Annotated in this window: 53 protein-coding genes and 1 pseudogene (2 of these 54 cut by a window edge); 24 read left to right on the forward strand and 30 right to left on the reverse strand. The window is 57.0% G+C overall.

Going from position 1 to position 56,108, the window contains the following annotated elements:
* Both H6F57_RS07465 and H6F57_RS07470 read right to left on the reverse strand, forming a co-directional pair.
* A protein-coding gene (locus H6F57_RS07465) for a hypothetical protein (protein ID WP_190625645.1) crosses the window boundary here: on the reverse strand, positions 1-37 show its beginning. It extends 590 nt beyond the left edge of the window; only the first 37 of its 627 coding nucleotides appear in the window; its start codon is at positions 35-37; the stop codon falls past the left edge of the window.
* A 285-nt stretch (positions 38-322) separates the two neighbouring features.
* Entirely contained in the window at positions 323-514 is a 192-nt protein-coding gene (locus H6F57_RS07470; protein ID WP_190625646.1) for a hypothetical protein, read from the reverse strand.
* 306 nt (positions 515-820) lie between these two features.
* Here H6F57_RS07470 and H6F57_RS07475 point away from each other — a divergent pair, with 306 nt between their 5' ends.
* Positions 821-2,959: a cation:proton antiporter gene (locus tag H6F57_RS07475; RefSeq protein ID WP_190625647.1), complete on the forward strand. Its 2,139-nt coding sequence runs from the start codon at positions 821-823 to the stop codon at positions 2,957-2,959.
* Between the two features lie 81 nt (positions 2,960-3,040).
* Here the strand turns inward: H6F57_RS07475 and H6F57_RS07480 are convergent, their stop codons facing one another.
* Entirely contained in the window at positions 3,041-3,490 is a 450-nt protein-coding gene (locus H6F57_RS07480) for an SRPBCC domain-containing protein (protein WP_190625648.1), read from the reverse strand.
* 189 nt (positions 3,491-3,679) lie between these two features.
* On the opposite strand from H6F57_RS07480, the gene H6F57_RS07485 reads away from it, so the two are divergent.
* Positions 3,680-5,071, forward strand: a complete 1,392-nt coding sequence (locus tag H6F57_RS07485; protein ID WP_190625649.1) for an NAD-dependent malic enzyme — start codon at positions 3,680-3,682, stop codon at positions 5,069-5,071.
* Positions 5,072-5,126: 55 nt separating this feature from the next.
* Here H6F57_RS07485 and H6F57_RS07490 read toward each other — a convergent pair whose 3' ends face one another.
* From H6F57_RS07490 to H6F57_RS07500, 3 genes are all read right to left on the reverse strand, one after another.
* A complete protein-coding gene (locus H6F57_RS07490) occupies positions 5,127-5,585 on the reverse strand; it encodes a GNAT family N-acetyltransferase (RefSeq protein ID WP_190625650.1) in 459 nt (152 codons plus the stop codon).
* Between the two features lie 2 nt (positions 5,586-5,587).
* Complete coding sequence (locus H6F57_RS07495) at positions 5,588-6,811, reverse strand: ABC transporter permease (protein ID WP_190625651.1); 1,224 nt, start codon at positions 6,809-6,811, stop codon at positions 5,588-5,590.
* 216 nt (positions 6,812-7,027) lie between these two features.
* Positions 7,028-8,368, reverse strand: a complete 1,341-nt coding sequence (locus tag H6F57_RS07500) for an efflux RND transporter periplasmic adaptor subunit (RefSeq protein WP_190625652.1) — start codon at positions 8,366-8,368, stop codon at positions 7,028-7,030.
* A 148-nt stretch (positions 8,369-8,516) separates the two neighbouring features.
* On the opposite strand from H6F57_RS07500, the gene H6F57_RS07505 reads away from it, so the two are divergent.
* From H6F57_RS07505 to H6F57_RS07515, 3 genes are all read left to right on the forward strand, one after another.
* The gene (locus H6F57_RS07505; protein ID WP_190625653.1) at positions 8,517-9,614 is read left to right on the forward strand and encodes a Gfo/Idh/MocA family oxidoreductase; all 1,098 of its coding nucleotides are present in this window, start codon (positions 8,517-8,519) and stop codon (positions 9,612-9,614) included.
* Between the two features lie 136 nt (positions 9,615-9,750).
* A complete protein-coding gene (locus H6F57_RS07510; protein WP_190625654.1) occupies positions 9,751-10,554 on the forward strand; it encodes a hypothetical protein in 804 nt (267 codons plus the stop codon).
* A gap of 245 nt (positions 10,555-10,799) precedes the next feature.
* A complete protein-coding gene (locus tag H6F57_RS07515; protein WP_190625655.1) occupies positions 10,800-11,906 on the forward strand; it encodes a VOC family protein in 1,107 nt (368 codons plus the stop codon).
* A 114-nt stretch (positions 11,907-12,020) separates the two neighbouring features.
* On the opposite strand, the gene H6F57_RS07520 is transcribed toward H6F57_RS07515, so the two are convergent.
* Positions 12,021-12,629 (reverse strand): CPP1-like family protein, encoded by a 609-nt coding sequence (locus tag H6F57_RS07520; RefSeq protein WP_190625656.1) that lies wholly within the window; start codon positions 12,627-12,629, stop codon positions 12,021-12,023.
* A 301-nt stretch (positions 12,630-12,930) separates the two neighbouring features.
* On the opposite strand from H6F57_RS07520, the gene H6F57_RS07525 reads away from it, so the two are divergent.
* Positions 12,931-14,541: a sodium:proton antiporter gene (locus H6F57_RS07525; protein WP_199289593.1), complete on the forward strand. Its 1,611-nt coding sequence runs from the start codon at positions 12,931-12,933 to the stop codon at positions 14,539-14,541.
* A gap of 63 nt (positions 14,542-14,604) precedes the next feature.
* On the opposite strand, the gene H6F57_RS07530 is transcribed toward H6F57_RS07525, so the two are convergent.
* Positions 14,605-15,282 carry a TrkA family potassium uptake protein gene (locus H6F57_RS07530; RefSeq protein ID WP_190625658.1) on the reverse strand — a complete coding sequence of 226 codons (678 nt, stop codon included), beginning with the start codon at positions 15,280-15,282 and terminating at the stop codon, positions 14,605-14,607.
* 186 nt (positions 15,283-15,468) lie between these two features.
* On the opposite strand from H6F57_RS07530, the gene H6F57_RS07535 reads away from it, so the two are divergent.
* Positions 15,469-16,278 carry a glucose 1-dehydrogenase gene (locus H6F57_RS07535; protein ID WP_190625659.1) on the forward strand — a complete coding sequence of 270 codons (810 nt, stop codon included), beginning with the start codon at positions 15,469-15,471 and terminating at the stop codon, positions 16,276-16,278.
* Positions 16,279-16,484: 206 nt separating this feature from the next.
* A complete protein-coding gene (locus H6F57_RS07540; protein WP_190625660.1) occupies positions 16,485-16,913 on the forward strand; it encodes a photosystem I reaction center subunit II PsaD in 429 nt (142 codons plus the stop codon).
* A gap of 31 nt (positions 16,914-16,944) precedes the next feature.
* Here the strand turns inward: H6F57_RS07540 and H6F57_RS07545 are convergent, their stop codons facing one another.
* Positions 16,945-17,103 (reverse strand): hypothetical protein, encoded by a 159-nt coding sequence (locus H6F57_RS07545; RefSeq protein WP_190625661.1) that lies wholly within the window; start codon positions 17,101-17,103, stop codon positions 16,945-16,947.
* Here H6F57_RS07545 and H6F57_RS07550 point away from each other — a divergent pair.
* Complete coding sequence (locus H6F57_RS07550) at positions 17,102-18,631, forward strand: anthranilate synthase component I family protein (protein ID WP_190625662.1); 1,530 nt, start codon at positions 17,102-17,104, stop codon at positions 18,629-18,631. The genes H6F57_RS07545 and H6F57_RS07550 overlap by 2 nt on opposite strands.
* Positions 18,632-18,654: 23 nt before the next feature.
* On the opposite strand, the gene H6F57_RS07555 is transcribed toward H6F57_RS07550, so the two are convergent.
* Positions 18,655-19,395, reverse strand: a complete 741-nt coding sequence (locus tag H6F57_RS07555; protein ID WP_190625663.1) for a hypothetical protein — start codon at positions 19,393-19,395, stop codon at positions 18,655-18,657.
* A gap of 230 nt (positions 19,396-19,625) precedes the next feature.
* Here H6F57_RS07555 and H6F57_RS07560 point away from each other — a divergent pair, with 230 nt between their 5' ends.
* Entirely contained in the window at positions 19,626-20,528 is a 903-nt protein-coding gene (locus H6F57_RS07560; RefSeq protein WP_190625664.1) for an S-layer homology domain-containing protein, read from the forward strand.
* A gap of 58 nt (positions 20,529-20,586) precedes the next feature.
* Here H6F57_RS07560 and H6F57_RS07565 read toward each other — a convergent pair whose 3' ends face one another.
* A complete protein-coding gene (locus tag H6F57_RS07565; RefSeq protein WP_190625726.1) occupies positions 20,587-21,108 on the reverse strand; it encodes an Npun_F5560 family protein in 522 nt (173 codons plus the stop codon).
* Positions 21,109-21,550: 442 nt separating this feature from the next.
* Positions 21,551-21,838, reverse strand: a pseudogene (gene rpsF, locus H6F57_RS07570) (30S ribosomal protein S6); the annotation flags it as partial.
* A 160-nt stretch (positions 21,839-21,998) separates the two neighbouring features.
* Here rpsF and H6F57_RS07575 point away from each other — a divergent pair.
* A complete protein-coding gene (locus H6F57_RS07575; protein ID WP_190625666.1) occupies positions 21,999-22,775 on the forward strand; it encodes a fumarylacetoacetate hydrolase family protein in 777 nt (258 codons plus the stop codon).
* On the opposite strand, the gene H6F57_RS07580 is transcribed toward H6F57_RS07575, so the two are convergent.
* From H6F57_RS07580 to rimO, 4 genes are all read right to left on the reverse strand, one after another.
* Positions 22,772-23,266 (reverse strand): Tic20 family protein, encoded by a 495-nt coding sequence (locus tag H6F57_RS07580; protein ID WP_073607087.1) that lies wholly within the window; start codon positions 23,264-23,266, stop codon positions 22,772-22,774. The genes H6F57_RS07575 and H6F57_RS07580 overlap by 4 nt on opposite strands.
* Before the next feature lie 149 nt (positions 23,267-23,415).
* The gene (locus H6F57_RS07585; protein ID WP_190625727.1) at positions 23,416-23,613 is read right to left on the reverse strand and encodes a hypothetical protein; all 198 of its coding nucleotides are present in this window, start codon (positions 23,611-23,613) and stop codon (positions 23,416-23,418) included.
* A 208-nt stretch (positions 23,614-23,821) separates the two neighbouring features.
* Complete coding sequence (locus tag H6F57_RS07590) at positions 23,822-25,231, reverse strand: DEAD/DEAH box helicase (RefSeq protein WP_190625667.1); 1,410 nt, start codon at positions 25,229-25,231, stop codon at positions 23,822-23,824.
* Between the two features lie 46 nt (positions 25,232-25,277).
* Positions 25,278-26,630, reverse strand: a complete 1,353-nt coding sequence (rimO, locus tag H6F57_RS07595; RefSeq protein ID WP_190625668.1) for a 30S ribosomal protein S12 methylthiotransferase RimO — start codon at positions 26,628-26,630, stop codon at positions 25,278-25,280.
* Between the two features lie 354 nt (positions 26,631-26,984).
* Here rimO and btpA point away from each other — a divergent pair, with 354 nt between their 5' ends.
* From btpA to H6F57_RS07615, 4 genes are all read left to right on the forward strand, one after another.
* Positions 26,985-27,836 (forward strand): photosystem I biogenesis protein BtpA, encoded by an 852-nt coding sequence (btpA, locus tag H6F57_RS07600; RefSeq protein WP_190625669.1) that lies wholly within the window; start codon positions 26,985-26,987, stop codon positions 27,834-27,836.
* 110 nt (positions 27,837-27,946) lie between these two features.
* Entirely contained in the window at positions 27,947-28,867 is a 921-nt protein-coding gene (locus tag H6F57_RS07605; protein ID WP_190625670.1) for a vitamin K epoxide reductase family protein, read from the forward strand.
* 141 nt (positions 28,868-29,008) lie between these two features.
* Positions 29,009-29,395, forward strand: coding sequence for a DUF2809 domain-containing protein (locus H6F57_RS07610; RefSeq protein ID WP_190625671.1), 387 nt, complete (start codon positions 29,009-29,011; stop codon positions 29,393-29,395).
* A 161-nt stretch (positions 29,396-29,556) separates the two neighbouring features.
* On the forward strand, positions 29,557-30,045 hold the full coding sequence (locus tag H6F57_RS07615) for a tellurite resistance TerB family protein (RefSeq protein WP_190625672.1): 489 nt from the start codon (positions 29,557-29,559) through the stop codon (positions 30,043-30,045).
* A gap of 153 nt (positions 30,046-30,198) precedes the next feature.
* On the opposite strand, the gene H6F57_RS07620 is transcribed toward H6F57_RS07615, so the two are convergent.
* The 6 genes from H6F57_RS07620 to H6F57_RS07645 all read right to left on the reverse strand — a co-directional run bounded on the left by H6F57_RS07620 (position 30,199) and on the right by H6F57_RS07645 (position 37,182).
* The gene (locus H6F57_RS07620) at positions 30,199-30,597 is read right to left on the reverse strand and encodes a hypothetical protein (RefSeq protein ID WP_190625673.1); all 399 of its coding nucleotides are present in this window, start codon (positions 30,595-30,597) and stop codon (positions 30,199-30,201) included.
* A gap of 379 nt (positions 30,598-30,976) precedes the next feature.
* Entirely contained in the window at positions 30,977-32,581 is a 1,605-nt protein-coding gene (locus H6F57_RS28285) for a CapA family protein (protein ID WP_199294702.1), read from the reverse strand.
* A gap of 159 nt (positions 32,582-32,740) precedes the next feature.
* Positions 32,741-33,160 (reverse strand): hypothetical protein, encoded by a 420-nt coding sequence (locus H6F57_RS07630; protein WP_190625674.1) that lies wholly within the window; start codon positions 33,158-33,160, stop codon positions 32,741-32,743.
* Positions 33,161-33,205: 45 nt separating this feature from the next.
* Positions 33,206-34,603, reverse strand: coding sequence for an ammonium transporter (locus H6F57_RS07635; protein ID WP_190625675.1), 1,398 nt, complete (start codon positions 34,601-34,603; stop codon positions 33,206-33,208).
* 243 nt (positions 34,604-34,846) lie between these two features.
* Positions 34,847-35,362: a hypothetical protein gene (locus H6F57_RS07640; RefSeq protein ID WP_190625676.1), complete on the reverse strand. Its 516-nt coding sequence runs from the start codon at positions 35,360-35,362 to the stop codon at positions 34,847-34,849.
* A complete protein-coding gene (locus H6F57_RS07645) occupies positions 35,359-37,182 on the reverse strand; it encodes a DUF1989 domain-containing protein (RefSeq protein WP_190625677.1) in 1,824 nt (607 codons plus the stop codon). The genes H6F57_RS07640 and H6F57_RS07645 overlap by 4 nt, the downstream gene beginning before the upstream one ends.
* Before the next feature lie 132 nt (positions 37,183-37,314).
* Between H6F57_RS07645 and H6F57_RS07650 the strand changes: the two genes are divergently transcribed.
* Positions 37,315-37,740 carry a DUF29 domain-containing protein gene (locus tag H6F57_RS07650; RefSeq protein WP_190625678.1) on the forward strand — a complete coding sequence of 142 codons (426 nt, stop codon included), beginning with the start codon at positions 37,315-37,317 and terminating at the stop codon, positions 37,738-37,740.
* Between the two features lie 443 nt (positions 37,741-38,183).
* Positions 38,184-39,014: a hypothetical protein gene (locus H6F57_RS07655; protein WP_190625679.1), complete on the forward strand. Its 831-nt coding sequence runs from the start codon at positions 38,184-38,186 to the stop codon at positions 39,012-39,014.
* 230 nt (positions 39,015-39,244) lie between these two features.
* Here the strand turns inward: H6F57_RS07655 and H6F57_RS07660 are convergent, their stop codons facing one another.
* On the reverse strand, positions 39,245-40,924 hold the full coding sequence (locus tag H6F57_RS07660) for a serine/threonine-protein kinase (protein ID WP_190625680.1): 1,680 nt from the start codon (positions 40,922-40,924) through the stop codon (positions 39,245-39,247).
* A gap of 970 nt (positions 40,925-41,894) precedes the next feature.
* On the opposite strand from H6F57_RS07660, the gene H6F57_RS07665 reads away from it, so the two are divergent.
* The gene (locus tag H6F57_RS07665) at positions 41,895-42,524 is read left to right on the forward strand and encodes a L,D-transpeptidase (RefSeq protein ID WP_190625681.1); all 630 of its coding nucleotides are present in this window, start codon (positions 41,895-41,897) and stop codon (positions 42,522-42,524) included.
* Between the two features lie 168 nt (positions 42,525-42,692).
* Here the strand turns inward: H6F57_RS07665 and H6F57_RS07670 are convergent, their stop codons facing one another.
* The 3 genes from H6F57_RS07670 to H6F57_RS07680 form a co-directional block, all read right to left on the reverse strand.
* Positions 42,693-43,439 (reverse strand): hypothetical protein, encoded by a 747-nt coding sequence (locus H6F57_RS07670; RefSeq protein WP_190625682.1) that lies wholly within the window; start codon positions 43,437-43,439, stop codon positions 42,693-42,695.
* A 415-nt stretch (positions 43,440-43,854) separates the two neighbouring features.
* Positions 43,855-44,415: a L,D-transpeptidase gene (locus tag H6F57_RS07675; RefSeq protein WP_190625683.1), complete on the reverse strand. Its 561-nt coding sequence runs from the start codon at positions 44,413-44,415 to the stop codon at positions 43,855-43,857.
* A gap of 274 nt (positions 44,416-44,689) precedes the next feature.
* Positions 44,690-46,618 (reverse strand): primary-amine oxidase, encoded by a 1,929-nt coding sequence (locus tag H6F57_RS07680; RefSeq protein ID WP_190625684.1) that lies wholly within the window; start codon positions 46,616-46,618, stop codon positions 44,690-44,692.
* Between the two features lie 53 nt (positions 46,619-46,671).
* Here H6F57_RS07680 and H6F57_RS07685 point away from each other — a divergent pair, with 53 nt between their 5' ends.
* Positions 46,672-46,899, forward strand: a complete 228-nt coding sequence (locus H6F57_RS07685; protein ID WP_190625685.1) for a hypothetical protein — start codon at positions 46,672-46,674, stop codon at positions 46,897-46,899.
* Here H6F57_RS07685 and H6F57_RS07690 read toward each other — a convergent pair.
* A complete protein-coding gene (locus H6F57_RS07690) occupies positions 46,861-48,276 on the reverse strand; it encodes an acyl-CoA dehydrogenase family protein (protein WP_190625686.1) in 1,416 nt (471 codons plus the stop codon). The genes H6F57_RS07685 and H6F57_RS07690 overlap by 39 nt on opposite strands.
* A 119-nt stretch (positions 48,277-48,395) precedes the next feature.
* The gene (locus H6F57_RS07695) at positions 48,396-49,295 is read right to left on the reverse strand and encodes a phytanoyl-CoA dioxygenase family protein (RefSeq protein WP_190625687.1); all 900 of its coding nucleotides are present in this window, start codon (positions 49,293-49,295) and stop codon (positions 48,396-48,398) included.
* Between the two features lie 252 nt (positions 49,296-49,547).
* On the opposite strand from H6F57_RS07695, the gene H6F57_RS07700 reads away from it, so the two are divergent.
* Complete coding sequence (locus H6F57_RS07700; protein ID WP_190625688.1) at positions 49,548-50,291, forward strand: ABC transporter substrate-binding protein; 744 nt, start codon at positions 49,548-49,550, stop codon at positions 50,289-50,291.
* A 61-nt stretch (positions 50,292-50,352) separates the two neighbouring features.
* Here H6F57_RS07700 and H6F57_RS07705 read toward each other — a convergent pair whose 3' ends face one another.
* A complete protein-coding gene (locus tag H6F57_RS07705; protein WP_190625689.1) occupies positions 50,353-52,206 on the reverse strand; it encodes a tetratricopeptide repeat protein in 1,854 nt (617 codons plus the stop codon).
* Between the two features lie 157 nt (positions 52,207-52,363).
* Here H6F57_RS07705 and tilS point away from each other — a divergent pair, with 157 nt between their 5' ends.
* Positions 52,364-53,389 carry a tRNA lysidine(34) synthetase TilS gene (gene tilS / locus H6F57_RS07710; protein ID WP_190625690.1) on the forward strand — a complete coding sequence of 342 codons (1,026 nt, stop codon included), beginning with the start codon at positions 52,364-52,366 and terminating at the stop codon, positions 53,387-53,389.
* Positions 53,390-53,462: 73 nt separating this feature from the next.
* The gene (locus H6F57_RS07715) at positions 53,463-54,461 is read left to right on the forward strand and encodes a hypothetical protein (protein ID WP_190625691.1); all 999 of its coding nucleotides are present in this window, start codon (positions 53,463-53,465) and stop codon (positions 54,459-54,461) included.
* A gap of 170 nt (positions 54,462-54,631) precedes the next feature.
* Here H6F57_RS07715 and H6F57_RS07720 read toward each other — a convergent pair whose 3' ends face one another.
* Positions 54,632-54,943 (reverse strand): DUF6679 family protein, encoded by a 312-nt coding sequence (locus H6F57_RS07720; protein ID WP_190625729.1) that lies wholly within the window; start codon positions 54,941-54,943, stop codon positions 54,632-54,634.
* A 346-nt stretch (positions 54,944-55,289) separates the two neighbouring features.
* Between H6F57_RS07720 and H6F57_RS07725 the strand changes: the two genes are divergently transcribed.
* A complete protein-coding gene (locus tag H6F57_RS07725; protein ID WP_190625692.1) occupies positions 55,290-56,039 on the forward strand; it encodes a creatininase family protein in 750 nt (249 codons plus the stop codon).
* A gap of 18 nt (positions 56,040-56,057) precedes the next feature.
* Positions 56,058-56,108: the 5' portion of a hypothetical protein gene (locus H6F57_RS07730; RefSeq protein WP_190625693.1), read on the forward strand. The gene runs 252 nt beyond the window's last position; the window shows 51 of its 303 coding nt (coding positions 1-51); the start codon lies at positions 56,058-56,060; its stop codon lies off the right edge, out of view.

A 56,108-nucleotide genomic window follows, 5' to 3' on the forward strand; every position in this document is an offset into this window, starting at 1 on the left:
GTAACAGGGCAGAAAGGCGAAAGGTTGATTTAATCATGATCTATTAAAACGTTATTAGCAACACAAAAACGAGTTTATAGCTGTCGCCATGGAGATTAGGACGTGCTGCATAGCCCTTAGCGCGATCGCTATACACGATTGCGCCGTTTCAGTTTTTGCAAATGGTAAGGGCTCTTATCCTAGGCGCAATGGCCAAAACTATACTGAGCCTACGGCAGATTGTTGCCGTAAGTGGGCAGGACAAGGGCAAGCACACCCCAAGCGTCGTTAGATGGCCTGTTTGAACAGTCTTTAACGGTTGAGTAGTGAGTCAGCAACAGCTCTACCGAGCTTGCAACACCCCTCTAAAACCAGAGGCCACAATGCGGGGCTGGCCGTCCTGCATTTGCACTGTGAACGATCGCGCTTCTCGCTGGGTTGAGCCGTCGGGGTAAACGTAGGTGTTCTCGCCCGCTAGCTCGACAGTATCGGCGGTTTGCCCTGTTACCCTCAGTGCCCCCGCAGGCGCTGGCATGGGCGGCGACTTCGACTACTAATCCGCTGAGTTAGCCACCAGACCAGCGGGAGAACATGCCCTAGGGCGGTAACTCTGTAGAAATCTGGTTGCACAACGTAGTGCGAAACAAAAGCCGTCCTAAACCCTAGGGCGGCTTTTTTGTTAGCAGTCAGAAGCAGCGCAGAATTCTTTCTTTAGATGGAGAGACAGACTTAGCCTAGGAGTACGACTCTTAGAAGAGCCGACAGAATCAAAGTTAATATTAAGCAACCCCCATGGCCAGGTCTTAAACGTCCTGGCTCTCTTTATGCTAAAGGCCGCACTATGTTTCTCTTTTTAGTAGAACCTGTTTCAGAAACGTTAAAAGAACCGATTACAACGTTTGTGCTGTTGCTAGCGATTGTGTTGATCACACCGCCCATTTTTGAGCGGTTCAAACTACCCGGATTAATTGGATTGTTGCTGGCTGGGGTGTTATTTGGCAGCAGCGGCTTGGGCTGGCTCAATGCTGACACTGACATCATGAAGCTGTTTTCAGAAATCGGCAAAATATATCTCATGTTTGTGGCCGGTCTTGAGATTGACATGGCCCTATTCCAAAAAACGCGCGATCGCTCCCTCGCTTTCGGAGCGTTGACGTTTGCAATTCCCATGCTGGGCGGTATTGCGGTTGGTTTATTCTTTAACTTTGGCTGGCTGGCGGCAGTATTAATTGGCTCGCTGCTGGCCTCTCATACGCTGCTGGCCTACCCCATCGTGCAGCGGTTTGGCATTGTAAATAATGAAGCGGTAACGGTCACCGTTGGGGCAACAATTTTTACAGATATTGGCTCGCTGCTGGTGCTGGCTATTTGCTTGGGTATCAATCAGGGAGACTTCTCAGCGCTTAAACTGGCCACGTTGTTAGGGTCACTAACTCTGTACACGATCGCAGTTTTAATAGGCCTTAAACAGCTCAGCAAACTGTTCTTTAGCAAAACAGGTAAAGACGAGGGCAATCAGTTTTTGTTTGTGATGCTCTCGGTGTTTCTCTGCGCGTTGGGAGCACAGCTGATTGGGGTAGAAAGCATTATTGGTGCCTTTCTAGCAGGGCTGGCCATCAACAGCGTGATTGGCGATGGCCCGGTCAAAGAAAAGACAGAATTTTTGGGCAGCGTTTTATTTATTCCTATGTTTTTTGTGGCCATGGGGCTGCTGCTCGATCTAAAGGCCTTTGGCGACATTCTGAGATCAATTGAACTGCCCTTGATCATCGTCGGTATGCTGTTGCTCACCAAGGGGCTAGCCTCTCTGGGTGCCCGCATGCTCTATGGCTACAGCTGGCCCGAAACCTGGACGATGTGGTCGCTGTCGATTCCACAGGTGGCGGCGACTCTGGCGGCGGCACTGGTTGGCTACGAAGCGGAAATCATCAACTCCCAGGTGTTTAACAGCGTCATTTTGCTGATGCTGGTGACGGCCATTTTAGGCCCGCTGGTCACCACCAGGTTTGGCAAACAGCTGATCGCTATAGACACTTTGGCAGAAACCGAAACCCTCGATTGGCTCCCCCCTCCCAGCGACATTCCAGAATCGTTTACGGTGGTGGTGCCGATCTACAACCCCAACACCGAGCAATGGCTGATCGAGCTGGCGGCGGCGGTCGCCCGCCATGAAAATGGGCGGGTGATTCCCCTGGCGGTGGCCTTGGCCCAGCCCCAAATGGACTCGCCGCAGCTGGCCAGGGCCATAGCCCACAGCCGCCAGCGGTTAGAGGCCACCCAGGCTATTAGCGCCGCCCTAGAAGCCGAAATCGACCCTAAATTGAGAATTGATTACAACGTGGCTCAAGGCATTTCTCACCTGAGTCGGGAGGAAAATGCCAACCTGATTTTGCTGGGCATGGGGCAGCGATCGCGGCTTGGTGCCCGACTGTTTAGCAACATTCAAGACAATATTTTGTGGTCGGCCCACTGTCCCGTAGTGGTGGCCCGCCTGCTAGATTCGCCTACGACCTGCAAAACCATTTTGCTGCCCATTGAGAACCCATCCCCTGCTAACCTCCGCACCCTGCGCTTTGCCCAGGTGCTAGCCAACACCTACCAAGCCAAAATTACGCTGCTGCATGTGCACAGTTCGCGAGCCTCAGAACTCCAGCGCAGCCGGTTGGCCAAGCAGCTAGAACTGTTGGTCAATCGGTTTCCCGCTGCGGATATCGACATCGACATTCGCCTTGTGCCAGGAGACAACGTGGTGTCTACCATTGTCAAAACGGCGTCGCAATTTGATGTGGTGATGCTGCGCCTCCAGCGTCGTCGAGTCGGCAATGGGCTGACCGTGGGCTCGCAGACCACGTCCCTAGTCGATCAGCTGACCGGCTCGGTCATTTTGGTGGGTGAACCCCATCCTCTACGCAGCGATCGCCCCCTGCCCAGCGATCAAAGGGCTTTCAAGCGCAACTCCAAACTTTTGGCCTCTTCCTAAGGGCTCTTCAGCCTGAGAGCACGCTCAAATCCGTCGGGTAGAACGCTAGGGCATCCAGTTACCCATCCAACCCTGTAGCCGTCACCACTGCCGCCGGTAGTGGTGCTCTACATAGCGCTTGATCTGTCGAGCCATGCGGCGAATGCCTTCTTTTTCGTCGCGGCGAATGAAGGGCAGAAACACCTGGGAGAGCATACCCGAGATGCGTTCCTGGTGGATGTATTTGGTGCGGTTGGGGCCGACATCTTCTAGTTCAAACACATGCTCGCTCTTGAAGCCGGGGCCTTTAGAAATCCACCGCAGGCAGTAGTTGGGCTGCACGACCACGATGCGGGGCTGAAATTCAGTTTCGTCTTCGCCCTCAAGGCGGCGCAGGGCGAGGAAAATTTCGCCGCCGGGACGAATGGGCAGGTTAGGATCGCAGTCGTAGAGAAAGGTATTCCAACGGTGCCACTCTTCTTTGCGGACTAGGGCATCCCAAACGGCAAACCGGGGAGCGTTGATGGTGACTTCGCTGTAGAGACTGGGCATGGCGGTGAGGGGGTAGCCAGAGAAGCGGGCGCCAGAAATCGTGCATAGGTAACAGACGCTACTGCTATCTTCACACACACTGGGTAGACACAGACGGGAGAGACTTAGTCGCCTAAACTAGGGAGCTGGTCTTAATATTCCCTCAAGACAGCAGTCTTGTTTCGCTGGCGATCGCCCAAAGGTTTTGGCATGGCAACTCTCACCCCTAACCCCAGTTATAGTCTCAGTCTACGGCTCAAAATTCCCAATAAAACCGGCATGCTGGCGCGCATTACTCAGGCCATTGCCGAAGCTGGGGGGAATTTGGGAGATTTTGAGCTAATTAGCCGCAACCGCTACGACCTGGTGCGGGTGCTGCACGTCGATGCTTCTAGCGAAGCCCATGTCGAAGACATCATTGCGGCGGTTAAAACCGTTGAAGACATCGAGATTTTGGAGATCTGCGATCGCACCTTTGCGATCCACGAGGGCGGCAAAATCAGCGTGGAGAGCAAGCTAGAGCTGCACAGCCAGGATGACCTGGCCATGGCCTACACCCCCGGCGTGGGGAGGGTGTGCGTCGAAATTGCCGAGCACCCCGATCGCGTTTTTGACCTCACCATCAAGGGCAACACGGTGGCGATCGTCACCGACGGCAGCGCCGTGTTGGGCCTAGGCAACCTTGGTCCCGCTGCCGCCCTGCCAGTAATGGAGGGTAAGGCACTGCTGTTTAAGAAATTTGCCGGACTAGATGCCTTCCCGATCTGCCTGGACACCCAGGATACCGACGCCATCGTCACCGCCGTCAAGCAGCTAGCCCCCGTCTTTGGCGGCGTCAACCTCGAAGACATCAGCGCCCCCCGCTGCTTTGAGATCGAGGCTCGCCTGCGCCAGGAGCTAGACATTCCCGTCTTCCACGACGACCAGCACGGCACCGCCATTGTCACTCTGGCGGCGCTGATCAACGCGCTTAAGCTCGTCAACAAATCTCTCACTCAGGTCAAGGTGGTGATCAACGGAGCCGGAGCAGCGGGGGTAGCGATCGCCAAGCTGCTGCAAAAGGCCGGAGCCACCGCCATTGTGCTGTGCGACTCCAAAGGCATTCTCTCGCTGAGCCGCGACGACCTGAATGCCCAAAAGCAGGAATTTGCCGTGGAAGCCTCGGGCACTCTGGCCGACGCCATGGTGGGGGCCGACATTTTTCTAGGCGTCAGTGCACCGAGGGTGGTGTCGGTGGAGATGGTGGCCTCAATGGCCCCCGACCCGATCGTGTTTGCCATGGCCAACCCCATTCCCGAAATTCAGCCCGAGCTGTTGACGGGCAAGGTGGCGGTAATGGCCACGGGCCGCAGTGACTACCCCAACCAGATTAACAACGTGCTGGCCTTTCCGGGTGTGCTGCGGGGGGCGCTCGACTGTCGCGCTCAGGAAATTACGCCGTCGATGTATCTAGAGGCGGCCTACGCGATCGCGGCCCTGGTCAGCCCCCACCAGATCGATCGCGAACACATTATCCCCTCGGTGTTTGACGAGCGCGTGGCGGCAGCGGTCGCCTCAGCGGTCAAGCATGCGGCACGGGTGGATGGCGTTGCTAGGAAGTAAACAGGGTATAGGGTATAGGGTCTAAGGAGTGACCCTGTACCCTAGATCTTATACCCTATACCCGTTCTACTAAGTACCGCGTAAACTGCACACCGTTGCGATCGACCACTTCAGTATCGTATTGGCTGAAGCCAAATTTTTGGAATAGCCCCAGGCTAAACTCGCTGGCTTCAGCGTAGAGGCGCTGGATTTGTTTCTCCTGGGCGTGGGTGAGCACTGCCTGCATCAGCACTGAGCCAATGCCCCGGTGCAGACAGTCGTGGCGCACGTAGGTAGAAGCCACATAGCCGTCGTCGCCAATGCCCGCGAAGCCGAGGATGGCCGTATCATTCTCGGCCACAAAGGTGGTCACCCCCAGGATGAACTGGTGAAACCGAGGGCTAGCGGCATCGACGGCAGCCCAAGCCTCGACTTGAGCCGGACTGTAGTGCTGCGGGCCGTTGCTCAGCACCGTTTCTCGAAATAGCGTTGCCAGGGCCGGTAGATCCATTTCTATAGCCGTGCGAATGTTCATGCCTATGCCGTTCTCAACGCCACAATGGGATCCAGCTTAGCCGCCTGACGAGCCGGGAAAACACCAAAGAACAGGCCAATACCGCCAGAAACAGACACTGTTAGCAGAATCGCCCCTGCCGAAATTCCAGCCTCAAAGGGAGTCAGCACCCCAATTAACAGAATGCCGCTCACCCCGACGGCGGTGCCAATCACACCCCCGGCGATCGATAGAATGATGGCCTCGATTAAAAACTGCCCCAAAATATCGCCCTGGGAGGCTCCGATCGCCTTTCTCAACCCGATCTCCTGGGTGCGCTCGCGCACCGACACTAGCATGATATTCATAATGCCGATGCCGCCGACAAAGAGAGAAATTCCCGCGATCGCCGCCAGCATCAAGGTCAGCGCCCCAGTAATCGTGTTGGCAATGGTCAGCAGCGAGTCTTGGCTGCTGATGTAGAAGTCGTCTTTATCGCGAATGTTGTGGCGCAGGCGCAGCAGGTTGGTGATCTGAAACTCGGCGGTGGCCATGCTGGCGCGATCGCGGGCCGACACCGTAATAAACGAAACTTCAATGCCATAGGGCGATCGCTCGCTGCCCCCTAAGCGGCTGTCTTTGGTGGTCAGCGGCACCATCACCGCGTCGTCATAGTTAAGGCCTAGGTTGGAGCCTTTCTTTTCCAGCACGCCGATAATGTCAAAGTTAATGCCCCCCACCCGAATCTTTTGCCCCAGGCCCGATTCGTCGTCAAATAGCCGCTCCCGCAGGGTTTCGCCCACCACCGCCACCTGGGCACTGCGGCTGACATCTAACTCGCTGATGAAGCGTCCGTTGGCCACCTCAAAACTGCGCACCGTGAGAAAGTCTGGTGTAGTGCCCACCACATTGATGTTGGCGTTGCGGTTGCGAAAGGTGACGAGCTGAAGACCGCTCGACTCAGCCGCCACGCCACTGACCGAGGGCACCTGCTCAGCGATCGCCGTCGCATCGTCTAGCACCAGCGTGCGCGGCACCTCTAGGGAACCCAGCTCCCGAGTTTCGCGGCTGCCCGGCACAATAAACAGCACGTTTGGCCCCAGGGTTTCGAGCTGGGCGGTGACATACCGCTGCGCCCCCTCGCCCAAACCCACCATCGTGATTACTGAGGCATTGCCGATGATAATGCCGAGCATGGTGAGGGTGCTGCGGAGGCGGTTAGCCGCTAAGGTTTTGGTCGCCATCGACAGGCTTTCTTGCAGGTTCATAGGGAAAATATGCTTAGGAATTTGTCAGGGCAGCCAAGAATTGAGACCGGGCTTCTACAGCTGCTTCTAGCTGAACGCAGCGTTCTAGCAGCGCAATATCTAGTCAGGAAGCCAACGGCTGTAATCGGCAAGCTGATTGCCGATGCATCGGCTGACAAGGAGGCTTGAGCGGTCATCAGAGGCATCCTAATCTACTGGTCTGGGGCAATTGGTTTACTACTGCTGTTGGCGCACGGTGATATTTTCGAGGGATTTGCCGGGGGGGAGATCGACAAAGACGCGATCGCCCTCCTCAACACCGTCAACAATTTGAATTTGGTCGCCCACCTGAGGGCCAAGGGTCACCGGCTGAAACACAATATCGCGGTCATCACCAGGCACTAGCACCCCGCTTTGCCCCGCCTGGGTTACCACCGCCACCGTCGGCACCACCAGGGCGTCGGCCAGCTGATCGCCAACAAAATCCACGTTGACATTCATGTTCGATCGCAGAATATCTTTGCCGTCAATCAGCTCGATGCGCACCTGAAACAGGGTGACGCTCTGCCGCTCGATTGCCTCGGGGGCCACCAGCTTAACCCGGCCCGCAAAAGTCTGATCTGGGAAGGCATCGGCCACCACTTCTACCGTCTGGCCCGGCTCGATCAGGGCGATGTCGGCCTCGGGCACCTCGGCCAGCACCTCTAAATCTTCGGCCAGAGCCACGATCGCCGTAGAGGTGGCCGACGACAGCTCAGAGGCCGAGGTAGTAGGGGTGACAAACGCGCCTTCTGTCGCAAACTTTTGGGTGACAATGCCGCCAAAGGGGGCGCGAATCAGGGTTTCATCCTGACGAATCTGGGCCCCGTCGAGCTGAGCGCGGGCCTGGGCCAGGCGGGCTTCGGCCTGGGCGATCGCCTCCTGGCGCGGCCCACTGCGCAGGTCATCCACCCGCCGCTGCGACTCGGTGACGCGGGCCTGGGCCTGCTCTAGGGCAGCCTGGGCACTGCGCTGCTCACGGGCGGCGGTGTCGAGGTCTGTCGCCGCCACCGCTCCCCGATCAAACAGCTGCTGGCGGCGAGCCAGATCGCTGGTAGCAAGATCTAGCCGAGCCTGAGCGTCGCGCACTTGGGCGCGGTTGGCCTCAACGGTCGCCTCCGCCTGGGTGATTTCGTCGGGGCGGCTGCCCTGGCGCAGTTCAGCCAGAGCAGCCTCGGCCTCAGCTACGGCAGCCCGATTTTGACTCACCTGGGTAGCGGTGTCACGGCTTTTCATGCGGGCGATGACCTGGCCCTGCTCGACGCGATCGCCCTGCTCAACGAAGAGTTCTTCCAAAACACCGGCATTCTCAGGGCTGAGGTTCACCGTCTGCACCGGTCTCACTGTGCCGCTGGCCGCCACCCGCACCGTCAAGGGCTCGATCGCCGCCGCCGTCGTAAAGGCCTCGACATCATAAGCGCTCTGGCGGCTGCGCCAGACCCCAAACCCCACCGAGCCCGCCACTACGGCCGCCGCCGCCAGCCCGGCCAACAGCCACACCAGCGGACGACGCACCTTGCCAATTAAAGGAACCTGCATAAAAACTTTTTAGATTTTGGCCAGAACTAAACTGCTCAGTTTAATTGTAGCGATCGCAGCTCGCCCCTTACTCTGGGGTAGGGCATTGGCTATCTAGCTCGCCCCCTGCATTGATAAGGGCATCGACAAGGGCATGGAAGAGGTCGCTATGGCAGAAACTCCGATTCAGGTGGCGGTGGTGGGTACTGGCTTTGGCCAGAAGGTTCACATTCCAGGGTTGCAGGCCCACCATCGCACCGAGGTGGTCGCGGTATATCACCGCGATCTGGCAAAAGCGCAGGCGATCGCAGCCGAGCACAGCATCCCCCACGCCTGCGACAGCGTCGAGGCGATCGTGGCCCTGCCCCAGGTGCAGGCGGTGACCGTCGCCACGCCGCCCTTTCTGCACTACTCTCAGGCTAAGATCGTTCTCGAAGCCGGTAAGCACCTGCTGCTGGAGAAGCCCACGGCGTTGTCGGGGGCTGAGGCCGAGGCGATCGCCGAGCTGGCGCGCGATCGCAATCTAGTCGCCACCATGGACTTTGAATTTCGCTTTGTACCTGCTTGGCAGCGCCTGGCCGAGCTGCTGGCCGAGGGCTACGTCGGCAACCTGCGCTTTGTCAACATCACCTGGACGGTGCCGGGCCGGGCCGACCCCAGCCGCCCCTGGAACTGGTACTCGCAGCGCGACCAGGGGGGCGGTGCCCTGGGGGCCTTTGCCTCCCACAGCTTCGACTACATCACCTGGCTGTTTGGCCCGATCCAGCAGCTCAGCGCCCGCCTTAGCACCGCCATTTCCCAGCGGCCCGACCCCTCGGGAAAACTTCAGCCTGTGGATGCCGACGACACCTGTAGTTTGATCCTCGATTTGGCCAACGGTGCCCCCTGTCAGGTGGCGATTAGCTCTGTTACCTATGCTGGGCGGGGCCACTGGGTCGAGGTCTACGGCGACGGTGGCACCCTGGTGCTGGGCAGCGACAACCTCACCGACTACGTCCATGGCTTTAAGCTCTGGGGCAGCAAAGGATCAGCCTTGGAAGCACTGCCGATCCCCGATCGCCTTCAGTTTCCCACCACCTACAGCGATGGCCGCATTGCCCCCTTTGTGCGGGTCGTCAATCACTGGGTCAGCGACATCGATCGCGGCCTGGCCACCGAGCCGTCAATCTGGGATGGGGTGCGATCGCAGCACCTGATGGACTTAGCCCACCAGTCTCACCGCCAAAATGCCTGGGTCAAGGTGCCTAAACCCCTATCTCAGGTGTAGAAATGTTCCTGATTTAGGCCGGCCTGCCCTCCAGAGTTGGGGGTAAGGGGTATCCTCAGGGCATCCTTAACCTATAAATGGTGCAGCGCTCCAGCCAGCTCCATTGCCTCCTCCTTAGCCACCGCCCCGGTGATCCATGTCGTTTCAAAGATATCCCCTAGCTACGGTTCAAAAAGTTAGCCAGTTTATTCGCGAAACTCTGGTGCTTCCCCCCCACGAACAGCAGCCAGGCCAGCTCAGTGGGCAAGACGACGACGACGGCCCTCTCCCCGACTCCCTCAACGCCCTAGGCGACCTATTCCGCATTGGGGATATGCCCGAGGACAACATTCCCGCCCCCAATGCTGAGGGGCGCTGGTTTGTCAGCACCCTTGACCCTGCTGAGGCGCTCGTCAAGCTGCCCGGCCTGTGGATGCGCCCTGGCATGCGCCTGGTCACCTACCTGCGCCAGGACGCCAATGGCGGCATGGGCTCTACCGTTGCCCTACCCGGCCTGCTCAGCACCACAGAATATCTCGACGAGGCTATTAGCAAAGTCACGGCCCCCGACCAGGTGCCTAAACCGATGGGGGCATTGCCCAACCTGATGGCCGGCATCGACGGCGATGGCTCGCTGGCGTCCTTTCTCGCCGCCTCGATCTTTACTCGGGAGGTGCGAGAGTTTGGCCGCTTCAATCGCTACGGCCGCTGGGTACACCACCGCTTTGTGACCGCACCTCCCCAGCAAATTCCGTGGCAGTGGCGCACCAAAATCCCCGAAGACTTTTCTCCTAAAGTAGTGCTTCGCCAGGATGCCGAGATCATTGTCGAGTTTTACACCTGCCGCGTGCAGAAGCCCATTGCCCTCTTTCGCCACCTCGATCGCTACCCCCCCAACAGCTACACCGCCGAAAACCAAGATCAGGTGGTCGCAGTGCCAGGAAATGCGGCTGTTAAGTAGAACGGCGGGTGGCTAGACGGAAAAAGCCGTCAATAGCCAAGGCTCACTGTGGTTGGCCTGAGGGATCCGACTTTGAGTAATTAGGTAAGAAGTGACGCTAGCTGAAGCAAGCTTTTGAAGCTGTAGAAAAGCCAGTAAAAACAGCAGGTTATTAAGGGTCTAAACGAAAATATTCTCAGAGGTAGGACTGGGAGGGGTAGGTTTGTGCTCCAATAACAGCGGGATCAGCACGGTGACATAGCCCTATGGAGTTCAACCATCTGAGTTTTTACGTGGATGAGGTGGCCCCCTGGCGCGACTGGTTTGTCCATGCCTGGGGTGGGGTTTGGGTGGGGCCAGAGCCGAGCCTAAACCCAGCGCAACCCCCAGATAGGGCACTCGTCTACCTAGGGCAGGTGCCACTCCTGATTGTGGCTGTGCCCTCGACCGTGACTCAATATTTGCAACAACACCCGCCGGGCATTGGCGATATTGCCCTCCGGGTGGCTGACCTCGAACAAACTCTGCGGCAGGTGGTGGCGGCCGGGGGCAAAGTTATTCAGCCGATCCAAACGGACGCCTGGGGACGAGGGTGCTGGGGACAGATCCAGGGCTGGGGATCCCTAAGCCACACCCTGGTAGAGGGGCAGGGAGAGACTTGGGTGCCGGGCATTGCCCCTAGCGATCGCCAACAATCGGCCTACCCCAGCAGCTTAGTGACGGCGATCGACCACGCCGTAGTCAACGTACCCATGGGAGAACTGTCCCAGGCCGTGGCTTGGTACGCCAGTCAGCTGGGCTTTCAACCCCGGCAGCAGTTTGCCATTGATACCCCGCGATCGGGCCTGCGGAGCCAGGTGCTGGCCCACCCCCAAGGCAGCGCCCAGCTTCCCATCAATGAACCGGCTACCGCTAACTCCCAGGTGCAAGAATTTCTCGACTACAACCGGGGTGGTGGCATTCAGCACGTGGCGCTCCACACCGAGGACATTGTCCACACGGTAGAGCAACTGCGCCGCGGGGGCGTGAGCTTTTTGCCGGTGCCCCAGAGCTACTACGAAGCCCTGGGACAACGTCCCGGCTACCAAACCCAGGGCGATATGCCGTTAGATTGGCTCAGCCAGCGCGAGGCCGCCATTGCCCGACTGCAAATCTTGGTGGACTGGGATCCTCGTCTGCCCCAGGCTCGTCTGCTGCAAACCTTTACCCAGCCCTTTTTGAGTATTCCCACCGTCTTTTTTGAGCTGATTCAACGACAGGTGGTGCGGGTCAACGGCGATCTGGCCCAAGCCCAGGGGTTTGGGGAGCGCAACTTTCAGGCCCTGTTTGAGGCCATTGAGCGGGAGCAGATGAAGCGGGGCAGCCTGGCTTAGGGTTATGCCAGAGAATAGCAAGATGTAGGGTATAGGGTTTAAGGTACAGGGCTAAATCTTAAACCTTGCACCCTAAACCCTAGACCTTGGAGCTTTTCAGAGATCGCTAAGTCTCTAGCGCAGGAAACTGCTGATCGTCCACAGTGCCAGACAGGTGACTGCGGCCGCGATCGCGTCGGGGGTCGCCCAGGCAAACTGTGCTCCTTGGGGAATGAGCAGCTGCCCTACGGTCAGGCCCAGGGCTAGACCAGCAGCCAGACCGGCAATGGTGAGCAGCACCGCTCGCCAAAACTTGTTTTCTTTGCGGTTGAGAAAGTAGATGGCAGCCCCAATAGCCACCGCTAGCGATAGCGAAGGTGCAGCGAACCCGAGCAGGCCTAACCCTGCGTAGGTCACAGCGGGCCAGATAATGTCGTTGCGGCTAGGGGTGTCGACCAGGCCATTCAGCCAGTCGGGTCGAGGGAGGGAGGGGGTGGATTTGGCCAGGGACGAGGTTTCGGGTACGTTTTCAGCAAAGCGAATGCGATCGGGCACCTTGATTTTGCCCTCTTGTCGCAGGCGCAGGCGCTCCATCAAAATGGCGTCGTAGGCGGCTTCGACGGCGGCCTGCTGCTTGGGCTCTTCGGCATAGTGATCGACTAGGCGATCGCGGGCCGCCTGAATTTCTTCAAAGGTTGAGGCTTCAGTTAGCCCCAGCAGTTCATACGAATTTTGGTCGCTCATCTGCAAAACTCCAAAACCCCCAGACGACTTGACAACAACAGCCTGCCCTGATCGAATCTAAACCCAAGCCCCACGACAGTTGCCTAGACCCAGTGTAACTAGCGACCCCACAAATAGGGAACACCTGTCTAAATGGGTATCTCCCTAGGGCATATCTTACGGCCTAGGCTCTCTGAGAAAGCCCCACGCAATTTTTGTTTGTGTCGTGCGAGGGCAGAGCTCACCCCCTAGGATGGGCCCTAGTATGGGGAAGAGTTTTGGCGTTTTGCGGATATTTGCCCCTATGGGTACAGCATTAGCGATGGGTTTGTGGCTGGCCCAAGCGCCACCGGAGGCAGAGGTCCTAGCCGACAGCACCAGCGACGTTACTGGCTTGGTCAATGCCCTGATCGTGCTGCTGCTTGTAGCTACGGTGGTTGCCCTGATTACCCGACGGCTGCGCATTCCCTACGTGGTAGGGCTGGTGCTGGCGGGGCTCAGCATTACTCAATCGGTGCTGCCAGGGTCAGTGGGTCTCAACGCCGAGGTGATTCTAAATTTATTTCTGCCGATTTTGATCTTTGAGGCCGCTATCAACACTGACATTAGCCGGTTGCGCAGCACCATTAAGCCCATTGCTCTGATTGCGGGGCCAGGGGTGGTGCTGGCGGCAATGATTACCGCTGCCCTGCTTCAGTGGGGTCTGGGGCTGGCGACGATTACCGCCGCCGCCATCGGCGTGATTTTGACCATTACCGACACGGTTTCAGTAATTGCCGCTTTTAGAACGGTGCCGGTACCCCCTCGGTTGGCCACCATCGTGGAGGGCGAGAGTCTGTTTAACGACGGCACGGCCCTGGTACTGTTGGGCATCCTTACCACCATTCACCTCCAGGGGTCGTTTACGGTTTGGCAGGGGCTACAGCAGGTGGTGATTGCCTTTGTGGGGGGCGGGGCGCTAGGACTGGGGCTGGGCTACCTGTGCGTGGGGCTGTTTCAGCAGCTCGACGATGCCCTCAGCAATATTTTGCTGACGGTGGCGGTGTCCCTGGGCACGTTTCAAATTGGCCAGGCACTGGGGGTATCGAGCGCGATCGCCGTCGTGGTCGCCGGGCTGGTAATTGGTGAACTGGGCTTTCGCCAGACCTCGGCCTCGACTAAGGTCACCCTGCTCAACTTTTGGGAATATGCGGGCTTTGGGGTAAATACCTTTATCTTTTTGCTGGTGGGTATAGAGGTTGACCCAAGCGTGCTGCTGCAAACCATTCCGGCGGCGCTGTTTGCGGTGCTGGCCTATCAAACCGGCCGTGTTTTGACCACTTACCCCCTGCTGTATCTGCTGGGCTTTTGCGATCGCCCCCTGCCCCTGCGCTGGCAGCATGTGCTGATTTTGGGCAACGTCAAGGGGTCGCTGTCGATGGCACTGGCGCTGAGTTTGCCTGCCGATCTGCCGGGGCGATCGCAGGTGGTCGCCCTAGTGTTTAGCACTGTGCTGGTGTCGTTGGTGGGCCAGGGGCTAACCCTGCCCTGGCTGGTGAAGCGGCTGCGCCTCACGGCCCCCTCCGCTACCAAGCAGCGCCTCGAAACGCTACAGCTCAACCTGATTGCCGCCAAAGCAGGGCAGCAAGAGCTAGCCGCTCTGCTGCGATCGGGCAGTTTGCCCAAAAATCTCTACGAAGAGCTGTTTGCCGCCTACCAGGCTCAGATCGCCAGCGCCGATCGCGACCTGCGTGACTTCTACAACCAGCGCACCCTTACCGATGCTGCCCACCTCGAAGACCAAAGCCACCTAGACGGACTGCGCCGCCGCCTTTACCTCGCCGAGAAGGGGGCCGTCAACGACGCCCTGCGCAAGGGACTGCTATCTGAAGAGACCAGCCAGTCCTATGTCAGAGCCCTCAACGAAAAGCTGCTGGCCCTCAAAGATGACTGAGATAATCCGCCTGAGAGCACCCCGGTAGCAAGGATTACTCATACTGCCCCTCGCCTCAAGCCCTCAGGCGCAGAGCCCCATGAAGTCGAGCATCTTTCGCACCAGACCGGGCTTGGTCACCGCCAGAATGGTTGAGCCGCTCTCAAGCACCGTGCTCCCGTTGGGAATAGTCAAATCTTCGTGGGGGTGGGCCTGGTAACCGATGATCAGCGTGCCTGCCGGGAAGCGGGAATCTTGGGCAATTTCGGCCACGGTGCGACCCACAATGGTGCATTGCTGTGGAATGGGCAGCTTGAGCACTTCCACCTGGCCCTGCTCAAAGTGCATCATCGCTTCCACCTGGGGATACTCAATAGCGTTCACAATGCGGTTGATGGTGAGTTCGGTGGTGCTCACGGTGTGGGTCGCCCCCGCCAGTTGGTAGGGCTCGGCAAAGTCGCGATCGCTCATCCGCACCACCGTCTGGGGCACCCCGTAGTGCTTCGACAGGGTGACGATCGCCAAATTCAGAGCATCCTCAGGCAGGGCCGCAATCACGGCGTCGGCCTTGCGAATACCTGCCTCCAGCAGGGTAGTGGTATTTACGGCACTGCCCTCAAAGGCCATGACGCCGATCTTTTCACGGGCATACTGGCAAGCCAGCGGGTCAGGGTCGACCACAGCCACGGTGTGCCCTTCTGCTAACAGGGTCTTGGCTAGGTCGAGGCCCAGCATGCCAGCGCCGCCAATCAATACGTACATGGTTAACGACTCCTTAATGTTCAGTGGCCGTGCTGGGCAGTAGATATACCCTCCTAGGGGGATATACCAAAAATCAGCCCTTTAGTTATGCTCACCGCATCCATTGTAGGGATGCATCCCCTTGCCTGACCTAGGCCGTAGCTCGCCCTGCTACCTGCTAACTTATCTATTCTTCGGAGCTAACCCATGAAAGGACTCGTCGGCAAAACTGCGCTGATCACTGGCGCTTCGTCGGGCATCGGCCAGGCGATCGCCATTCGCCTGGCTGAGGAAGGCTGCAACATCGTGATCAACTACCACAGCGACAGCGAGGGTGCCGAAGACACCCACCGCCAGGCTATGGAGAAAGCCTGCACCGACGTAGAGAATTGTGGCGTTAAGGCGCTGCTGCTCAAGGGTGATGTCTCCAAAGAGGAAGATGCGATCGCCCTGGTGCAGCAGTCCATCGACCACTTTGGCCAGCTCGACATTTTAATCAACAACGCTGGCGTTCAGACCGACAGCCCATCGGAGGCGCTTGAGGCCGACAGCTTTGATTGGGTTTTGGGGGTCAATCTGCGGGGGGCCTACCTGTGCGCTCGCGAAACCATTAAGCACCTGCTGTCCAGCGATCGCCCCGGCAGCGTGATCAATATTTCTAGCGTGCACGAAATCATTCCCCGCCCTCAGTACCTTAGCTACTCCATCAGCAAAGGCGGCATGGGCAACATGACCCGCACTCTGGCCTTAGAGTACGCCGCCAAGGGCATTCGAGTCAACGGCATTGGCCCCGGAGCCACCGTCACCCCCATCAACGATGAATGGACCGACGATCCCGCCAAAAAAGCCGAGGTCGAGAGCCACATTCCCATGGGTCGGGCCGGCACCAGCGAAGAAATGGCAGCCGCTGTAGCGTTTCTAGCCTCCGACGAAGCCGCCTACATCACTGGGCAGACCCTCTACATCGATGGCGGCCTCACCCTCTACGCCGATTTCCGAGAAGCGTGGTCGGCCTGAAAAAGGGTTCAAGGTTTAGGGTTTAAAGCTTACGGCCACTCCTTAACCCTAAACCTTAAACCTTACCCCTCACCATCAACGGATCCACCCATTCATCAAGTCTTTCACCGCTACCTGAAGAACTGTTACACTTCCTCAACAATCGGTATTACCCCCTACTCTTGCGATGATACGATGCCCATCAAACGGTTGAGAGATAGGACTTCATGACTGAATCGCTGACAGGTCAAACACCTATTTATGGAGGCAGCACCGGCGGTCTCCTCACCAAGGCTGCGGTCGAAGAAAAATATGCCATCACCTGGACCAGCCCCAAGAAGCAGGTTTTTGAAATGCCCACCGGTGGCGCTGCCTTCATGAACGAAGGGGATAACCTCCTTTACCTGGCCCGCAAAGAGCAGTGCCTTGCCCTTAGCAGACAGCTGCGCAACAGATTTAAGCCCAGAATCGAAAACTACAAGATCTACCGCGTTTTCCCCAGCGGTGAAACCCAGTATCTGCACCCAGCAGACGGCGTCTTCCCTGAAAAGGTGAACGAGGGCCGTGGGGCCGTGAACAGCATTGGCCGCAACATCGGGGCCAACCCCGACCCGTCCACCATCAAGTTTAGCGGTAAGACTACCTACGAGGTCTAGGCCCTTTTGGCTCGGCTTGCTGAGCTGATTGCTACCAAGTTCTGACTGTGACTGTTGTGTTGTAAGGGGGCGTAGCTGCGGCTAGGCCCCTTTTGCTATCTAGACGGGCTGGCCTATGGGTGGCGATCGCCCCCTCTGCCAGCCCTTGAACCATTGCGCCGCCTCGATCGCGCTGTAGAATAAGTGCCATGATTTTTCCAGCCTTTGAGCAGTTTCAAACCTACGTCACCCAGGGCAACTTTGTGCCCGTCTATCAAGAGTGGTTGGCCGATCTCGACACGCCGGTATCGGCCTGGTACAAAGTCTGTGCCGGGCAGCCCTACAGCTTTTTGCTGGAGTCGGTCGAGGGGGGCGAAAGCCTAGGCCGCTACAGTTTTTTGGGCTGCGACCCGGTGTGGGTACTAGAAAGTCGGGGCGATCGCGCCACCCAAACCCACCGCGACGGCACCGTCATTGACCACCAGGGCAACCCCTTCGACACCCTGGCCGACTGTCTTGCCCCCTACCAACCGGTGAAGCTGCCCGCCCTGCCCCCCGGCATTGGCGGCCTGTTTGGCTTCTGGGGCTACGAGCTGATCCGCTGGATTGAGCCCACGGTGCCTGTTTACCCCCTCAGCCCCGACGACCTGCCCGACGGTCTGTGGATGCAGGTGGATAGCCTGCTGATTTTTGACCAGGTACAGCGCAAAATCTGGGCCGTGGCCTACGCCGACCTGCGCTACCCCGGCACAGATGTGCGGGCAGCCTACGAGGCGGCCTGCGATCGCGTCCAGCAGCTGCTCCACAAACTCACATTGCCGTTGCCCCCGGCCCAGTCTGCCCTGTCCTGGCACCCGCCCCACCGCGACGCGCCCCCAGTAGACTACACCAGCAATCGCACCCCGGCTGAATTCTGTGCCAGCGTTGAGCAGGCCAAGGCTCACATCCAGGCTGGCGATATTTTTCAGGTCGTCATTTCCCAGCGATTAAATACCACCTATGGGGGTAATCCATTCGATCTGTACCGCTCGCTGCGGCAGATCAACCCCTCCCCCTACATGTGCTACTTCAATTTTTACGACTGGCAGCTGATTGGCTCTAGCCCCGAAGTCATGGTCAAGGCCACCCTGGCCGACGACCCCAGCCAGCCCCGCGTGGCCACGGTGCGCCCGATCGCCGGTACCCGCCCCCGAGGCAAAACCGCTGCTGAAGACACCGCCTACGAAAAAGACCTGCTGGCTGACCCCAAAGAGCGGGCCGAGCACGTCATGCTGGTCGATTTGGGTCGCAACGACCTGGGTCGCGTCTGCCTCAGCGGCACCGTGCAGGTTGACGAGCTGATGGTGATCGAGCGCTACTCCCACGTCATGCACATCGTCAGCAACGTGGTCGGAGCCCTCAGCCCGCACAAAACCGCCTGGGATTTACTTAAGGCCTGTTTCCCAGCGGGCACCGTCAGCGGTGCGCCCAAAATTCGCGCTATGCAGATCATCCATGACCTAGAGCCCTGTCGCCGTGGCCCCTACTCTGGGGTTTATGGCTACTACGACTTTGAGGGCCAGCTCAACACCGCCATTACCATTCGTACCATGGTGGTGAGGGCGCTGCCCGAGGGGGGGCACAGCGTTGCGGTACAGGCCGGGGCCGGGCTAGTGGCCGACTCTGTCCCCGAATCAGAGTATCAAGAAACCCTAAACAAAGCCCGAGGCATGTTAGAGGCGATTCGGTGCCTAAGCTAGCTCTGCTCAAGGGCAATGACTACCTAGCCGCAGCCTTCCGCCCAAGTCACTGACGGAAACTGTCCGGCGCGAAACTGCGTGACTCGCTCCTGGTCGTCGGTTTCAAACACCAGGCGATAGACATCTTCACCGGGATCCTGGGGGGTGAAAATGACGGTCTTACCAAGGGTCACCGGGTTGGCGGTAGCCTCTAGCTGTTCACCATACACTCGCACCAGGTCTTGCTCGGTCGAGCCAATTCTGATGCCGCTGCGGGTGGTGGTGAGGCTGCCTGGCCACACATCGACTCGCAGCACCTGATCGTCAATAGCCATCAGCCCAATCGGTTCACCGTGGTCTTTGATGCGGTAGTACTGACATTGACCGTTGCTAGCGTCTTCGATCAGGACTGGGGTGAGCCCCTTCGCTTGCAGATCGTCGAGCTCCATGCCGATGCGAATGGGACCGAGACCTGTAGTCTTGAGAGGCGCTGCTAGCAGCGCCAGAGTGGGGGCGACATCGGCATTGACCCCAGGAGCCAGGGCGATCGCCCGCTGCATCACCCGCAGCGAGCTGAGGGGAGCGAGCACACCGTCAAGCAATGGGCCAGCTTGAGGACTGTAGGAGGGCAATACTTGAGCAGTAGGTGCAGTGGTTCTAGCAAGGATGGCTTGGGCCTCCCCTTGAGACCGTTGGCCATAGCTGGCTGCCACTAACCCAGCCAGGGAGGTAAAGGCCGCGATCGCAGCCAGGGAGCCCCGGCGTTTTTGTTTCCCCTTGACCATTACTCCTCAGTCCGATATGTGGCTCAACCAGCGACAGACGGGCAGCATTGGTAAAACGCCGCCACTGGCCAGCCAAAATTTTACGCTCGGCCTAAACCGGCTCAACCCCTAGGCAAGACTTATCATAGGGGGGCAAGTCTGGTCAATAGTGTGACCTGACATCGCTTTAGTGTAGCAGCCGCAGTCATCTGTCCCCAATGCCATTCCGTTCTTCGCCCCGGTGGCCTCAGATGCCGTCAACCCATCGCCCTCGGTGGCATCCGCTGATGCTCGCTGGGCTGTTAGCGATCGCCACCGCCTTAACCCTGTTTGCTTGGACTAGCAAACAACCCGTAGACGCTGAAGCTACCCTGATACCAGCCACCAGTCCGCCCCCAGCGCGGGGTCTCAAAAGGTTGTTTCATCGCCCCTATCCCCAGCCATCGCCCCTGACAGTGCCTCCCCCGGTGCTCCCTCAACCCCTGCCGCCCCAGCAGGCTTGGCCTGAGCTGCCGCTGGTACAAACTCAGCCCAACTTTGACGACCTCAATACCGATCACTGGGCCTGGCCGCTGCTAGCTGATCTGGCCCAGCGAGATTTGGTGTCGGGCTTTCCCGACGGCACCTTTCGCCCTGGGGCCGCGATGACACGGGCTGAGTTTGCCGCCCAGCTAGCCCAGTTTAATCTCTCCCCCGATCGCTCCCCGATTCCTGAGCAGACCTCGTACCCAGACGTGGGGCCAGACCACTGGGCCTACAGCAGCGTGCAAGAGTCAGTAAAAATGGGGTTTCTCAGCGGCCATCCAGGGGTGGGCTTTTTGCCAAACCAGTCTGTCACCCGCATTGAGGTGATTGTGGCCTTGGCCAACGGGCTAGCACTGACATCAAGCCGCGCCGCTACCGAAGCCTTGGTGCCCTATGCCGATCGAGACCAGGTGCCAATCTGGGCCATTCGTCAGCTAGTCGCGGCGACCGAAGCAGGTCTGGTGGTCAACTATCCGAAAATTACGGTGCTGGCTCCCGACCGAGTCGCCAGCCGAGCCGAAGTGGCCGCCATGCTGCATCGATCGCTGGTGTACACGGGCAGTCTACAAGCGATACCCTCACCCTACATCGTAGAAAAGGCCAAGCTGCCATCATGGCATAGCTATTAAACCTCAGCCCTACGGTAGGCGAGGCATACTAATGGCAAATAAACTACACCGGATATTTCTAAAACGACGGTAGCGAGATGCCGTCCAGGCCATCCTGCTCTAGGGTAGGCAGCTCTAACCGCTGGCTGCGACGGGTACGCATAGCTAAACGATAGCTGACGCTCTGTAACTCGGCCTGAAGCTGACGATTTTCGCGCTGAATTTCGGCCACTCGCTGCTTGACCGCCGTCATGCGGTCAGCAAACTTTTGCCGATAGACCGTGGGCAGTTCTTGCACGACCTGCTCAAGCATGCGGGTGCGATCGGTCAACTCTTGCACCGTCTGCCGCAGCTGTAGCACTTCACCGTCGCGCTCTTCTAGCTGCCCTTGGTAAAAGTCAATCTGCTTTTCAACTCCCCGCAGCTGATCGCGCAGAGCAGTCATCTCCGCCTGGTGCTGCTCAGACATTTCGGGGCTGGGCACAAACCCAGTGTTGCCTTTCACTAGGCGAAACAGTTCCTGAGAAAGTTGTTGCACCAGCTGGTCACGAATGGCCAGCTCAGACTCGAGCCGGGCAATTTCTGCCTGCTGCTCATTCATATCAGTATATGAAGACTGCGCCACAAGATTACTCCCACACCAAACGACTAACCTGCTACCCGATGCACTAAAGCCTGATCATGCTCCCCGTCCTGGCTCAACTAGCTGTGTCCAAAATAATATGGGTGAGCCCAGCGAGACTTTGGCAGGGTTAGATTAAGTTGCTGCTAATTTATAGCACCTGTCTGAAAAGTTGGCACACTCAAAATTAAATTGGCTGCCCTCTAAACCAAAGCCGCTAGTCAATCTCTTCCTAAGGGCAGACTGACCAGCGGCAGACGGGCATTTTATGGCAAAGCCAGGTCTACTCTTCTTCGCCAGTGGCGACGGTAGCTTCGTCAGCGACGACGGTAGCTTCGTCAGCGACGACGGTAGCTTCGTCAGCGACGGCGGCAACGACCTCAGCAGGTTCTTCAACTTCTTCAGGTAAAGGCTCGTCAGACTCCTGCTTCACTGTCAGAAAGCGAATCACTTCCTCACTCAGACGCATGGCGCGCTCAAGAGGTGCGATCGCCCCGCCAGGTCCGGTGTAATTCATCTGAATATAGATGCCTTCACGGTGGCGATTAATTTCGTAGGCCAGACGGCGCTTGCCCCGGTGCTGGGTCTCCAAAATTGAAGCGCCCTGATCCTTCAGCATGGTTTGATATTTGCCAATAGTCGCATCAATGGCCTCGTCATTTAGATCGGGGCGCAGGATGTACATCGTCTCGTACATGTAAGCTGTCATGAAAACTCCTTGTGGACATAGTGGCCTTTAGCAGCCAAAAATAGGCATAAATAAGCCTTTGCAGCCGTTTGGCCCCTCGCTTACCCATGCTTTACGTTCTGGCGCAAAGACAAGGATCTACAATCATACCAAGAATTAGCAGGCCAAGAGTTAGAAAATTATGGCGCAACGCTACGTTAGGGTTCAGTCTCAAACTGGGCAACTGCATTACGGACTGCTGCGCCCCGATCGCAGTGTGCAAGTGCTAGACGCGCCACCCTGGTTGCAAGGGCAGCCCACCGAAGTCGAGCTATTGCCCGGTAGCTATGACCTGCTGGCCCCCTGCGCCCCTTCCAAGGTAGTAGCGGTGGGCAAAAACTATGCCGCCCACGCTGCCGAGATGGGTACCGAAACCCCGCCTGAGCCCTTGCTATTTATCAAGCCCTCAACGGCGGTTACCGCTGTGGGGGCTCCTATCTACTATCCACCCCAATCGGGCCAGGTCGACTACGAAGGCGAGTTGGCCGTGGTAATCGGCGATCGCTGCGCCCATGTGCCGCCCGAAACCGCCCGCGCCAAAATTTGGGGCTACACCATCGCTAACGATGTCACCGCCCGTGACCTGCAGAAGCGTGATAGCCAGTGGACCCGCGCCAAGGGTTTCGATACCTTCTGTCCCCTCGGCCCCTGGATTGTGCGAGAACTTAGCGCTGGAGCGCTGCTTCAGACCTTTCTCAACGGCCAAGCAGCGCCCGTACAGTCAGCTTCAATCGAAGAAATGATCTACAGCCCTGACTACCTGGTGTCCTACATCAGCGAGATTATGACCCTGCTGCCCGGAGACGTAATCCTAACGGGTACCCCAGCTGGGGTCGGCCCACTTCAGGTTGGCGACCAGATCAGAGTAGAAATCGAAGGCATTGGTGCGCTCGAAAATACTGTGGCGCTGCGCCCCTAGCGCACCTGCATGTGTACGGCCTCTGAAATCGTTGGAATCTCGGCGTAAAGCCCCCGGAAGGTCTGCACCAGAGAGTAGCCAACCGAAATCAACATGCCGAGAAACAACATATTGGACAACGTGCTAAACAGCAGCTCCCCAAACAGGCTGGGGTCTAGCAGGCTGAGAATTAGGCTAAACACCGCCAAAATAATGCTCAGCAAAATCGCCTGCATCGTGTTGAAGCGAATGAATCGGCTGATGTTTTCGTTGCGCACAACCAGCAAAATGAGCGCAAAAAATACGATTAGCCCAAAGAAGGGAATGGTGCTCTCTAGGGTGCCATAGACGGCAATCAAGGGGGCCAGGGGCAGCAGCAAAAAACCAAACACCGGAAACTGGCTAATCAGCTGAAGACCGTAGGGTAGCCCGGCAGTAACCGGCAAAATATAGGGCAGGGCCGCCAGAATGCGATCCAAGATAGTGGGATTTGGGGAACTGCTCCAGGTCATTGGTTTTCTCCAGACAAACGCTAAGGGCTACCAGGCTATAGCCTTACCATATCGTAAATCTATGGTTTGCCGGGGAGACGACGTATACGGTTCACGGTACGGAGAACAACCCCATGGGGTTCTGCATCTGTCTCTTACCGTCTATATCTTTAGCCAATATCAGCTACCCGAAAGCCCATCTGGCACTCAAACTGAGCGGGCAAAGCTTGGTCTAAACTGGCCACTGGGCGACCGCAGCCCAGTCGACCCTGCTGCCAGCGGGGCTGACCGTGGCGATCGGCCATCAGACAGTTGCAGCACACAGACTGGGGCGAAATGAGTTGATTATCGGTCATTAGCACCAGCACGATGGTCACCTCCCTAACATCGGGGTTAACCTGACCTTTCCTTAATCTTAGGATGCCCTACGGGAGATGCTGTGTGCTGGCATACGCAATCAAACTCAATCGGTCAACGCAACCCGCAATATAAATTTTTGGTCTAAAAAATCGTTGTCGGACGCTGCACGTAGCGTCCGACAACGATTCGGCGGTAAGAATCTCTAGAGGATTCCCGCTATTCCTTCGCCTTGCTGACCTCGCGCGGCTCCGAGGAGACCCCTTTGCGTTTCTTAGGCAGGGGCACCCCACCCTCGGACATCTCAGGTTCGCTGCTGTGGTGTTCGCGCTGCCATGCCGGTACAGTTTGGTCGTAAGCCATTTGCAGGGCGGCGGCGGCAACAGTGCGCAGGTCATACTCTTCGCTGAGCTGAGACACTATCGGCAAAAACGATGCCAACCGCTCACTGGTAATCGCCTCGCGCACCTGGCTGCGCAGCCGCTCTAGGTTACGGGCGGCGATCTCAGCACGGGTGGGAATTTTCACCAGGGTCATGGGCTGCTTGGTGTGGCGCTCAATCTGTCGCAGCTTGTACTTTTCTAGAGGTGTCACCAGGGAAATCGCTATGCCTTTCTTGCCCGCCCGCCCAGTGCGGCCGATGCGATGCACATAGCTCTCCATAGCGTCGGGCATGTCGAAGTTGATCACGTGGGTGAGGTCATCGACGTGCAGCCCTCGGGCCGCGATATCGGTGGCCACTACCAGCTTCACCTGCTGCTGGCGAAACCGCATCAGCAGCCGTTCACGCTGGGACTGGCTGAGGTCGCCGTGGTACTCATCGACGCTGTAGCCTGCCGCTTGGAGCTGGCGGGTGAGATCGCCGGCGGTGCGACGGGTACGCACAAAGATGATCGCGGTTTCGGGATCCTCTAGCTCCAGGATGGGCTGGAGGGCGCGCACCTTGGTCCAACCTCGAGGCACGATGTAGCTCACCTGCTGAATCTGCTTAGGCGAGGCTTTGGGCGACTGCACCGTGACGGTCACGGGAGACTGCAAAAACTTGGTGGCTAGCTCCCGAATAGCTGGGGCCATGGTGGCAGAGAAAAAGGCGGTTTGCCGCTCGGCAGGGGCTTTGCTGAGAATTTTCTCGACATCTTGAATAAAGCCCATGTTGAGCATTTCATCGGCTTCATCAAGCACGAGCCAGCCCAGGCCTTTAAGGGACAAACTGCCCCGATTGAGCATATCGAGCACGCGACCTGGGGTGCCCACTACAATCTGAGTGCCCCGGCGGAGTTGCTCCTGCTGGCGCTCGATGGACTGGCCGCCGTAGATAGCTAACACCTTGGGCCGACCGTCGATGCGAAAGCCGCGCATGGCTTGGCACACTTGAATGGCCAGCTCGCGGGTAGGCGTCAGCACTAGCACCTGCACAGCGGGATTGCTAGCGTCAACCTGCTCCATGAGAGGCAGAGCAAAGGCAGCGGTTTTGCCGGTGCCGGTTTGGGCCTGACCGATCAAGTCTCGCCCTGAGAGCAGGTGAGGAATAGCCTCTGCCTGAATAGCCGTGGGTTCGTCGTAGCCCATGCTTTCGAGATGGCTAACGCGGGCAGCAGATAGGCCCAAACTGGCAAACGATAGGGTCATAGTAGTTCCTTGGAGCAGTGGACAAAAGACAAAATATTGAGAAAACTCAGCGAGCCAGGCTTAGCAAGGGCTCTGCGGACGGGATCGCGACGATTTCGCCAAAGAGGTCGTAGGTGTCAGCGGCGGTGATTTTCACAGGGATAATCTGGTTGAGGGGAGCGGTGCCGGTCACGTAGACCAGACCGTCAACCTCAGGGGCAAAACGATCGCTGCGGCCGATCGCCATGCCCGTGGCTGGGTTCTCTTGCTCAATCAACACATCTACTACGCGGCCAATGTGGGAGCGGTTGTGCTCCCAGGCAATAGGCTGCTGGGCCAGCATGAGCGCTTCGCGGCGGCGATCGCGCTCGTCTTGGGGCACCTGGTTGGGCAGGCTGTAGGCAGGGGTGCCTTCCTCAGCGGAGAAGCTAAACACGCCGACATGGTCAAACTGATGGCGCTCTACAAACTCCAGCAGATGCTCAACGTGGGCTTCGGTTTCGCCCGGGAACCCCACAATGAAGGTGGTGCGCAGCACGGCCTCGGGCAGAGCTTCTTTAATACGGTGAATCACATTGTCGTTAACCTGCCCCTGCCAGGGACGGTTCATGGCCCGCAGCACCTCGGGATGGGAGTGCTGCAGGGGTAGATCGAGGTAGGGCAGCACGTTGGGGGTTTCGCGAATGGCGGCCAGCACTTCGGGGGTGAGACCAGTGGGGTAGGCGTAGTGCATGCGCACCCAGGGCACGTCTACTTCACCCAGCGCCCGCAGTAGCTCGGCCAGGCGGGGCTTGCCGTAGAGATCCATGCCGTAGTTGGTGGTGATTTGCGAGATCAGCACCAGCTCTTGCACGCCCTCGGCGGCCAGCTGGTGAGCCTCAGTCACGATGGACTCGATGGTGCGCGATCGCTGATTGCCCCGCAGGTGCGGAATAATGCAGAACGCGCAGCGGTAGTCACAGCCCTCTGCTACGCGCAGGTAGGCCACGCTAGAGGCCGTAGTGCGATAGCGGGGAACGGTTTCATCGGCAATGTAGGTGGGTTCGGGGGAAACAATCTTCACCCGCTCACCCGCTTCGGCCCGCTCAATCACTTCGACAATGCGATTGTAGTCGCCAGTGCCAACCAAGGCCACGGCCTCGGGAATTTCTTCTAGCAACTCATTTTGAAAGTGCTGGGCCAGACAGCCCGTGATCACCACTTTCTTTTTGGCGGCGGCCAGCTCCACTAGGGTGCGCACCGACTCTTCCCGCGCCTCTTGGATAAAACTACAGGTGTTGACCACAACATAGTCAGCCAATTCTTCGTTGGCATCGACTTGGTAGCCCGCCTGCACTAGCAAACCGAGCATGTGCTCGGTATCAACCCGGTTTTTTTCACAGCCCAGGTGGTTAAACGCAACCGTTGGCTTCAGCCCCATGGTGTCTCTCAGTGTGTAACATGCCAATCATGCCAAAAGCTTTGGGTCGTAGAGTCGACTTAGCCACGCTAAGCCACTGGTAAACCGTTCCATCTCGGTACCAGCACCATTAACACCATCGCTCAGGCATCCATCAATCCTGTGTTGACGAATTGCCCAGCAAATCTTTTGGCCAATGGCACCAGGGGGCAATACAAATTAACACTCATAAATAATACATCACAAAAGCAGGGGATGTCCTAAATCGCGTCCCCGGGATTGATATGCTGATAGGGTGGGTTGGGCCTGAGTCTGCTGAGGCGGGCTAGGTCAACCTGTAGTTCTATACGTTAGGCGAGTCCAGGCAAAATTCACGTGGACTTAATCAAAGTCTTTAACACCCGCAACCCGGTCATTGGGGTACTGCACCTGCTGCCCCTGCCGACGTCTCCCCGCTGGCAGGGAGACTTACAGGCCGTGGTCGATCGCGCCGAGCAAGAGGCCACGGCCCTCGCCTCGGGCGGCGTGCACGCCATTATTGTGGAAAATTTTTTTGACGCCCCGTTTACTAAGGGGGCCGTAGACCCAGCGGTGGTCAGCGCCATGGGTCTGGTGGTGCAGCGCTTGCAGACACTGATCACAGTGCCCATCGGTATTAACGTGCTGCGCAACGATGCCCGCAGCGCCCTGGCGATCGCTACCTGCACCGGGGCCGCTTTCATCCGCGTCAATGTGCTCACGGGTGTGATGGCCACTGACCAGGGATTGATCGAGGGCTGCGCTCACGATCTGCTGCGCTACCGCAAAGAGCTGGGCAGCTCGGTACAGATTTTGGCCGATGTGCTGGTCAAGCATGCTCGCCCCCTGGGCTCGCCCAACCTGACTACGGCGGTGCAGGAGACCATTCACCGGGGGCTGGCCGACGGCATTATTTTGTCGGGCTGGGCGACGGGCAGCCCGCCCAGCCTGGAAGATTTAGAACTGGCCAAGGCCGCAGCGGGCGATCGCCCCGTCTTCATTGGCAGCGGGGCCGATGTCGACAACATCGGCACTCTAATGAAGGCTGCCGACGGCGTGATTGTCGCCAGCTCCCTTAAGCGCCAGGGCGACGTTAACCAGCCCATCGATCCAATTCGTGTGGGGCAGTTTGTAGAGGCCATGCAGGAAAGCCTGGAAGCCCTAGAGAGCAATCTCACCTTACCGACCATGGTGGCCCCTAAGGGGTGACGGTCTATGCCTGGACTGAGGCATTAAGATAGACACTAAACGGGCGGTAACCCCCGCCATCTCGTGTCGCTGTAGAGTTTGGGTTAGCTGTTTTGGAAGAGAGGCGCATCATGAGACGTCGTCGTCAAGAGAGCCGTTGGATTCATCGCTGGTCGCGCTGGCTGGTGGCGGGGATCGCCTTGATCGGTGCTCTGGGTACGGGTTATCTGACCATTGCTAAGCTGACTGGCGGTGGGGCCTGCCCCACAGAAGGGTGCGATCGCGTGCTCTCTAGCCCCTGGGGCACCGTATTTGGCCTGCCCCTGACGCTGTTTGGCTGTTTGGCCTACGGCACTATGCTAGTGCTGGCCGTTGCCCCTCTATTAGTTAATGCCGATACAAACAAGCCTCTGCGCCAGAAGCTTGAAACCTGGACCTGGCCGCTGATGTTTATGCTGGCCTCGGCCATGCTGGTGTTTAGCGGCTATCTGATGACGGTGCTGGCCTTTGAGCTACAGGCGGTTTGCCCCTACTGCATTGGCTCGGCGCTGTTCGCCATCTCCATGTTTGTGATTATTTTGCTGGGCAACCATTGGGATGACCTTGGCCAGATCGCCTTCATCGGCCTGATTGTGGGCGTCGTAACCATCGTCGCGACCCTGGCTGTTTATGCCCCTATTAACGCTGCAGGTAGCCCCAGCAGCAACGTCGCCGGGCAGGCCGGGCCACCGATTACCAGCGCCTCTGGCCCCGCCGAAGTTGCCTTGGCCAACCACCTTAAAGAGGTCGGCGCTACTATGTATGGCGCTTGGTGGTGCCCCCACTGCCACGACCAAAAACAGCTGTTTGGGGCTGAAGCCGCTGCCGCAATCAACTATGTAGAGTGTGCAGAAGACGGCCAAAACCCCCAGGTCGCGGTGTGTCGGTCGAAACCCGAAATTACCGGCTTCCCCAGTTGGGAGATCAACGGCGAGTTTTATCCGGGCACCCAGAGCCTAGCGCGTCTGGCGGAGCTAACAAACTACAGTGGCCCAACGAATTTTCAGCGCTAGAGGCTTGAAGTCACACAAATTGCGCTAGTGCTTTGAAACGGCTGGTACCCAACCATATAGGGTGTCAGCCGTTTCAGTTATGAACTGACGCCTTTAAGCAAATGCTTGATCAGCTCTAATCTAATCATCAAGCCAAGGTTAATGATTAGATTTAATACTAAGTATTTTTATCTAGCAATTTTATTGTTTCTGATTGAAGCCTCGATCGCGATTTTTCTAGACGATCGCATCATTCGCCCTTTAGTTGGCGATATTTTGGTTGTTGTTCTCATCTACTGCTTCATCAAAGCCTTTTGGCAAATTCGGACTATCACTGCGGCCTTGGGGGTCTTTGCCTTTGCCTGCCTCATTGAAGGGCTGCAATATCTTCAGCTAGTCGATCGCCTCGGACTGCGCGACAACCGGCTAATTGCCACCGTACTCGGCACTACCTTTGATAGCAAAGACATTCTGGCCTATGCGATCGGTGCCGCCCTAGTGCTGGTTGTGGAGCATCGCCCTGTGGCGTCTGGACGATGGAATAGATAGGTTGACCAACCGCCATTGCGCAAACTTTACTCAACTTTATCGATTTGCCCAAAATAGTTCCGGGCTGTACGACCCGTTCCATTCCGGGAATGCTGAAGCTAAGCCTGGTTGACTATCAAATGACCAGGGACCGCACAACATTACTAATGGATTAGAGAAACATGCCTAAACGCAGATTACCGCGTGGTGGTGGTACTCAAGTTGCCTTGAGCCCAGAACTAGCAGTGGCCATGATTGGTCTATTTTCAGCGTTTGCCGATGGTGATGTGTCTAGCGATGCAGAAGCCTATGCGCTGGGTGAAATGGTCAGCTGCATCGACCTGTATTCTGAATATACGGAGGAAGACTTTGCCGACTTAGGTGCCGAGATCGGCAACCTCATCAACGAGTCTGGAGTTGAAGCCGTCGTCTCCCAAGCCATTGAGACGATTAAGGATGAGGGCGTAGAAGAAGCCGCCTTTATTATTGCGCTAGTCGTTCTCGTTTCAGACGGTGAAGTGCCCGAAGACGAGCAGGAGTTTATCGACGACTTGCGCCAAGCTCTCAGAATCTCTGTCGATCGAGCTGACGAAATTGTAAGCGAGCTTTTCTCTGAAGTAGAAGAAGAGGAAGAAGTTGAGGAGGAATACGACGAGAGCGAAGAAGAGTAGATTCTATTTAATCCTTGTTAATGGCAAAAAAATGTGCCATTAATCTGGCGTTTCTAACCTCAAATAGCTTATTAAGGTGGGCATTGGGCATGATGGCATATAGCTTTCTAAGCCCATTGCCCACCTGTCTTATTTAACTCGAAGGAGATGCTTCTATTTCTCTTGAGAATTGGTCAGTGTTTCTACAATCTCATTCTCTTCAACAATCTCATCGAGGTTGAGCTTATCTTTGATTAATTCTCCAGCTGAGCTTTTAGATTTCTTTCCTGCATCAGCAGCAGCAGCGGCGTCAGTAGCGGCTTTGTTTTGCCATTCGCGGCGCTGCTCTCGCATTTCGCTGAGTTTTTCTTCAGGAATAATTGGCTCTGCACCTTTAGATTCTGCTTGAGCAGCAAAGCGAGACGATGCGGCTAAGGCTACCAACGAGCTAGGGGCAGGATTTGCCAGAGCTGCCGTTTGGGAAAAGCCAAACAGTGCAACCACAGCCACAAGCAACACTGCAAGGCGCTTGACAGTCATTTTTAATGAGATATAAAGATTACGAGTTGCCATGATTTTATCCTTCTAAAAACAGAAATAAAATTTGTGGTAAGTACCGCTGAGCTACAGATTTTTTCTACTAAAAGAACGCATCTGATAACTCTAGAAAAGGCAATCAGTCAGTCAACAAGCTTCACAGCTAATGACTTCCTAGATGTGAGTAGCGTAAGTAAAAATACGGCCTCTAACGTCTTCCTCAAGATAGAAACGGGGCGGAAGGGTGATTGGGTAATGCTGAATTGAGGAGTGAACCTGGCAGGCAGCAGACATCGATCTGCCCAAAATCGCTAGTTGTGGGGAATGTTGCAACTCTCTAGACCGTTTCTACAATATTGATGTCAAAGGGTTTGCTCTCTTTATCTCCTTTTGCTCATAGGATGCGTCTTTGGCATCACTGGGGCCAGATGTAGCCCAGATCGTCGATCTCTAGAGGCGTATCGGGAAAGTCGCGTTGGGTGAACTGGCGCACCAGCACCACGCCGCCGAAGTGGTCATCGAGGTAGGGGACGCCGTTGCGATCGAGGGCGACAGGGATGATGCGCCCGCTAACGAAGTTGCCCTGGGCATCGAGGTCGGTTTGCAGAATCAGCGAGGTGCCCAAGGGGCCAACGGTAGAGAGGCTGCGGTAGCCGAGGAAATTTCCGAGAGAATAGGCAATCAGCTTGTTGTTGTACAGCTCGATCGCTCTGGGAACGTGGGGCCCATGGCCCAGCACCAGATCGGCCCCGTGGTCAACAACGGCGCGAGAGAAGCGCACTACGTTGCCGCGATTTTCGGAGTAGAACAGCTCGTCTTGATCGCGGGTGACGGTGGCATCGGTGCCTTCTTTGCCGGCGTGGAAGGAGACGACAATGATATCGGCCTGGGCGTTGGCGGTCTCTACTAGGGCGATCGCAGCCTCTATATCCTGCACCCGGTTGTGCTCTTGATAGTTGCTAAAGCCAATGAACGCCACGGTTTGCCCTTGGGCCTCGACGTACAAAATTTCGCCTTTACGGCCCACGGCCTTCATGCCTGCTGCTTCGATGTGGGCGATGGTATCGGTGAAGCCCTGCTCAAAGAAATCCATGGAGTGGTTGTTGGCTACGCTCAAAACGTCAAACCCGGCCTCTTTGAGCACGCTGGCGTACCAGGGTGGGGTGCGAAAGGCGAAGGTATTGGCGCTGCTGGTGTCCTTGGCGCTGCTCGGCACTTCGGTGAGGGTGCTTTCAAAATTGCCGAAGGTGATATCGGCTTCGCCCAGGTGGTATTGAATGCTGCCAAACAGGTATTGCCAGTCGTCGGGCAGGCGGTAGCGCTGGTAGTCGGTACCGGGAATGATGTCGCCCACGGCCTTAATAGTCAGAGCTACGGGGGCCGCTATGTCGGGAAGCGCCAAGGCTGCGGTAGACGCTGCCGGAAGCAGGGGCTCGATCGCCTGAGTCATCCCGGCCTTGGTGGCAGGTAGTGACTGGGTTGGGCTAGATACACGCTGCTGTTCGTAACGCCATTGGGTTATCCCAGCGGCTAGGCCAAACCCGAGCACCGTCGCCATAGACAATGCTCCCCAGCGCCAGCGGTGAGGACTAGAGGCTGCTGGCGCTGGCACTGATTCCGTTGAGCTGCGAGCAGTGGGCGCGATTCCCACAGCTCCTCCTTCCGCTGACGGTCCATCGGCAAAGATGGTGGCTGGAGGCGTTGGGGCAGCGGCATTTAGGCTAAAGACCTGCTGCCAGCGGTATTCTAGGGGGCGATCGGTGCCATCCACCACTTTTAGTTCGATGATGTCAGGCAGAGCGAGGGCCGTCACTACGGTGTGAATGCGATTGATGTGCTGAGGCAGTCCATCAAGATTTGGGGCGGTGAGCAGCACGTAGAGGGTGCGATCGCGCCGAGAAACCTCTACCCGCAACGCTGGATCGCCTAGGGTCGTGGTGAGCAGATCGGCGATCGTGGCTATGTTGCCCCGCTGGCTCTGGGGCCATGCAGACAGTTGGGTCAGATCAGCAATAGTCACAAATGAAACGGTATCCAGGCTCCAAAGTTAATGCAAATCATACCTTCGGAGTAAAAAGAAACTATCACCTGCCAAAAAACTGCCCTGCTAGCCAGAGGCCAACCGGGCAGAGACGGGTCTATCGAACACTGTGGAATGGGGAAATCAGCGGCGCTGCCTCTACCGAGACGAACCAATATCACGGTAGAGGCCTTTACGGCGCTGTCGTTGCCGGATGGGCAAGCCAGTACCCACCAGCCCCATCAGCCCTAGCGTCGCCTTGGGGCTGGGTCGTTGAGATACCGCTTCAGCTCGAGCTGCGGGCTGATGGGGCTGCACCGACTGGCGATGCTCAAGCCCTGCCCAAGAAAGCAGCCCTGCGACGATGAAGGTGCTGAGGTGATTGAGAGCTTTCTCAGGAATGGGCAGATCGTAGTGGCTTTTGAAGGTTCTCGCCAAAAACCAGAAGAACAAGCCAACCCCAATCAACAGCGCAATCACGTTGATTGTAGGAGTGTGGGCAAAGGTGTAAATGGCACCGCCCATCGGGCCATCTATCGCCCCTTCAAACTCTTCGTAGGTAGTAAATGGGCTTGACATAAAACTGGCTCCTCAAAATAGCTAATATCCTGATGAACTTTTAACCTAGGGTTTGGGGGCAACCTGGGGCATCGGCACAACGGGAATATCCAAATTGCCATTTTTCTCAGGCAGGATAGAGTATTCTGGATAGCCAGCGATGCCGTAGTCAGATAAGTCTAGGCCGGTGATTTCTTGAGCTTCAGAAATACGCAGTAGGCCCATCTTTTTCAGCACTAAGCTAACCCCATAGCCAGGCAAAAAGCCCAGCAGTAGCGCACAAATTGCTGCACCTATAATCTGAGCACCAAAATTAATGGCAGGAACACCCTCGGGTTGAGGGTAGCCAGCGGCAACAATACCCACTAAGAGCGAGCCCAGTACGCCGCAGTAGCCGTGCACTGCAAAGGCGCCTACAGCATCGTCAATGCCAGCTTTTTCGATCGCCCTGCCCACAAACGGCATGGTAAAAGCACCCAAAAAGGCCAGCAAAATCACAATCTGCGGGCTGTAGAGATCGAGCCCAGCTCCGGAGGTAATAATCCCCGCCAGGCCACCTGAAATGGTGTAGAAGGGGTCGCCCTTAGAGCCCATATAGGCCCCGACCAGACCAGCCGACAGGGCCAGGGTGGTGTTTACGCCTAGCGAAGCCAGGGTCATGGGGGTGCCATAGATGGTGATCTCGCTCGTCTGCCCTGGAACAAAGATGACGCAGGCGGCCAAAAAGGCGTAGAACCCAACGAAAATCAGCATGAGCCCCACCATGGTGAGGGGCAAGTTGTGGGGCATAATCACCCGTGGCTTGCCCTGGGCATCAAACTTGCCGATGCGGGGGCCGAGGTTAATCACCACCCCGAGGGCAAAGAAGCCCGCCACACCATGGAGCACCGCAGCGCAGCCAAAGTCGTGATAGCCCAGCTGAGTAAAGAACCAACCGTAAGGGCTCCAGCCCCAAGCGGCGGCTACCACCCAGGTAAACGAGCCCAAAATAATGGCCAGAATAGAGTAAGCCCCAATCTGAATCCGCTCAATCACCGCCCCTGAAAGGATGGAGGCCGTGGTCATGGCAAACAGAGCAAAGGCAAACCAGAACACCCCGGTCAGGTTGTCGGCAATGTTGGGGCCAAGCGCCGGGGACCAAGGATAGGAAGCCTGCACCAGCGCTAGCACATCGCCCACCGTGCCCTCGGAGGCTGGGTCAGTCCATGGGCCGACAATGCCCCCTTGGAAGGGAAACAGGGGAAAGGCGTTGTAAACCCACCAGCCGAAGTAGAAGAACGTCAGACCTACCAAGGCTAAGGTCATTAGGTTTTTGACCATAGTAGCCAGAACGTTTTTGGACCGTGCCGCACCGCCCTCATAGGCCAAAAAGCCCACGTGAATTAACAGCATTAGAACAGAGGCCCAATAGTAGTAAGACTCTGATACAAAAGTTGCTAAAAACTCTTGTGATTCAGGAGACATAGGTAACTCCTAACTGTCAGTTAAGTTGTACAAAGAATTCATCGAAACAAAACGACCAACCCACTCAACTGCGAGCGTGCCAAGAACGAAAAAGCCGCCTCGTTCTAAAAACAATCGCTGCCAGGTCTTGAGAGATGTAGCCTATCTACGGACAGCCTTGGACCCAAAAATGAACCAGAAACTAAATAACGAGCCGCACTGTCTTGATGCTCGGCTTGTTATGTCAAGAGTGTGCAATGCAAATTAGGTATGAGCTGTAGTCAGCGCTACTGAACCACCGCTGAACGATCGAATTAGGCGGCAAAACTTTTCGCTTTGGGACTTAGCAAAGTGCAGGTCTAAGGCAGGTTGACCGGCCACGGGGTGATGCCAAATGAGGACGGGCAGAGCCGAAATTTGGGCGGGCACAGCACAGTGCAGAGGCAGCCCGTGCAGCCGATGGGGAGCTCTGACGGTGGCCTGGGCCGCTATCGTGGGGAACTGTTCAGCGGGTAGCGTGATGGCCCCCATCCAGCTCAACTGCTTGACCCACACCTGAAGCTGTAGAGCCGCCACAATTTGGTCGAGGGGACCGAGGTAGGTGATGCGAAAGCTGCGATCGCACAGTCTCAGCACCGCACAGGGCAGTCTCGCCAGCGTGGTTTCCATCGACTGAAAAGGCGCTAGATGATCGACCGCCTCGCCAAATAAGGTTCTCGCTGCAACCAGGCCATCGGCTCCCGCTAGATCCCAAGGAGAGGAAACCGTGAATTCATTCATACCCGCACCCGACTCTTGGTTGGATCAAACGCCGCTAGCGGCCCCACCGTTGCTTTCACCCTGCGCTTAAGACCATCCAGCAGACCGACCTCGACCACCAGCCCAGGCTCAGCAAACTCAGGGACGACCTGGGCCATAGCAATGCTGGTATTGAGGATGGGTGAAAATGTGGCGCTGGTGATCTGCCCCACCCGCCACCATTCCCCAGCGGCGAAAATAGGCTGGCCGTGGGTTGCCACCTCTGCCCCCTCTAGCACTAGCCCCACCGCCACCCGAGGGGGATGGCGACGAATGGCCTCTAGGGCAGCTTTGCCGATCAAGTCAGGCTTTTTCAGCGCCACGGCCCAGCCAATACCCGCCTGGTAGGGCGAGGTTAAATCGTCAAACTCGTGGCCCAGGGCCAGCAATCCGGCTTCGATGCGGGCGCGATCGAGGGCTTTCATACCCAGGGGCAGCAGTCCTACTGGTGCTCCGGCTTGCGTCAAAACATCCCACAGTGCTGCACCATCCTGGGGATGTACGAACAGCTCATAGCCCAGTTCGCCGGTGTAGCCGGTACGCGAAATCAGCACCGGAATGCCCTGGATGTGAGCTTCTAGAAAACCGAAGTAAGCCAGGAATTCGACCTCGGGCACTAGGGTTTTGAGCACCTGACGGGAGAGCGGGCCTTGGAGGGCAAGGTTGTGAAGCCTCACTGATTCCACCGTCACATGCCAACCTCGATCGTTCGCAATGCGCTGTAGCCAATCGCCGTCGGTGTCGCAGTTGCCCACGTAGCGGTAGCGGGTGGGGCCAAAGCAAAACACAATACCGTCATCGACAATGCCACCGTGAGGGGTGAGCAAGCAGCCGTAGGCCCCCTGCCCCGCTGCTAATTTCTCCAGATTGCGAGAAAAGGCGTATTGCAGCAAGGCAAAGGCATCGGCTCCAGCAATGTCAAACTTGCGCAGGGCCGAGAGATCCATTAGTGCTGCCCGCTGGCGCAGTGCCCAATACTCAGCCTGATCACCCTGGTGGGCAAAGGTTTGGGGCACCCAAAAGCCGTTGTACTCTGTCAAATCGTCGGTCAGCTGATGAATGCTGGGGGTAAAGGCGCTGGCCTGGGTCATTCGCAGGGGCAAGGTTGCCACCCGTCGCCCCATGGCCCGTTCAAAGGTTTGCCCTGCCGCGTAGATGCGTAGGTGAATGGGCGTCGGCTGCCAGCCGTTAGCGGGGTCAATGTCGTCGGGGCAGGCGGAACTGGCGCAGAGCAAATCTTGGTGAGCCAGCAGCAGTACGTAGTCGCCAGGGCGAGAGAGGGGTTCTGCGAAGGCGATCGCACCGTGACCATCCACACTGGTGTTGTAGAAAAAGTTGAGGGCGGGCCAGCCGGGGCGGGGCGCAATGCCGTAGGGGGCCAGCACCCGGTTAAAGTTGTCGCTACAGCTGGGGTGACCGGGATAGCCGGCATCTTCGTAGTAGCGAGCGGTGCAGGCGAGCAAAAAACTGTCGTGGCGACCGCAGGTGTCTTGAATCACCTCTGTCAACGGCTGCATCGATTGCGAAAAGAGCTTGCTGGGCAGCCCCGCCTGGGGAACGGCCAACCCGGTGAGCGTTCGAGTCACTGTGGCATCGAGCGGGTCGCTGTGGTGCTCGCCACCAAAGGCCAAAAAGTCGGAGCACTGGGAGCCAGCCACATCAATGATTTGAATGAATTGGCCAGCGGTGACCGAGTAGGCGATCGCTTCCCCCGGCGCAATACGATACTCGACTACCACTTTCCCCAGCGGCGGCGGAATGTCGGTGTGGGCTATGGGCGGAAGGGGCAGTGCAGTTGTCATAACAAGATTGCACCAGAGGCTCTGGCTCGCCGCAGTGGTGCAGGCTACCGAACTAGCCATCTCTGGGCTAAGATTGGCCAGCCTGCTTTTGGCTACACTTGAGTCACACGCCATGCGCTAGGCAAAGCCGCCATGACCCTCTACAACAGCGATTTTTACGCCTGGACTCAGGCCCAAGCTAAGACTCTCAAAGCAGGCATTTGGGATGCACTAGATATTGAAAACTTGGTGGAGGAAATTGAAACCTTGGGACGGCAAGAACGACAGGAGTTACGAAACCGCCTAGGCATTCTCCTCGGACATCTGCTGAAGTGGCAATACCAGCCTGGGAACCGCAGTAACAGTTGGCGATCGATCATGCGAGAACAGCGCCGACGCATCGACCAGCTTTTAGCAGACAGCCCCAGTCTAAAGCCGTTTCTGTCAGAGGCCATAGCCCGCGCCTACCAGGATGGGCTTGACTTAGCGGTGCGAGAAACTGGGCTAAGCTACGACGCTTTCCCAGAGGATTGTCCTTACTCCTTTACCGAGGCTCTTACTCCAAACTTTTTGCCCTAGGAGCCGTGTGGATGGTGAGCATTGCCACCATCCACAGTCAATCACTATTTGTGAAGCTCTTATCTCGTCAAAAAACTACTCCAGCAGCAGGGTTTTGGTCATGATCGCCATCCACTGGTTAGGTCATAACTATGAAATGTACAAAAGGCCCCGAAGCTTTTATTTGGAAGGCCATAGTCATTTTCACGATCGTGAATCCCGTCATTTCTTAGTTTTTAGTCAGCACGTTTGACGTGATAAGGCTACTATTTCCAGGAATTGAATTCAAATCTACTAAGCTATACCTTCAAAACTTGAAGTTTAAACATCAAATATGCTTTTTAATCCCTTAAGTGCTGACTGTCATCCAGTGAATCTACTAGATGATGCAGTGCTGTAAGCTTCTTGTTCAACGAATCTAACATTTAAGTATTACATAATCAGTTGTCGCTCACACTACTACTATGAAATACTCGATCTATCTATCAGAAGAAGACAAAAGGCGGCTTGAATACGAAGTTGTCTCTCAAGATCTAAGAGTCTACTTAACTCGGCTAATCGAGCGAAATCTCGATTTTGCAAAGAATGGTCTTATTAACAGGAACTGGCTTGTCAATCGATCTCGAACGCTGGCTGGAAAAACTATTTATGTTCTTTCAGCAAACGACTGGGGTGATTATGAGAACTTTGAATACGCATGGCATAACGGGGAGTTTGAGCTGTGTCTTCGCCGCCTCGATACACCCGGATTAATTGAGTTGCTCTGTGAGACTTTGGAGCACGGATGGCTAGATGCTTCAACGTTAAATCAATCCCTAGAACAAGAAGACTCCTCTTTTCGCTTTCGTCAAGAGCATGGGGATCTCGCAGTGGATGTTTTCTCTATCGAACAGTTAGAAGAGGATGCTCCTGATGTTGGGGAGCATCCGAATATTCGCGTGCTTGTGAAGCGGATGGACACTGGTTTGGAATCAAAGGATTATTCTGCGGTGCTTCATGCGAGCGCCAGCATTTTTGAAACTCTTGCTAAGCACATTGTCGGAACATCCAGTATTCAGAACCAATCTTTAGGATCTTTCTTTGCTCGGTACCAGAGGGATTCTCAACTTCCACCTGAACTGCAAGCCAAAGTGATCGCTGTTTATAATGCACGTAACACAACACCTCTTGCTGGTCACGGCAGTACAGAGACTCCAACTCTAACAGTTCATGAGGCCGTCACTCTTACAGAACTTACAAAAGCCTTCGTTCGCATTGAATATATATTGCAGACAGGCGCTGAAAGCATTAGTTAATTATGCATTTAGACAAATTCGTAGAAAGATGATTCAGCTGATTTGAACCGTAAGCGTTTTCCACTCGAGTCAGAGAATAGCCTGTGATAAGTCTCAGCAAAACGCCGAAAGCAAATTGATTCTCTCGGGTCTAGACAACTTCAACATTGGTGAAGACAACACCTTGGGCGTACTGCTAGTCACGATCGCCTCAACTCGCACAACGGAAGCAGGCCCAGAATCAACCTTGACTACCGAGACTCCAACACCCCGCCAAAGCTAGAGCCCACAATTCGAGGCTGCCCGTCTATCATCTGCACCGTGAACGATCGCTGTTCTCGCTGGGTAGAGCCATCTGGGTAAACATAGGTGTTCTCGCCCACAAAATTAATGCTGTCTGCGGTTTGCCCCGTCACCCGCAGATTCTCCACTGAAACGCGATCGAACTGGGCAAAAAAGCCAGGGTCAAACTGCTGCGCTAGCGAGCCACTAAACTGCGATCGCGCCGCATCCCAAGATTTACTCGAAACATGGCTATACAGGGTTGCCACCGTCGCCTGGGCTGCCTCGGGCGTTAGCCCCCCACCCGCTGGCGCTGGTGGAGCCGGCGCTTCAGGTTCTACAACCTCTGCTTCTGGCGCATCGACCACCTCTGGCTCTGGGGCAGCGGGTGCCTCAGGCTCAGCCTCAGCCGATTCGACAGCGGCCTCGCGGGGCGCGGCAGGCGCTTCCGCTTCGGGCTCAGGTTCAACGACTGTAGGCTCAGCGTCGGCAGGTGAATCAACGGTAGGAGCCGTGGACACCACTGGGGTTTCGTCTTCTGGGGTAGACGAGGCTGAGCGCCACGCCTGCCAGCCGAGTAGACCGGCGATCGCCACCACCACCGCCGCCAAAGCCCCCGCCGCCAGGGGCACCCAGTTAGTTGACGACGGCTCTCGCCGCCGCACCGGCACCTGGGCGGCTGGCACCTGGGCGGCTGTCAGCTGAGTCCGTTCTCGCCGCCGCCCTATCGCCACCGTTGCGGCAGTGGTGCGGGGAGACTGGCCCTGAGGTACCGGCGCAGCTGGCACATACCGACTCAAGGCTGGGGGCAAATTCCTTAGGGCAGCCAGCGCCTCGACGGCAGTGGTATAGCGGGTGCGAAAGTCGTAGCGCACCATCACCTCCAACACATCCAGCAGGGCAGGATTGGCCTGGGGTGCGTATTGCTGCCACTCCAGCTCGCCGCTGCGAGGGTCGGGATGCAGCTCAGTCGGTGGGTAGCCGGTCAGGGCCTGAATGCCTAAGATGCCGACGGCATAAATATCGCTGCTGAACTGGGGTCTCCCGGCCACCTGTTCACTCGGCATATACCCCTGGGTGCCGATGGAAATGGTGTGGCTGAGGCCAGACCGCAGAGCCGTGGCCTGGGCGCTCACCTGCTTCACCGCACCAAAATCAATCAGCACAATGCGGCTATCGCTGGCGCGGCGGATCAAATTTGAAGGCTTGATGTCGCGATGGATGACGCCATGGGAATGTACAAAAGTTAAAATCCCCAGTAGATCGCCCAGAAATGCGGCGACCTGGGCCTCGGTCCAGGGGGTATCCAGCTCTTCTGCCAAAGAGTGACCTTCGATCAGCTCCTGGGCCAGGTAAAACTCCTGCCCTTCCTCAAAGTGGGCCAGCAGCCCCGGAATTTGTGGGTGTGTCCCCAGCTTGTAGAGGGTCTGGGCTTCAGTATCAAATAGCCGTCGCGCCGTTTGTAGCTCTTCGGCAGTGGTCACCTGAGGCTTGAGCTGCTTCACCACGCAGAGCGGATGCCCCGGCAGGTGCAGGTCTTGGGCACTAAAGGTTTGACCAAAGCCCCCCAAGCCTAAGGGCTGCATGAGCCGATAGCGGCCTCCCAGCGGTCTAGATTCTGGCGGCAGGTTGGGAAACGAAGCGGTCATAGCCATTGGAAGTGACGGTTGAACTATTAGACGACAATCTAGCAGATGCCGTTAACCCCCTTAGGGTAGCGCTCAGCGGCATAACCCTAAACATAGCGATCGCTATAAATGCCGACTTGGCCAATTTTAGGGTGACGCGATAGGCCGTCAGCAGGTTCCTAGAGGAGAATAATTGGAGTTAAACCTTTAGAACCGCCAAACATGGCCAAAAATTAGCAGGAAACGGGACAGAAGGCCAGACCCCTTAATTCTCTACGTAAAGAGCCAAAAATGATCTAATAGCATGCCTCCCATTTGCTTATAGCTCATGGGTGCGGGCGATCGCAGCAGCCGGTCAATCATACCCTTTGCAACGAAGGCATCTGCGCCATAGCTTTGCACCGCCAAAGGTGAATTTACGCCATATTTTGGAGTCAGAGAAAGAATCTTCTATTTTTTCCTTTTGGCTCTTTTAGCAGCTAAATGTCTCTGAATAACTACTTTATAGCGGCGATCGCATTTTTCAATCCATGAAAAATTTTGGAAATTAGGCCATTTAGCACTTTGCTATGGACTGCCCTTTGACCTATCCAAAATCATTAACAACAGACGAAATTTGGATCCAAAAGCTGTTGACTTTGCCGCAAAACTAGCAGCTTGTCATTACATCTGAGATAAAGTCAGTTACGTGTTAACTCAACCTAAAGTTTAGGGTAAGCTCTGCCTTGAGTAAGAGGCAATCCTCACAATTTTGTGGACGGCTACCTGCTGTTAGCGAATGTTGAGGTTGTCAGCTTACTCTGCTCGTCAACGCATTGACTAAAACCACAAGTTTCAGCAGCGCGCAAGACTTGCAATATTTCTTCACCTGTGGCTTTTGCGCGATCGCGACATAGATTTCAACATGCTAAACCGCTTCATTAATCTCACTGGGCTTGCCTTATTCGTGGCCTTAATCGTGCCTGCTGCCCAGCAAGCCCGTTCTGGTTATATGCCTACTGCACCCACCTCTGCCCTTGAACCAGGGCTCACGGGTGAAATTTCTTCCCCGGTGCCTCAGGCGACGGTGCCACCCGTTGAGAGCCCTCAGGGGCTGTCCGTTGACGCTGGCTTGGGTGAGGTGGCCTCCCTCAGCTCTCAAACTGCACCAGTACCTCCTCAAAGCAATCAAGCACCGCCCGCTGACGCTAACCTAGCTAACTCAACACTTGCGATCGCTTCACAAGCTCAAGATGTTCGCGTAGAAATTCACCTGCGGCATCACGAAGTCTTGGTCTACCAGGGCGAAACTATAACCAAACGCTACCCCATTGGGGTGGGCCAGTCTGGATGGGAAACGCCTGTAGGCACCTTTCAAGTGCAGCAGATGCGCGAAAACCCTACTTGGATCAGTCCCTTCACCGATGAGCGAATTTCTGGCGGTGATTCCCGCAATCCATTGGGTACGCGGTGGATTGGCTTTTGGACAGACGGTCACAATTGGATCGGGTTTCACGGCACTCGCAACCCAGCAACGGTGGGTAGAAATGCATCGCACGGATGTATCCACATGCACAGAGCTGATCTCGAAGCTCTGTATAGCCAGGTCAAGCTTGGCACCTCAGTCACTGTGAAACAGTAGGCCAACGGTCTGCATAATTGTCACCCTATCCTGGCTGCGCTGATCGAGGCTAAATAGAGACGACATTTTGCCTGTGCTGTATCTCTCAAAAGAGGTACGGCACAGGCAAAATGTTTTTTAGTGGGCGAGCGCTTTTTCTCAGCGAAAATATTGTTAAAAAGTTCCAAACTATTGATAGATAGATTTATCAATAAGCCTCTTTAGCCTTTTAACAAGTGCTCTTAACAGCGCCAAGTTTAAATCAATTTCAAGAGGTAATATATGAACGCTCAAAATCGCCTTGTTTGCGCCTTGACTGGTCTGGCCGGTGCCATATTGACAGGTGCATTGATCGGTATACCCAGTGGGGTTGCTCAGGTCAATGGTGCCGGACAATCTCCCGGTACGACAACGGGTCAGCAACAGCCGTCTGGGACAACTGGCGCAGGTCAGCAGCAGCCGTCTGGGACAACTGGCGCAGGTCAGCAGCAGCCGTCTGGGACAACTGGCGCAGGTCAGCAGCAACCGTCTAGGACAACTGGCGCAGGTCAACAGCAACCAGGAACCGTTCAACAGCAGCAACAGCCGGGAACCGTTCAGCAGCAGCGGCAGCCAGGGACTGTTCAACAGCAACAGCAACCAGGAACCGTTCAGCAGCAACAGCAGCCGGGAACCGTTCAACAGCAGCAGCAACCAGGAACCGTTCAGCAGCAACAGCAGCCGGGAACCGTTCAGCAGCAGCGGCAGCCAGGGACTGTTCAACAGCAACAGCAACCAGGAACCGTTCAGCAGCAACAGCAGCCGGGAACCGTTCAACAGCGTCAACCGGGGACTGTTCAACAGCAGCAACAGCCGGGAACCGTTCAGCAGCAGCGGCAACCGGGGACTGTTCAACAACAGCAGCAGCCGGGAACCGTTCAACAGCAGCAGCAGCAAGACGAGGGTGTGCGTGCCCTGTGGTAACTGTGACGTTTTAGCTCAGCTTCTATCGTGTGGCTGAGCTACGGTGAATGACAATAACAAAATCGGCATTGCTGAGTACGAGTATGAATCAAACATGCGGCCCTCCGTTGGGATATACGTTCGCATGCCTATCTAGATTTATGCCACTATTCAGCAATGCCACAAAGTTTTGGAGTTCCCATTAAAAACGTACACATTCAGCATTGTGATAAGGAGATGTTGCTCCTTATCACAATGCTGAATCCCCATCTCGAAAACTTTTACAGCAAGCGTCGGCTTTATTAGGACCCTCGCACTCCTAGTAGCGTCTCAGTACTGAGCTTTTCAACTATTAGCTTATGTTCTAAGCTGTTGGGTCAACGCAATAATTGATAGCTTACTTAAGCTACTAAGGCACAACTCTAACAGGTGTACCAAGCTCGATACGAGCAAATAAGGCTTCTACATCAGCATTGTGCATTCGAATACAGCCATGAGAAGCCGCTGTCCCAACGGAGGCTGGGTCAGATGTACCATGAAAGCCTACCCAGACATGACCGTCCGTCCAAAATCCAACCCACCGGGTGCCTAATGGATTGCGGGAATCGCCGCCAGGAATTCGCTCATCGGTGAAGGGATGTATCCAGGTGGGATGCTCTTGCATCTGCTGCACTTGAAAAGTACCCACGGGCGTTTCCCATCCAGCTCTGCCAATGCCAATTGGATACTCCTCAATGCGATTGACCCCGTGGTATAGGGTTACCTTACGTTGGCTGAGGCTGATTTCTACCCAAACAATTTCTTCGTTTGCCCTGCTTGAGCCTATGCCAGCCATAGGAGAAGCCGCCAGCATAGAAGACGCTGCTAGGGAAGGTGAGCTTTGGAAATAGGCTGCACCAATGGCATAGGGCGCTAGTCCGATCGCAGTCACTAGCCCAACTAGGTTGATTAACTGATTCCACGTTCTCATTCATGAGCTCCTACTGTTGTCACAGTGTCTAGGCGATCGCCCAGATACTATTGGGACAGCACCACCCACGGCATTTCTAAAAAATCACCGTGATTGATTCGCTGGCTAAAATTCTGCCAATTTCAGGCTAAAAAGAACGTGAATGATTGCCAATGCTCCGTGGGGATGAAGTTTTCAACCAGGAGGGCGTTGTTTAGGGGGGATGTCCAAAACTACTTAGATATCGTTGAAAGAGTCACCGTGAGGTATGGGGACTGGAAGCGCATCTCCTGCATTAATTACAGCAGCTGTGTTTGCTAGCCGCAGGCGGCACGTCGTTGGCCGGGTTTTGGTCAAAGAAGTTCAGCGGCTTGAGCATAAAGCCAATGTAGGCCACGGGCATGATCGGCCAGTCTTCGGCGCGGGGCACGTGGCTGTGGGCAAAGGTGTGCCACACCACCAGGTCGGTGTTGGCCACGGGGCGATTGCCCGCTGTCCACTTGGGCAAACCCTCACCACCGGGGCTTTGGTTGGGGTAGTCGCCCGCCGGGAATCTCTCGTCGGAGCTATAGGGCGTGACCCACAGGTGCTTAGTCATGTAGGTGGCGCGCTTCATGACGCTGGCGTTGGGGCTGGCCAGGGGCAGGGTATTCTCACCGGGAATCAGCTTGTAGGCCGTGGGGTAGCCCATGGCGTTGGTTTCTGTCGGGTTTACGATTTTCCAGTAGCGGCCCTTCATGGGGTCGATCAGGCGCTGGGCGGCGAGTTCGGTGTCGAGCAGCGTCGATTTGGCGTAGAAGGCATTGCCATAGGGGTTGAGTTCGTCCTCTTCAGGCTCAATATCCACTTCGTAAACAGAATTTTGCAGGCCATCCACACACATGTCGAGCCGCACGTTAAAGATGTGCTGGTGCACCGGGGCGTAGAGCTGGGGGGCGACCAGAGTGCCATACTTGGGCACCTCGCCGGGGGGGAATGCCGCCGTGCTGATCATGCCCGTCAGCTTGACCTCGTACTGAATGCTGCCATCTTGGTAGAAGTACCAGTAGAAGCCGTACTCATAGTTGCCTACGGTGGCGATGAAGGAGACGACTAACCGGCGCGACCTGCGCACCTCGGTCTCTTCCGTCCGCCAGTCCACGTGCTTCCAGAGAATGCCAAAGTCTTCTTCGTGCAGGCAGACAGCATTTTTGATCTGGGCTACCTCGCCGCGCGAGTTGGTCATGAAGGCGTCGAAGTAGTAGATTTCGCCCAGGCAGTCGCAGCCCAAAGTCAAAGAATTCGCCAGTGAGCCAATGCCGTATTCGCCCACGTCGAAGGCGTTTTTGCGGTAGTGGTGGGGCTGGGGGTCACCGTAGGGCACGGTCATTTCGGCCAGCGAGGCGCGATAGAGAATGGGCCGCTCTTCGCCACCGTCGGTGTAGTTGACGGTGTAGAGCACCAGCCCTTCACGGGGGGTAAAGCCGATGCGCATTTTCCACTTTTGCCAGTGAATTTCGTGACCGCTAACCGAGAAGCTGGGGCCTTCAGGCTGCACAATTTCGAGCGGCTTGAGGTCGGTGCGAAAGGCTTTGACGTACTCCTGGGAGTAGTTGGCCGACTGGGGCGGCAGGGGCACCACGCCATGGTCTTCGACCCGGATCACCTCCATTTTGTTGAGGTCAACGACGGGAATGACGCCTTCGATGGGGCGGGCGTAGCCGTTGTCGGTGGGGTTGGCCCGCACCCAGCAGAGGGCGCGGGAGAGGCGCACACCGTCTTCATCCTCAAGGCCATAGTGGCCTGCTGACCAAGGGTCAACCATCACCAAGCTGGGGTCGGTGATGCCACGTTTGGCGATCGCCTCAATAAACTCCGGGCAGGCTTTGACCGCATTCTCACACTCAATAAACTCATCCAGCATGATCGGCGGCTGCACGTCGGGGACGTGTTTCCAGGAGGTGACGGTGCCCTCGGTGAGAGACACGATCGCCTCATAGGTCTGGGCCGTGGCATTGTCGAGCAGGATGGCAAAGGCTTCCCGCACAATGTCATCCCCCGGCTTAAAGCCCATTACCGTTTCTTTCGCCGGTTCGTTGAGGGTGACGGTGGCAAAGCGGGTCGTCGCACCTAAGGATTTTTGCTCGCGCAGAATGGCGACAGCGGCGGCAATTTCTTCGGGTGTTAGTGGTTCTAGGGGGTGGGCAACAGCGATCGCAGTGGGACGTTCTTGGGCGATAGTCATGGGATATGGCTCCTGAGGAGTAGTTGGGAGAGGGGGAGGGGAAATTTTGAGTTTTGAGTTTTGAATTGGGCCTGCGGCCTAAGGATTCTGTAGGGTGGGCATTGCCCACCATTGCTCTGGGCTACAAATCGTTTAACGCCTGGGCATTGTTCTCGACGGGACAGCTGATCAGAGGCGATCGCGGCTTTTTGGCCAACACTCTGGGGGTTTTGGGCCGGGATGAGTGGTGGGCGGTGCCCACCCTACGCGGCGGCGACGGGAACAGGCACTTCCTCCTCTAAATCAGCCAGCAGCGACTCGGCGAGCCTGCGCTTTTCGTCGGGGTCGAGCTTCTTCAGCTCGTTGTGCAGCACGCGCTCGTTCACCGACTGGTTCCAGTAGTCGAGCGAGTCGAAGCCCAGCAGGGCCGCTTTGCCGACGAACTGGCGTAGCACCTCGTTGGTTGGCCCCATCACCCAGCCCGCTTTGCCATCACGCAGGTAGCGCTCGATTTCCATGTCTTTCTTAAAGCCGGAGCCACCGCAGGCGTGGAGCATTTTGTCGCAGACATGGGCCACATTCTTGGCCGCCTCAAACTTGATTTGCCAGTACCAGTGCAGATAGGCCGAGCGCGGCAGGGCGCTGGTATCGGCGTGGATGGCCCAATCGCAGCCGTTGGTGAGCTGATCCATCAATTGCCCCATGGAAAAGGTGAACATGCGGCAGGCGCTGGTGTCGATAATCGCCTCACCAAAGTAGTCCTGAATTGTTGGGTAATCCGCGACGCGTATGCCCACATCGACGTGCTTTTTGCGGGTGACGTGGGCCTTGGCAATGTCGATCGCTCCCAAGGCAATCCCATTCCAGCAGGCCGACGAGCAGAGCAAAAAGAACGGATCAACGATTTCGTCGTTAGAGGTGCTGCCATCGCCCTCGGGGCCAACCATGCGATCGCGCGGCACGGTCACCCCATCCACCAGCAGGGTGCCAGACTGGTTGCCGCGTAGGCCCAAGGCATCCCACTTGTGGGGCTCAGCCTGCACCTCGTCGGCATAGATCAAAAAGCATGACAGATCGGCATAGTTGCCGTCGAAGTGGGGGCTGGTGGTCTGCACAATGTACCAGTCGGCAAACCCCGCTGAGGTCGTCCACGACGCCTTTTTGTTCACCTGCCAGCCATCAGGAGTCGCCGTGGCCCTGGAAGACACAGGGTACCAGAAGTGCGAGCCAGTCTCGGGGTCAGAGTAGGACAGGGTGCCGATTAGCACCTCGCTATCGAGCCGCTTCAGCAAGCTTTGCAGTTCTGGGCTGTTGTGAGCGCGAAATAGGGCTGCTGCCACCGCCCCCAGGTGCATGGTGTAGCACATCGCCGTGCTGGGGCAGCCGTAGCGGGCGATGGTTTCGACCACCATGGCGGCGCAGATGTGGTTTTCACCCAGGCCACCCCATTCTTTAGGCACAAACAGGCTGAGCAACCCCAGGGATGCCAGCGCCTCGAAGTTTTTGCGCGGGTAGATCAAGTTGCGATCGGAGGCGATCGCATTGGGTCGCAGCACCGCCGCGCACAGCTCGATCAGTTTGGCCTGGAGCGCTTGCTGCTCGGGGGTGAGCAACCACTGGGGGTCAAAGTCTTCAGTTAAACCGGTGAAAGGCATTCCGTTCCAGGTTTTGGTAGACATGGGGGGTGGATGGGTGGGGGGTGGACGGGTAGGGAAGGTAGGGAAGTTTTGAGTGTTGAATTTATGCCGGATAGCAAGAACTCAAAATTCAAAACTAAGAACTTAAAACTCTCAACCAATCAAGCGATCGCCATTGCGCCCTGCCCCAGCGGGTCTTCGCAATAGTCCACCAGGTGGGGGCTGCGGTAGCCGTCGTTGCGCCAGAGAATGGGGAAAAAGCTCTCATCCATTTCGGTTTCGCCGACGCGCTTGTAGCGGCCGTAGATGTAGCCCTGGGGGTTGGTGGGGTGAAACTGGGCCGAGGCGGGGATGGTGTGCAGACCAATGCTGCGGAACATGCCCTCGGTGCGGGTGGTGGGGCCGAGGCCGTGCCAGGTGCGTCCGTGGTGGAAGGCGCAGCCGCCAGCGGGCACATCGACGACAACCAGCTCCGGTTCAGGAACGCCAGCGTTTTCGGCGGCTTGTAGCATGGCCCAGCGATAGTCTTTGGTCGGGGCGTGGAACTCGCCCGCAACGCTGGAGAGTGGCCACTTGTGGGAGCCTTTGGCGTAGACTAGGGTGCCATCGGCGGCGGTGGCCCGATCCAGCGCCACCCAGCAGGTCATCATGGCAGCGGGTTCGAGATAGTCAATGTAGGCACCGTCTTGGTGCATGGCGATCGCCTGGGCCCCGGGCGGCTTCATCCACAGGCTGTCTTGGCCAATGCGGGCCCCCTCCCACCCAGCCAGCGTGGCGCTGAGGCGGCCAATTTCTGAGGAGAGCACCAGGCTGGCGATGGTGCAATCGCACTTCCAGCCGTTGCAGATCTCGCGGGTAATGTCGGGTAGGCTCATGCGCGGTCGCCAATGCCACTCATCGGGGTAAATGCCCGTTTCAAAATCGCCGTGAAACATGGGTTCTAAACGATTAGCTAGGCGTTCGGCAAAGTCTGCGGGCAGAAAGTTTTCCAGAATCAAAAAGCCGTCATTCTGGAACTGCTGAATTTGGGCAGGGGTGAGCTGAATGGGTTGATAGTCCATTGCAAACAGAGTCTCTGGGTGCAGGAAACACAGGGAGCGGGGCAAGTCTGGTCTACAGAAAATTGTCGATGGTGGGCCATGCCCACCCTACGGGGGCGATCGCAAAGTATGGGTAGGTTGGGTGAAACCCAACGCAGGGTTTAGCTCTGTTGGGTTTCACCCAATCTACTGGGCCGAATTTGACTCGACTTAGTTGACAAATCTGGGGGGTGCCCTATGTACTTGTCATAATAAGTTCTCCCCCCAAAGATTATGTGTCCCCCGTTACCCGCAACCGAATCTCTCACCAGCCTCACCGTTGAGCCGGGCGTTTTGCACATTGCCGCCAGCGACTTTGACGCCCGCCCTATGAGCTTTCTCACCGCTGATGGGCAGCGCACCGGCTACGAGCCTGAGCTAGCCCGCCACCTCTGCCACCAGCTCGGGCTGACCCCCGTGTGGCACAACCTGCCTATGTTTGAGTTTTATACCTGCCTGGCTACCGGGAAATACGATGTGGTGTGGTTTAACCAAGCCATTACCCCCGATCGCCAGCAGATAGTCGATTTTACTCAGCCCTATGGCCTGTTCGATGAAGCGGTGTTAGTCAAACAAGGCAGCGGTATTGCCGCTGTTGCAGACCTGTCTGGCAAGCGGGTAGGAGGACTGGCCGACAGCACCAACATTGCCCTGGTTGAGGGTTTCCCCGGCGCGATCGCGGTGCCCTACCCCGGTAGCGACCAGGTGCTGCCTGAAATGCTGGCGGCCCTCCGTGCTGGAGAGATCGACGCGCTGATTGACGATGAACTGGTTTTGGTCGTGGCGGCTGAGGAGGATGCCTCGCTGAAGCTTGCCTTTACGCTGCCAACGCGGGTGCCCTTTGCGATCGCCACGGCCAAATCCACCCCCACCCTAACGGCGACGCTCAATGGGGCGATCTCAGCTGCCCTAGCCGACGGCACCATGGCCAAACTCTGGGCTGAATGGATTCCCTGGAAGCCGTTTCCCTGGGCGTAATCTGGACAAAATCACGGACTTACAGAACCGTCCCATCGCGATCGCCACCCATCCCCGCCTCCTACTCCAACGACTCTCGATACCGCGCCAGCAGCGGCTGCAAGAAGTCGTAGCCATCGACGCCAATCACGGCGAGAAACTGGCGACGGTGGTCGGCGAGAATGCCCTCAAAGGTCTCTGGCCCCAGTTGCCCGTAAAGAATGCTGAGCAGGGCAGCGGGCTGCCGCCATTCGGGGGAGTCGATCTGGTGGTGCAGATACATACCGAGGCAGCCGGTGAGCACCGCTTGTTCGAGGTTGCCGTCGCCCTGGTAGGCGGCAGCGAGGTTGGCAAAATTGGAGGCCATTAGAAAGCGATCGCCGATCGCCTGCGCCACCTGTAGCCCCTGCTGGAGGGACTCGATCGCATCCCGATATTGCCCGAGCTTGAGCTGGGCAATGCCGAGGCTATTGGCGCAGAGGGCCTGGCTGGGGCGATCGCCTACCTGCTCCGATAGCGCCAGCCCTTGCTCCAGATAGCTGAGCACGGTTTCGTACTGTTCGGCCTCCAGCAGTTGGGACTGGCCCTGGGCGACTTGGCTATAGCCCACGTTGGCCAAAGCGTTGGCCTGACCAATGCGATCACCGCTCTGGCGAGCTAAAATCAGCGCCCGCTGGCTGTGGCCTTGGGCCGCCTCAAAGTCTTGCTGGGCCACTGAGGTGCGGCTGAGATGGTTGAGGTTGGCAATTTCACAGGGCACATCCTGGGCCTCGCGGGCCACCTCTAAAGCCTGCTGGTGAAAGCGTTGGGCCTGGCTGTAGTTGCCCAACGCCCGCTGCGAATAGCCCAGCAGGGTGAGAATGCGGGCTTTCACCGCTGTGTTGGGCACCGCTTGCAGGGGCTGATCCAGGTACTCTAGCAGGGCGCGAAGGGGCTCTCCAGACAGGGCGGTAAACAGGCCGCCATAGAGCGGAAAATAGCTTTGGTTGGCAAACTGCCGCAGCCCCTGAAGCGCCAGCTGAAACGAACCCATCGACAGAATGCGCTGACCCTGCTGGCCCAAGCGGTCAGAGATCTGCCCCCAGACCACGGCAAAGGTGAGAAAAGTGGCAATCGATAGCCGCTTGCCCGATTGAGGGTCATAGGGCTGGCGATCGAACCAGTTCACCAGGGCCAGCTGAAGGCGCTGCAAAACCACCCCCCAAGCAACCCAGTCGGCCACGGCTAAGGGAGCCGTCACGCCAGCGGCAGTGACCGTCTGATGCTGAGCCAGGTCAACAAACAGGCGTTTCAGCGCTGGGTTGCCCACAATTTTGCCCCAGTGCTGCCACGGGCCAGACTGGTCGCCAGGCTCGCTAAAGCCTAGCTGCTGACCCTGAGCATAGATCCACCCCACCACGTCGCCTTCGAGTTGCTGCCAGGCGGTCAGTCCCTGGTCTAACCCGTCAGCTAAGGTGGCCAGGGCCGGGGCAGTCTCGGTAGCCTGTGCCGATTCGGACGGCACAGGAGCCTGCTTGAGCGCCCGCACTAGCTGCACCAACTGTTCCCGAGAGAGGGGCTGTTCGCGGTTAGGGTCAAGGGCGGCGAGGAGCTGAGACAGCCGCTCTTCGGGCGGCGCATTGAGAATTTCAGCTTCTATGCTGGTGAGCACCGCTGTGGCCTGGTTGTCGGCCTGCCAGCGCTCCCATTCGCCCTGGATGGTGCGGAGGGCACGCTGTTGGCGCAGAGCTTTGGCCTGCTTAAATTCGTCACTGCCGGGGGCTAGGTCGGTCTCTAGGGCGGCCAGGGTAGTGGCCAAGGCCCGCTCAAACAGTTCGCCACTGCCCGGCTCGATGCCCGCTTGCAGCATGCGGTAGACCTGCTGTTTCGACTGAATTTTGCCCTTGAGGGTAGCGGCTACTATGTCATCAATGAGTGTCTGGTACGGTTGAGCCATCGATCGCTATGCCGTTCAAAACTGCGGAGGAGCCGTTGCCCCAAGTGTGCCACAGATTTTTCTGAGATTCAGCCCGATAGCGGCAGACGGTTGGAGGTCAAAGCCCGACGAAATCCTCGGGTGAGGTAGCCTGGGAAGAACGCGTTTCCCTTTATCTATGGGCCCTTTATCTAGGGGCGGGGTGCCCTGGAGCACTACCCACGCCGGGGTGCATCGGCTGCTCAAAGTTCGTCCGCTGTTGCCTCGGGGGGCGACAGGGTTATTGACGGTATCGGGTGGGCAAGATTCGGTGTGCCTGCTCAAGCTGCTGGTCGATCTGCGGCCCAAGTGGGGCTGGCAACTGCGGGCAGTGCACTGCGACCACCGCTGGCGACCCGACTCGGCGGCCAACGCCGATTTTGTGCGACAGCTGTGTGAAGGTTGGGACATCCCCTGTGAAGTGGTCACCGCCGATGCCAACTACCCCACCGAAGCCAAGGCTCGGCAGTGGCGCTACCGAGTATTTGAAGAGTTAGCTAGTCAAGAACGCTGTACCCACGTGGCGACGGGGCACACGGCGAGCGATCGCACTGAAACCCTGCTCTACAACCTGCTGCGGGGCAGCGGCACCGATGGCCTTCAGGCCCTGGCCTGGCAGCGGCCCCTTTCCAAAGACAGCCCCATTGCCGTAGTGCGACCTCTGCTGGGGCTGACTCGTCAGCAGACCGGGGAGTTTTGCCGCCAGTTTGAGCTGCCCATCTGGCCAGATGCCACCAACCAGGACACCGGCTACGCCCGCAACCGCATTCGCCTAGAGCTGTTGCCCTACCTGCAAGAGCACTTTAACCCTGGGGTAGACGTGACCCTAGCGCATACAGCTGAGCTGCTCACGGCTGAGGTGGAGTTGCTAGAGGCAATGGCAGGCGAGCTGTATGGGGCATCGGTCTTGCCCCCCGTTGGGGAGGGCGAAGCGTGGAAAATTCAGCGATCGCCCCTCAAGACCGCGCCCCTGGCCCTTCAGCGGCGGGTGCTGCGGCGGGTGCTCCAGCAAGTGACCCCAGCCCAGGTCAGCTTTGAGCATGTGGAGAAACTTATCGCCCTACTCGTCGCCCCCCAGGGCAGCCAGAGTGATCCCTTCCCCGGTGGACTTGTTGCCGTGGTAGACAGCGACTGGCTGGTGCTAAAGCCATCAACGGCGACATGAGGCCGCAGCATGGGATGGTGTAGGTTCTAGAATGGCAGTAGATCTATTAACCCTTGTCCGTGCGGGCTAACCCATGACCTTACCCCCCGCTCTACGCTATCGCTTGGTACGCCTGCAATCTTTGGGGCGATCGCTCAATCGTCCGACGGTATGGGGCGGTCTTGGCCTGCTGGGGTTGCTAGCCGTGGCCGTGCCTCAGTACTCGCGCCACCCCGAGTGGCGCAGTCAATACAACCCAACAGTTGACAGTGCCGCCGTAAACCCCGACACCAACCTGGGCAATTTATCTAGCGACGATTTGGCCGACCTGGCCGAAATTGACAATCTGGCCGTGCTGCTTGACCAGATTCAGCCCACCACGGCTACTGCTTTAGAGGAGGCGGCGCGATCGCCCAATACTGACCCGCTGGCGCTGCCCACCGCTACAGAAGAGCAGCAACCCCCCACTAGCCCCTTCGCCAACTATTTAGAGCGCAGCCGTTTTCGGTTTAGCACCTCGGCTAGCGGGAGCGAAGCCGATTCCCCAAACGCTACTCAATCGCTTGGCCCATCGTCGGCCGATCCTGCGATGCGTTCTGGCGAGGGCGCACAACCCAGTGCGCTGCAACAAGCGCTCAACCAGCGATCCAGCGCCAGTACCGCTCCGCCATCTGAAGTAACGTCCGCAGAGCGCACTCCGGTGACAGAGGCCACCCCTACCGACAATCTAACGCCCTCCCCCTGGATGGTTGAAGGCAGCCTGCCTGGAGTAGACCAGCGGTTTATTCGCACCACCCCACAAATGTCGCCACCGCCGGGCACGACAGGCTACACATTGCCGCCAGCGCTAGCGCCTAGTCCATCAGTAGTAGCTCCAGTGGCCCCAGCAACGCTCAACTTAGACTTTGGGACTCCAACTGCCGCACCGTCTGCGGGGGTAACAGCGCAGCCTCCGACTGGCATCCCCAGCAATACTCCTAGCTCACCTCCTCAGCCAGAGCCTGCCCCCTTCTCAGCCCCAAGGCCACCGGGCGTTTACACCGGCAACGGCTATATCAACACGTTCTCAGACCCAAGCGGGCCAGTAGATTAGGCAAAAATACAACCCTTCTCAATCCTGAATTTGAGCTGATCGGTGTGCGTTTGACCGTCGAAACATATGCCGAGGCCTGCCGGCATGACTCTTCGTTTTCCAAAACAAAAAGAGGATGACTAGGCTTTCTACCTGGTCATCCTCCAAGGATTCTGATAAATGTGGTGGATCTAGTCAGCGCTCGACTCTGGATAGGGGTCGCTCAGCTGCTCAGTCTCGGGGCAATCGTCAGAGACATTGATCTCAACATCGCCTCGGGGGACGGCGGCGAGGCGCTTGGTGACTGCGCCAATGCTCTCTAGGCGCACCATTTCTTCCCAAGAGCAGATCTCGTCTTCTTCCTCAGTTTCGTAGCGAAAGGTGACCAAGTCGCCTTCGATATCCAAAATCTTCGCCCGCTCAATCCAACGCTGTTGATCCCGTAGAAAAATCCACACATCTTGACCATCACAACAGAGTTGATAGATCTTGCGGTGTAGCATAGTCGCGGCTCCTTCACAGGTAACATCAACGCTCATATCGCTTCGCTAACGGAGGGGAGCGTTCACCCAGCTGAAACGAGGTTGGCCTACATCGCTGGCTTTGCCTAGCCCCGTGGTTGTGCCCTCGCTCTAGCTAAATTACGCGTCAGCAGTCTGGGTAGATGACCAGTAGCTACAGGTCGTAGCTCATCCTAATTCTGTACCTTAACATTCCCCGCGTGATTCATTCTTCTCATATCAGTGAAGCGGAGACATGTAGTGTAACAAGCCTACGTTCGCTTGGCCACAACACCCTGAGGGCAAGCGCTATAGTGAGAAACTAGCCCTGTTCTCGTGTCTTGCCCCTATGCTGCTGCACCTCTGCACCTGGCCCGAAGTTGAGGCTTACCTCACTCAGTCGTCAGGCATTATTTTGCCAATTGGCTCTACAGAACAGCACGGCCCCACCGGCCTGATCGGCACCGACGCTATTTGCGCCGAAGTGGTGGCCAAGGGTGTTGGCGAGGCCGCCAATGCTCTGGTTGGCCCCACCATTAATGTGGGTATGGCGCTGCACCACACGGCATTCCCTGGCTCTATGACCCTGCGCCCCAGCACGATGATTGCCGTCATTCAGGACTACCTTACGCCCCTGGTGCGCCACGGCTTTACCCGGTTCTTTTTCGTCAATGGCCACGGCGGCAATATTGCCACGCTGAAGGCGGCTTTTGCCGAAGCCTACACTGCCCTAGCTCATGACCACATTCCCAATGCTGAGCGGGTGCGCTGCAAGACGGCCAACTGGTTTATGGCGCGATCGGTCTACACCCTGGCCAAGGAACTCTATGGTGACCAAGAAGGCTCTCACGCGACGCCTAGCGAGGTGGCTCTGACTCAGTACGCCTATCCCGATTTCATTAAGCAGGCTCTGCTGGAGCCGCAGGTGGCTCCGTCGGGCCATGCGATCTACAGCCCTACGGATTTTCGGCAGCGCTACCCCGATGGCCGCATGGGGTCGAACCCGGCACTGGCCACCCCCGAGCATGGGCAGCAGCTCTATGAGGCAGCGGTGAAAGAACTCACCAGCGACTATCTAGCGTTTTTGGCGGCAGAGTAAACGTCTATACGCCTCTACATGACTGACACCGTCAACTCTTTGAATGGCATCCCTATCCGTCTGCCTGAC

It is taken from the genome of Leptolyngbya sp. FACHB-60 (genome assembly GCF_014695775.1).
Lineage (GTDB): Bacteria > Cyanobacteriota > Cyanobacteriia > Phormidesmidales > Phormidesmidaceae > Nodosilinea.

Bases quoted from the DNA above. Each gene is read 5' to 3' on its own strand.
- H6F57_RS07630 (WP_190625674.1), bottom strand. From the start codon at position 33,160: ATGTCAAGCCCATTTACTACCTACGAAGAGTTTGAAGGGGCGATAGAT.
- H6F57_RS07470 (WP_190625646.1), bottom strand. From the start codon at position 514: ATGCCAGCGCCTGCGGGGGCACTGAGGGTAACAGGGCAAACCGCCGAT.
- H6F57_RS07720 (WP_190625729.1), bottom strand. From the start codon at position 54,943: ATGCTACACCGCAAGATCTATCAACTCTGTTGTGATGGTCAAGATGTG.
- H6F57_RS07640 (WP_190625676.1), bottom strand. From the start codon at position 35,362: ATGAATGAATTCACGGTTTCCTCTCCTTGGGATCTAGCGGGAGCCGAT.
- H6F57_RS07575 (WP_190625666.1), top strand. From the start codon at position 21,999: ATGGCGCAACGCTACGTTAGGGTTCAGTCTCAAACTGGGCAACTGCAT.
- H6F57_RS07700 (WP_190625688.1), top strand. From the start codon at position 49,548: ATGTGTCCCCCGTTACCCGCAACCGAATCTCTCACCAGCCTCACCGTT.
- H6F57_RS07490 (WP_190625650.1), bottom strand. From the start codon at position 5,585: ATGAACATTCGCACGGCTATAGAAATGGATCTACCGGCCCTGGCAACG.
- rimO (WP_190625668.1), bottom strand. From the start codon at position 26,630: ATGGGGCTGAAGCCAACGGTTGCGTTTAACCACCTGGGCTGTGAAAAA.
- H6F57_RS07645 (WP_190625677.1), bottom strand. From the start codon at position 37,182: ATGACAACTGCACTGCCCCTTCCGCCCATAGCCCACACCGACATTCCG.
- H6F57_RS07660 (WP_190625680.1), bottom strand. From the start codon at position 40,924: ATGACCGCTTCGTTTCCCAACCTGCCGCCAGAATCTAGACCGCTGGGA.
- H6F57_RS07510 (WP_190625654.1), top strand. From the start codon at position 9,751: ATGTCGTTTCAAAGATATCCCCTAGCTACGGTTCAAAAAGTTAGCCAG.
- H6F57_RS07535 (WP_190625659.1), top strand. From the start codon at position 15,469: ATGAAAGGACTCGTCGGCAAAACTGCGCTGATCACTGGCGCTTCGTCG.
- H6F57_RS07650 (WP_190625678.1), top strand. From the start codon at position 37,315: ATGACCCTCTACAACAGCGATTTTTACGCCTGGACTCAGGCCCAAGCT.
- H6F57_RS07705 (WP_190625689.1), bottom strand. From the start codon at position 52,206: ATGGCTCAACCGTACCAGACACTCATTGATGACATAGTAGCCGCTACC.
- H6F57_RS07605 (WP_190625670.1), top strand. From the start codon at position 27,947: ATGAGACGTCGTCGTCAAGAGAGCCGTTGGATTCATCGCTGGTCGCGC.
- H6F57_RS07620 (WP_190625673.1), bottom strand. From the start codon at position 30,597: ATGGCAACTCGTAATCTTTATATCTCATTAAAAATGACTGTCAAGCGC.
- H6F57_RS07615 (WP_190625672.1), top strand. From the start codon at position 29,557: ATGCCTAAACGCAGATTACCGCGTGGTGGTGGTACTCAAGTTGCCTTG.
- H6F57_RS07665 (WP_190625681.1), top strand. From the start codon at position 41,895: ATGCCTACTGCACCCACCTCTGCCCTTGAACCAGGGCTCACGGGTGAA.
- tilS (WP_190625690.1), top strand. From the start codon at position 52,364: ATGGGCCCTTTATCTAGGGGCGGGGTGCCCTGGAGCACTACCCACGCC.
- H6F57_RS07550 (WP_190625662.1), top strand. From the start codon at position 17,102: ATGATTTTTCCAGCCTTTGAGCAGTTTCAAACCTACGTCACCCAGGGC.
- H6F57_RS07565 (WP_190625726.1), bottom strand. From the start codon at position 21,108: ATGAATGAGCAGCAGGCAGAAATTGCCCGGCTCGAGTCTGAGCTGGCC.
- H6F57_RS07475 (WP_190625647.1), top strand. From the start codon at position 821: ATGTTTCTCTTTTTAGTAGAACCTGTTTCAGAAACGTTAAAAGAACCG.
- H6F57_RS07690 (WP_190625686.1), bottom strand. From the start codon at position 48,276: ATGTCTACCAAAACCTGGAACGGAATGCCTTTCACCGGTTTAACTGAA.
- H6F57_RS07480 (WP_190625648.1), bottom strand. From the start codon at position 3,490: ATGCCCAGTCTCTACAGCGAAGTCACCATCAACGCTCCCCGGTTTGCC.
- H6F57_RS07530 (WP_190625658.1), bottom strand. From the start codon at position 15,282: ATGTACGTATTGATTGGCGGCGCTGGCATGCTGGGCCTCGACCTAGCC.
- H6F57_RS07580 (WP_073607087.1), bottom strand. From the start codon at position 23,266: ATGACCTGGAGCAGTTCCCCAAATCCCACTATCTTGGATCGCATTCTG.
- H6F57_RS07725 (WP_190625692.1), top strand. From the start codon at position 55,290: ATGCTGCTGCACCTCTGCACCTGGCCCGAAGTTGAGGCTTACCTCACT.
- H6F57_RS07505 (WP_190625653.1), top strand. From the start codon at position 8,517: ATGGCAGAAACTCCGATTCAGGTGGCGGTGGTGGGTACTGGCTTTGGC.
- H6F57_RS07520 (WP_190625656.1), bottom strand. From the start codon at position 12,629: ATGAGCGACCAAAATTCGTATGAACTGCTGGGGCTAACTGAAGCCTCA.
- H6F57_RS07715 (WP_190625691.1), top strand. From the start codon at position 53,463: ATGACCTTACCCCCCGCTCTACGCTATCGCTTGGTACGCCTGCAATCT.
- H6F57_RS07695 (WP_190625687.1), bottom strand. From the start codon at position 49,295: ATGGACTATCAACCCATTCAGCTCACCCCTGCCCAAATTCAGCAGTTC.
- H6F57_RS07675 (WP_190625683.1), bottom strand. From the start codon at position 44,415: ATGAGAACGTGGAATCAGTTAATCAACCTAGTTGGGCTAGTGACTGCG.
- H6F57_RS07545 (WP_190625661.1), bottom strand. From the start codon at position 17,103: ATGGCACTTATTCTACAGCGCGATCGAGGCGGCGCAATGGTTCAAGGG.
- H6F57_RS07680 (WP_190625684.1), bottom strand. From the start codon at position 46,618: ATGACTATCGCCCAAGAACGTCCCACTGCGATCGCTGTTGCCCACCCC.
- H6F57_RS07485 (WP_190625649.1), top strand. From the start codon at position 3,680: ATGGCAACTCTCACCCCTAACCCCAGTTATAGTCTCAGTCTACGGCTC.
- H6F57_RS07560 (WP_190625664.1), top strand. From the start codon at position 19,626: ATGCCGTCAACCCATCGCCCTCGGTGGCATCCGCTGATGCTCGCTGGG.
- H6F57_RS07610 (WP_190625671.1), top strand. From the start codon at position 29,009: ATGATTAGATTTAATACTAAGTATTTTTATCTAGCAATTTTATTGTTT.
- H6F57_RS07495 (WP_190625651.1), bottom strand. From the start codon at position 6,811: ATGAACCTGCAAGAAAGCCTGTCGATGGCGACCAAAACCTTAGCGGCT.
- H6F57_RS07515 (WP_190625655.1), top strand. From the start codon at position 10,800: ATGGAGTTCAACCATCTGAGTTTTTACGTGGATGAGGTGGCCCCCTGG.
- H6F57_RS07590 (WP_190625667.1), bottom strand. From the start codon at position 25,231: ATGACCCTATCGTTTGCCAGTTTGGGCCTATCTGCTGCCCGCGTTAGC.
- H6F57_RS07540 (WP_190625660.1), top strand. From the start codon at position 16,485: ATGACTGAATCGCTGACAGGTCAAACACCTATTTATGGAGGCAGCACC.
- H6F57_RS07555 (WP_190625663.1), bottom strand. From the start codon at position 19,395: ATGGTCAAGGGGAAACAAAAACGCCGGGGCTCCCTGGCTGCGATCGCG.
- H6F57_RS07500 (WP_190625652.1), bottom strand. From the start codon at position 8,368: ATGCAGGTTCCTTTAATTGGCAAGGTGCGTCGTCCGCTGGTGTGGCTG.
- H6F57_RS07655 (WP_190625679.1), top strand. From the start codon at position 38,184: ATGAAATACTCGATCTATCTATCAGAAGAAGACAAAAGGCGGCTTGAA.
- H6F57_RS07525 (WP_199289593.1), top strand. From the start codon at position 12,931: ATGGGTTTGTGGCTGGCCCAAGCGCCACCGGAGGCAGAGGTCCTAGCC.
- H6F57_RS07635 (WP_190625675.1), bottom strand. From the start codon at position 34,603: ATGTCTCCTGAATCACAAGAGTTTTTAGCAACTTTTGTATCAGAGTCT.